Annotated in this window: 45 protein-coding genes; 18 read left to right on the forward strand and 27 right to left on the reverse strand. The window is 57.8% G+C overall.

Annotated features, from left to right (window positions below; genetic code table 11):
- Nucleotides 1-318: 318 nt before the first annotated feature.
- The gene (locus VB780_RS14285) at nt 319-3,879 is read right to left on the reverse strand and encodes a hypothetical protein (protein WP_323351832.1); all 3,561 of its coding nucleotides are present in this window, start codon (nt 3,877-3,879) and stop codon (nt 319-321) included.
- Between the two features lie 145 nt (nt 3,880-4,024).
- On the reverse strand, nt 4,025-6,805 hold the full coding sequence (locus VB780_RS14290) for a UPF0182 family protein (RefSeq protein ID WP_323351833.1): 2,781 nt from the start codon (nt 6,803-6,805) through the stop codon (nt 4,025-4,027).
- A gap of 319 nt (nt 6,806-7,124) precedes the next feature.
- On the opposite strand from VB780_RS14290, the gene VB780_RS14295 reads away from it, so the two are divergent.
- Entirely contained in the window at nt 7,125-10,469 is a 3,345-nt protein-coding gene (locus tag VB780_RS14295) for a tubulin-like doman-containing protein (protein WP_323351834.1), read from the forward strand.
- Nucleotides 10,470-10,679: 210 nt separating this feature from the next.
- Entirely contained in the window at nt 10,680-12,239 is a 1,560-nt protein-coding gene (locus VB780_RS14300; protein ID WP_323351835.1) for an ABC transporter substrate-binding protein, read from the forward strand.
- A gap of 75 nt (nt 12,240-12,314) precedes the next feature.
- Here VB780_RS14300 and VB780_RS14305 read toward each other — a convergent pair whose 3' ends face one another.
- Together VB780_RS14305 and VB780_RS14310 are read right to left on the reverse strand one after the other, a co-directional pair.
- Nucleotides 12,315-14,225, reverse strand: coding sequence for a lipase family protein (locus tag VB780_RS14305; RefSeq protein WP_323351836.1), 1,911 nt, complete (start codon nt 14,223-14,225; stop codon nt 12,315-12,317).
- An 80-nt stretch (nt 14,226-14,305) separates the two neighbouring features.
- Nucleotides 14,306-14,443 (reverse strand): hypothetical protein, encoded by a 138-nt coding sequence (locus VB780_RS14310; RefSeq protein ID WP_323351837.1) that lies wholly within the window; start codon nt 14,441-14,443, stop codon nt 14,306-14,308.
- A gap of 160 nt (nt 14,444-14,603) precedes the next feature.
- On the opposite strand from VB780_RS14310, the gene VB780_RS14315 reads away from it, so the two are divergent.
- From VB780_RS14315 to rpsU, 3 genes are all read left to right on the forward strand, one after another.
- On the forward strand, nt 14,604-14,807 hold the full coding sequence (locus tag VB780_RS14315; protein ID WP_323351838.1) for a hypothetical protein: 204 nt from the start codon (nt 14,604-14,606) through the stop codon (nt 14,805-14,807).
- A gap of 194 nt (nt 14,808-15,001) precedes the next feature.
- The gene (locus VB780_RS14320; protein WP_323351839.1) at nt 15,002-15,301 is read left to right on the forward strand and encodes an RNA-binding protein; all 300 of its coding nucleotides are present in this window, start codon (nt 15,002-15,004) and stop codon (nt 15,299-15,301) included.
- Nucleotides 15,302-15,449: 148 nt separating this feature from the next.
- A complete protein-coding gene (rpsU, locus tag VB780_RS14325) occupies nt 15,450-15,638 on the forward strand; it encodes a 30S ribosomal protein S21 (RefSeq protein ID WP_073608157.1) in 189 nt (62 codons plus the stop codon).
- Between the two features lie 4 nt (nt 15,639-15,642).
- Here the strand turns inward: rpsU and bioF are convergent, their stop codons facing one another.
- From bioF to VB780_RS14345, 4 genes are all read right to left on the reverse strand, one after another.
- A complete protein-coding gene (gene bioF, locus VB780_RS14330) occupies nt 15,643-16,836 on the reverse strand; it encodes an 8-amino-7-oxononanoate synthase (RefSeq protein WP_323351840.1) in 1,194 nt (397 codons plus the stop codon).
- 91 nt (nt 16,837-16,927) lie between these two features.
- Entirely contained in the window at nt 16,928-17,350 is a 423-nt protein-coding gene (locus tag VB780_RS14335) for a VOC family protein (protein WP_323351841.1), read from the reverse strand.
- 27 nt (nt 17,351-17,377) lie between these two features.
- Entirely contained in the window at nt 17,378-19,672 is a 2,295-nt protein-coding gene (glgB, locus tag VB780_RS14340) for a 1,4-alpha-glucan branching enzyme (protein ID WP_323351842.1), read from the reverse strand.
- 120 nt (nt 19,673-19,792) lie between these two features.
- Nucleotides 19,793-20,092, reverse strand: a complete 300-nt coding sequence (locus tag VB780_RS14345; protein WP_323351843.1) for a hypothetical protein — start codon at nt 20,090-20,092, stop codon at nt 19,793-19,795.
- Nucleotides 20,093-20,227: 135 nt separating this feature from the next.
- Here VB780_RS14345 and VB780_RS14350 point away from each other — a divergent pair, with 135 nt between their 5' ends.
- Nucleotides 20,228-20,938 carry a pre-peptidase C-terminal domain-containing protein gene (locus VB780_RS14350; protein WP_323351844.1) on the forward strand — a complete coding sequence of 237 codons (711 nt, stop codon included), beginning with the start codon at nt 20,228-20,230 and terminating at the stop codon, nt 20,936-20,938.
- Nucleotides 20,939-21,229: 291 nt separating this feature from the next.
- On the opposite strand, the gene VB780_RS14355 is transcribed toward VB780_RS14350, so the two are convergent.
- The 4 genes from VB780_RS14355 to VB780_RS14370 form a co-directional block, all read right to left on the reverse strand.
- Nucleotides 21,230-21,991 (reverse strand): phycobilisome rod-core linker polypeptide, encoded by a 762-nt coding sequence (locus VB780_RS14355; protein ID WP_323351845.1) that lies wholly within the window; start codon nt 21,989-21,991, stop codon nt 21,230-21,232.
- A gap of 153 nt (nt 21,992-22,144) precedes the next feature.
- Entirely contained in the window at nt 22,145-23,545 is a 1,401-nt protein-coding gene (fumC, locus tag VB780_RS14360; protein WP_323351846.1) for a class II fumarate hydratase, read from the reverse strand.
- A 149-nt stretch (nt 23,546-23,694) separates the two neighbouring features.
- Nucleotides 23,695-24,360: a PEP-CTERM sorting domain-containing protein gene (locus tag VB780_RS14365; RefSeq protein WP_323351847.1), complete on the reverse strand. Its 666-nt coding sequence runs from the start codon at nt 24,358-24,360 to the stop codon at nt 23,695-23,697.
- Nucleotides 24,361-24,554: 194 nt separating this feature from the next.
- Nucleotides 24,555-25,742, reverse strand: coding sequence for a DNA double-strand break repair nuclease NurA (locus tag VB780_RS14370; protein WP_323351848.1), 1,188 nt, complete (start codon nt 25,740-25,742; stop codon nt 24,555-24,557).
- A 263-nt stretch (nt 25,743-26,005) separates the two neighbouring features.
- On the opposite strand from VB780_RS14370, the gene VB780_RS14375 reads away from it, so the two are divergent.
- Nucleotides 26,006-26,227, forward strand: a complete 222-nt coding sequence (locus VB780_RS14375) for a hypothetical protein (protein ID WP_323351849.1) — start codon at nt 26,006-26,008, stop codon at nt 26,225-26,227.
- Nucleotides 26,228-26,267: 40 nt separating this feature from the next.
- Here VB780_RS14375 and VB780_RS14380 read toward each other — a convergent pair whose 3' ends face one another.
- The 3 genes from VB780_RS14380 to VB780_RS14390 form a co-directional block, all read right to left on the reverse strand.
- Nucleotides 26,268-27,473, reverse strand: coding sequence for a ferrochelatase (locus VB780_RS14380; RefSeq protein WP_323351850.1), 1,206 nt, complete (start codon nt 27,471-27,473; stop codon nt 26,268-26,270).
- Between the two features lie 189 nt (nt 27,474-27,662).
- Complete coding sequence (locus VB780_RS14385; protein ID WP_323351851.1) at nt 27,663-28,187, reverse strand: pentapeptide repeat-containing protein; 525 nt, start codon at nt 28,185-28,187, stop codon at nt 27,663-27,665.
- A gap of 136 nt (nt 28,188-28,323) precedes the next feature.
- Nucleotides 28,324-28,665, reverse strand: coding sequence for a hypothetical protein (locus tag VB780_RS14390; RefSeq protein WP_323351852.1), 342 nt, complete (start codon nt 28,663-28,665; stop codon nt 28,324-28,326).
- Nucleotides 28,666-28,894: 229 nt separating this feature from the next.
- On the opposite strand from VB780_RS14390, the gene VB780_RS14395 reads away from it, so the two are divergent.
- Together VB780_RS14395 and VB780_RS14400 are read left to right on the forward strand one after the other, a co-directional pair.
- Complete coding sequence (locus VB780_RS14395) at nt 28,895-29,224, forward strand: antibiotic biosynthesis monooxygenase (RefSeq protein ID WP_323351853.1); 330 nt, start codon at nt 28,895-28,897, stop codon at nt 29,222-29,224.
- Nucleotides 29,202-29,738, forward strand: a complete 537-nt coding sequence (locus VB780_RS14400) for a GNAT family N-acetyltransferase (RefSeq protein ID WP_323351854.1) — start codon at nt 29,202-29,204, stop codon at nt 29,736-29,738. The genes VB780_RS14395 and VB780_RS14400 overlap by 23 nt, the downstream gene beginning before the upstream one ends.
- Before the next feature lie 25 nt (nt 29,739-29,763).
- Here the strand turns inward: VB780_RS14400 and glcD are convergent, their stop codons facing one another.
- The 6 genes from glcD to VB780_RS14430 form a co-directional block, all read right to left on the reverse strand.
- Nucleotides 29,764-31,236 carry a glycolate oxidase subunit GlcD gene (gene glcD, locus VB780_RS14405; protein ID WP_323351855.1) on the reverse strand — a complete coding sequence of 491 codons (1,473 nt, stop codon included), beginning with the start codon at nt 31,234-31,236 and terminating at the stop codon, nt 29,764-29,766.
- Nucleotides 31,237-31,379: 143 nt separating this feature from the next.
- On the reverse strand, nt 31,380-35,915 hold the full coding sequence (locus tag VB780_RS14410; protein WP_323351856.1) for a response regulator: 4,536 nt from the start codon (nt 35,913-35,915) through the stop codon (nt 31,380-31,382).
- Between the two features lie 61 nt (nt 35,916-35,976).
- Complete coding sequence (locus tag VB780_RS14415; RefSeq protein ID WP_323351857.1) at nt 35,977-38,622, reverse strand: methyl-accepting chemotaxis protein; 2,646 nt, start codon at nt 38,620-38,622, stop codon at nt 35,977-35,979.
- Nucleotides 38,623-38,673: 51 nt separating this feature from the next.
- A complete protein-coding gene (locus tag VB780_RS14420) occupies nt 38,674-39,204 on the reverse strand; it encodes a chemotaxis protein CheW (RefSeq protein WP_323351858.1) in 531 nt (176 codons plus the stop codon).
- A gap of 56 nt (nt 39,205-39,260) precedes the next feature.
- Complete coding sequence (locus VB780_RS14425) at nt 39,261-39,626, reverse strand: response regulator transcription factor (RefSeq protein ID WP_323351859.1); 366 nt, start codon at nt 39,624-39,626, stop codon at nt 39,261-39,263.
- 255 nt (nt 39,627-39,881) lie between these two features.
- Nucleotides 39,882-41,153: a response regulator gene (locus tag VB780_RS14430; protein WP_323351860.1), complete on the reverse strand. Its 1,272-nt coding sequence runs from the start codon at nt 41,151-41,153 to the stop codon at nt 39,882-39,884.
- A gap of 178 nt (nt 41,154-41,331) precedes the next feature.
- On the opposite strand from VB780_RS14430, the gene VB780_RS14435 reads away from it, so the two are divergent.
- The 3 genes from VB780_RS14435 (at nt 41,332) to VB780_RS14445 (ending at nt 44,010) form a co-directional block, all read left to right on the forward strand.
- Nucleotides 41,332-41,469, forward strand: a complete 138-nt coding sequence (locus VB780_RS14435; RefSeq protein ID WP_323351861.1) for a hypothetical protein — start codon at nt 41,332-41,334, stop codon at nt 41,467-41,469.
- Nucleotides 41,470-41,990: 521 nt separating this feature from the next.
- Nucleotides 41,991-43,742: a pilus motility taxis protein HmpF gene (gene hmpF / locus VB780_RS14440; RefSeq protein WP_323351862.1), complete on the forward strand. Its 1,752-nt coding sequence runs from the start codon at nt 41,991-41,993 to the stop codon at nt 43,740-43,742.
- Nucleotides 43,743-43,803: 61 nt separating this feature from the next.
- Complete coding sequence (locus VB780_RS14445; protein WP_323351863.1) at nt 43,804-44,010, forward strand: glycogen debranching protein; 207 nt, start codon at nt 43,804-43,806, stop codon at nt 44,008-44,010.
- A gap of 81 nt (nt 44,011-44,091) precedes the next feature.
- Here VB780_RS14445 and VB780_RS14450 read toward each other — a convergent pair whose 3' ends face one another.
- Nucleotides 44,092-44,433, reverse strand: coding sequence for a hypothetical protein (locus VB780_RS14450; RefSeq protein WP_323351864.1), 342 nt, complete (start codon nt 44,431-44,433; stop codon nt 44,092-44,094).
- Between the two features lie 118 nt (nt 44,434-44,551).
- Here VB780_RS14450 and yaaA point away from each other — a divergent pair, with 118 nt between their 5' ends.
- Both yaaA and VB780_RS14460 read left to right on the forward strand, forming a co-directional pair.
- Nucleotides 44,552-44,761 carry a S4 domain-containing protein YaaA gene (yaaA, locus tag VB780_RS14455; RefSeq protein ID WP_323351865.1) on the forward strand — a complete coding sequence of 70 codons (210 nt, stop codon included), beginning with the start codon at nt 44,552-44,554 and terminating at the stop codon, nt 44,759-44,761.
- A 175-nt stretch (nt 44,762-44,936) separates the two neighbouring features.
- Nucleotides 44,937-45,380: a DUF6918 family protein gene (locus VB780_RS14460; RefSeq protein ID WP_323351866.1), complete on the forward strand. Its 444-nt coding sequence runs from the start codon at nt 44,937-44,939 to the stop codon at nt 45,378-45,380.
- A gap of 18 nt (nt 45,381-45,398) precedes the next feature.
- Here VB780_RS14460 and VB780_RS14465 read toward each other — a convergent pair whose 3' ends face one another.
- Entirely contained in the window at nt 45,399-46,991 is a 1,593-nt protein-coding gene (locus VB780_RS14465) for a TM0106 family RecB-like putative nuclease (RefSeq protein WP_323351867.1), read from the reverse strand.
- 353 nt (nt 46,992-47,344) lie between these two features.
- On the opposite strand from VB780_RS14465, the gene VB780_RS14470 reads away from it, so the two are divergent.
- The 4 genes from VB780_RS14470 to VB780_RS14485 all read left to right on the forward strand — a co-directional run bounded on the left by VB780_RS14470 (nt 47,345) and on the right by VB780_RS14485 (nt 52,226).
- A complete protein-coding gene (locus tag VB780_RS14470; RefSeq protein WP_323351868.1) occupies nt 47,345-48,562 on the forward strand; it encodes an aminotransferase class V-fold PLP-dependent enzyme in 1,218 nt (405 codons plus the stop codon).
- Between the two features lie 65 nt (nt 48,563-48,627).
- Nucleotides 48,628-50,550, forward strand: a complete 1,923-nt coding sequence (gene mnmG, locus VB780_RS14475) for a tRNA uridine-5-carboxymethylaminomethyl(34) synthesis enzyme MnmG (protein ID WP_323351869.1) — start codon at nt 48,628-48,630, stop codon at nt 50,548-50,550.
- A gap of 41 nt (nt 50,551-50,591) precedes the next feature.
- Nucleotides 50,592-51,371: an SDR family oxidoreductase gene (locus VB780_RS14480; protein ID WP_323351870.1), complete on the forward strand. Its 780-nt coding sequence runs from the start codon at nt 50,592-50,594 to the stop codon at nt 51,369-51,371.
- A gap of 9 nt (nt 51,372-51,380) precedes the next feature.
- The gene (locus VB780_RS14485; RefSeq protein WP_323351871.1) at nt 51,381-52,226 is read left to right on the forward strand and encodes a M28 family peptidase; all 846 of its coding nucleotides are present in this window, start codon (nt 51,381-51,383) and stop codon (nt 52,224-52,226) included.
- Here VB780_RS14485 and VB780_RS14490 read toward each other — a convergent pair.
- From VB780_RS14490 to VB780_RS14505, 4 genes are all read right to left on the reverse strand, one after another.
- Nucleotides 52,200-52,763 (reverse strand): M23 family metallopeptidase, encoded by a 564-nt coding sequence (locus VB780_RS14490; protein WP_323351872.1) that lies wholly within the window; start codon nt 52,761-52,763, stop codon nt 52,200-52,202. The two genes, VB780_RS14485 and VB780_RS14490, sit on opposite strands and share 27 nt — an antisense overlap.
- Nucleotides 52,764-52,960: 197 nt before the next feature.
- Nucleotides 52,961-55,933, reverse strand: coding sequence for a glycerol-3-phosphate acyltransferase (locus VB780_RS14495; RefSeq protein WP_323351873.1), 2,973 nt, complete (start codon nt 55,931-55,933; stop codon nt 52,961-52,963).
- 122 nt (nt 55,934-56,055) lie between these two features.
- Nucleotides 56,056-56,736: a hypothetical protein gene (locus tag VB780_RS14500; RefSeq protein ID WP_323351874.1), complete on the reverse strand. Its 681-nt coding sequence runs from the start codon at nt 56,734-56,736 to the stop codon at nt 56,056-56,058.
- 369 nt (nt 56,737-57,105) lie between these two features.
- Nucleotides 57,106-57,477, reverse strand: a complete 372-nt coding sequence (locus tag VB780_RS14505; protein ID WP_323351875.1) for a CU044_2847 family protein — start codon at nt 57,475-57,477, stop codon at nt 57,106-57,108.
- Nucleotides 57,478-57,671: the final 194 nt, after the last annotated feature.

Here is a 57,671-nt window from a genome sequence, read left to right on the forward strand (position 1 = left end):
TTGAAAAGTGCTGGGGGTGGTTGAAAAGCCGGATTCGAAAAGCCCTTCCTCATGATGATGGTCTGCGGGCTGCCATTGAGGCCGTCCTCAAGCAAGCCGCGTCCTAACCTAAGTGGCTATAGCTATAATGGAAGCCGCACTGGCCGATGTGCTGGTTTACCTGCTGCTGGCAGACATCGAGCGAAAACGTCCCTTACTACAGCAGCAGGGGTTTGAAGTTCAGATTACCAGGTGCAAGATGTGAGGAGAGAAAACTTAGGATTCAGGACTCACTCTAGGTGACGTTTGCATTTACCCCGACTCTAGTAGGACAAAGGGCTACTGAGCGTTTTGCCGGGCGTAGTTAAGGTTGGGCTGATAGTCAACTGCCTTTTGCTGGGCAGTGGCGTAGTTGGGGTCAGAGGTGGGGACGCGCTGCATGAGAGCGATCGCTTGGGCCCAAGCGTCGGCCACCTCCTGCCATTGGGCCGGAGTACTGGCGGTTTGGGCCTGGTTGGCTGCGGTTTGGGCCGCATTAACCGCTTGCCTAAATAGATCCTCTTCGGCCACTGCCGCTGGGTCGACTGGAGGCGGTACCGCAGGCTCGGTGATCCTAGGATCGCCCACCGGGGAAGGCTGCCGTAGACGGCCTAGCAGCCCGTTGAGCAGCAGGCCCACCAGAGCTAGCGCCAAAGCCCCCAAACCCAAGCCTAAAATTAGGCGCATGGGTAAGCTAGACCCTCCTCCTGCCCGGCGGACGCTGCCGTCGTCGTTAAACTGCTCTGGGGAGAGAGAGACGTGGGTAGAGGGGTCTGAGCCAAACTCTTGAATGAAATCGTCGGTGGCGTCGGGTTCATCATCTACTAATGCCCCCCCATTGCGGTCTTGAATGAATCCATTGCTGTCTAGGGAACTGTCGCTAAACCCCCCGGCATCAAACCCTTCATCTTCAAAGCCTTCATCGCCGAAATCCTGGATCTCAAAGCCTTCGTCGCTGAGTCCTGCGGACTCAAAGCCGGGAGAATCCAGCTCGTCGTTGCCAAACTCAACGGACTCAAAGGCCGGATCGGCCATTATGTCATCGCTGATCCCGACGACAGAAGCCGGTGCAGCCCCAGCAGCATAATCCTCGGGCTGCCCTAGAAAGGTATCGTCAATGTCGCCAGGTTCGCCAGGCATGGCGAGATCGGGGATAAAGTCGCCCTCAACGGTCTGGTCTAACTCCATGGTTGAGAAGGGCATATCGGTGTCGGCATCAAAGCCTGTCCCGTAGGCCTCGGCTTCAAAGGGATTAGGAGTGGTGTAGGGAGTCTCAGCCTGAGGATCGAAGCTCAGGCTAGGATCAAACGCAGTCTCGGGCTCGACCTCGAAGTCGACAGGGGAGTCTAGGACGAGGTTGGGGTCAAAGCTGCTGTCCTCTGCGGCCCAGGGGGGAACCTCGGCCTCGGGAAACTCCGAGACGCTCTCCCCAGGAAAAGTATCTGCGCTCGGCGGCTCTAGGAGCAAATCTTCTGAAGTGGCTTCTAGCTCAAAATCGTTGGAGATGGGGGTGTCGATCGCTTCAACACTGAGTTCGTCTGCCGCTAGGTCAAGGTCAGCAGCGGCAAAATCAGCGGCTCCCAGATCGTCGTAGGCGTCTAGATCGTCGTAAGATTCCAGGCCAGGGTCGGCATCGACGGTCAGATCTGGTTCAACTGATGCCCAGTCACCGCTGCCCAAGGCGGCAGCTTCGGTGAGGTCGAGATCAGCAGCGGCACCTAAATCCTCAAAGGCTAAATCTTCTGGGGCTAAAAGCTCGGGGGCCAAATTCTCTGAACCCGTTTCCAGGTCTGGTGTAGCGTAGCCAGTACCCAAATCGAGGTCAGAGAACGCATCGGCGGTGGGTGTGATTTCCTCAGCCATAGGGGCTTCTGGATCGAATCCTGGATCCTCAAACCCCAGGCCGAGTTCGGCATCGAACTCGGTGACCCCTAGGGGATCGGGTTCTACCCCAGGCAGATCTAGATCGCTGGGAATGTCCTCCAGGTTGGTCAGTTCCTCAGAAAGGCTAGCTTCGTCGCTCAAGCCATCGTCAAAACCGACTAAGTCATCCATCCCAGACAGATCGGTGGGCCAGGGGTCGGCCGTGCTGTCTGCTGGGCCTGGGGTGGGGATGCTGCCCAAATCTGGGCTGGCGTCGCCGCTGCTCCAAAGGTCGTCTAGATCGCTATCGATGTCAGGGGCTGTGGGGGGAGCCGCCGGGGTGTTGATGTCAAAGTTGAGGTCGTCGGAGGTGATCGCCTCTAACTCAGCGATCGCTTCCCTATCGCCCACACTCTCAGTCAGCTCTGGATCGGCCTCAACGTCGAGATCAAAATCAGCAACGGCGTCAGAGTCGCTAGCGGCAGGCCATTGATCAGCCTCTAAACCCAGAAGAGCCGCTTCATCGGCAGCGGCAAAATCTAGGTCTAAGGCGGCGTTGTCGCCGGTCGGTAGGTCAAAGTTGAGCCCATCGCTGGCCTCAGTGGGTGCATCCTCCAGTCCAAGATCTAGATCATCATCAGCGGCAAAATCTAGATCTAGGACACTGTCGTCGGTTCCTAGGTCAAAGTTGAGTTCATCGCTGGCCCCATTAGGTGCATCCTCTAGTCCAAGATCTAGATCATCATCAGCGGCAAAATCTAGATCTAGGACACTGTCGTCGGTTCCTAGGTCAAAGTTGAGTTCATCGCTGGCCCCATTAGGTGCATCCTCTAGTCCAAGATCTAGATCATCATCAGCGTCTGATCCATCGGGGGCGCTGGGTTCTTCCCCATCCAGATCAAAATCTAGATCGGTGTCAGCCGCTGCCATTGGAGATGGTTCAAGACCTAAATCTAGATCATTCTCTGAAGCCCCGGCAAATTCGTCACCCATCTCGAGGTCGCCCATGCCTAAATCGAGGTCAAAGTCGCTCGCTGGGGCACCCTCAGCGGGTTCATCGATCAGATCTAGATCAAAGCCCAGGTCATCTGCGGCACCTGCGGGAGCATCGTCTAGGCCTAAGTCAAAATCAAGTTCTGCTATGTCGGCGGTGGCGCTCCCTGAGTCTTCGGTGACGCCCAGGTCAGCGGCGGGGGTATCGGCCAGGGCCAGATCGAGATCGAAGTCGGCAGCGGGCTCGGTGGCGGTGGGCTCAGAGAATCCCAGATCAAAATCTAGATCGGTGGCTCTAGCATCGCTCGGATCTTCGCCAAGGCCTAGATCGAAGTCGAGATCGCTGGCGTTGGCAGAGGCATCCGTGAACTCTAGGCCAAAATCATCGGCAGCCCCTAGGTCTGTACCGCTGTCGGTGAGGCTAGTGTCGGTCAGGTCGGGATCAAAGTCGCTGGCGCTATCGTCGGTAAAGCTTAGGTCAAAGTCGGATGGAGCATCGAGGTCGAGATCGCTGGGGCTATCGGTAAACCCTAAGTCGAGGTCGGCACCGCCGAAGTCATCGCCCAGGGCTGCGTCAAAGTCGCCTAGCTGATCGAGGTCGAGGTCGGCACTACTGGTGCTGTCGAGGTCAAACCCAAGGTCGAGGTCATCGCTGGTCGGGGTGGGCGCTAGACCTAGGTCAAAGTCCAGATCGCTAACTGGGGAGTCTTGCAGCACCAGGTTTTCGCTCCAGGCGCTGGTGTCAGCCCCCAGTTGTTTACCGCTGACGGTCAGCTGTTGAACGGTGGCTAGCTCCAGCCCGGTGATGCCTTTTTTGACATAGGCAACTAGATCGGCCTGGTTGGGAATTTGGGCGGACTCTAGGTTCACCTGGAGGGTGCTGTCGTGGTGCACCACGTGGGCAGTAATACCCTGGGCCTCTAGGTGGCGGTTCATCAGAGCCGCGATCGCCTCTGGGTCACCCTGACGGGCCAGTTGCAGAACAGTGGGGGGCGGATTAGACATAGGGGTCTATTGAATTCGATGAATTCAGCGCACAGGCCGGAGAATTCCCTATAGTATGCCCGCGGTCGCTGATATTGACACAATCATCGGGTCACAGGGTGTAAACCCGGGGTAATGTCACCCCAAATGTTACAGGCCCTAAATGTTACGGATTTTGTTGATTCAGCTCCTGTAAAGCGCGCTCTAGCTGCTGCTGGGCTTCGCCGTAGCGCTGCCAATCGCCCTGCTGGAGAGCCTGCTGACCACTTTGGTATGATTCCAGCGCCGACTGCACCAAATCGGACACAGTGCTAGGTGGTGCCGGTTCGGCACCGGGATCGGCGGGGGCAGGGGGTGGGGCGATCGCATCGCCAAAGATGGCATCCAGGCTTTGATCCAGAGTTTCGCGCATGACGACGCGATCGCTGTAGGCCACAATCACCCGTTGCAGCGCGGGCAACTCACCCTGGTCGGCTCGTAAATAAATCGGCTGAACATAGAGCAGCGACTGCTCGACGGGGATCACCAGCAGGGTACCGCGAATGACCCCCGAGCCCTGCTGGCTCCAGAGGGTGAGCTGCTCAGAAATTTCCGGGGTCTGGCTGATGCGGGCCTCGATCTGGGTGGGGCCAAACACCAGCTCCTGCTTCGGAAATTCGTAGAGCAGCAGATTGCCGTAGTTGTCGCCATCCGAGCCGCCCGCCATCCAGGCGATCATGTTGTCGCGGTTGGCCGGAGTAAAGGGGAGAATTTGCATAAACTCCTCTCCCTCTAGCTGGGGCAGCTTCATAATCACGTAGTAGGGCTCCATCGGCTCCACTGCGCCCTCCTCCCCATGCTCGGGAAAGCGCCATAGGTCTTCGCGGTTGTAGAACACCTCAGGGTTTTCCATGTGGTAGGCGCGGTACATCTGGGCCTGCACGGTAAAAATATCCTGGGGGTAGCGCAGGTGCTCGCGGTAGCTTGCGGGAATCTCTTCGATGGGTTTAAACAGACCCGGAAAAATGCGGCTGTAAGTGGCCAGCAGCGGGTCATCGCGATCGCGCGCGTAGAACTCCAGGCTGCCATCGTAGGCGTCGATAAAGACCTTGACCGCATCGCGAATATAGTTGACGCCGTTTCGCATCAGCGGGCTGGTGTTTTCCACCAGCGAGACCATGTCGGTGCGGCGGTTGAGCGGCTCGGAGTAGGGATAGCGATCGCTGCTGGTGTAGCCATCCAAAACCCACTTGATGCGCCCGTCGATCACCGCCGGGTAGGGGTCGCTGTCGTAGGTGAGAAAGGGGGCCACCTGGCGCACCCGCTCGGTAATCAGCCGGTGGTAGTGAATGCGGGTTTCGGGGCTGAAATAATTAGAAATCAGCACCCGCACGTTGCCCAAATCGAAGGCGTAGGCCAGCCGCCGCAGCCACGAGTTGAGCGGCACGCCGCCCTCCCCGGTGTAGCGGTAAGCCGCATTGGTATCCCCCTGGGGATAGTCAAACTCGTCGGTATTGGCCCCCGTAAAGATGTAGTTGCGAGTGCTTTCGCCGTAGTAGAGGCGGGGCTGGTCGAGGGGCAAATCGACGGTGGAAACCGGGGGCACATTGCGAATAAAAAAGTCGGGCAGCCCGTTGGGGGTGACCTGGTTGACCGGGCTCATCACGATGCCAAAGCCGTGGGTAAATTTGAGCTGGCGGTTGATCCAGTTTTGGGCTTCGGGGGGCAATTGCTCGACCGGTAGCTCGCGGGCCGAGAGGGTGACCTGGCGGTAGTCGCCGTTGAGGGTGTAGCGGTCAACATCCACATCTTCAAAGTTGTAGTAGAGGCGAATTTCTTGCAGCTGCTTGTAGGTACTTAGCAGCGGCGCGTAGTCCCACAGGCGAATGTTGCCGATGGTGGGCTCATTGGCGTCGAGCACCGCGCGATCGAGGCTGTTGTCGGCGGGAAAGGGCTCTGACACCACGCTGGTGAGGCTATAGGCCTCGCGGGTAAAGGCAATATTGTGCTCGATATAGGGGCGCTCCATAGTGAGCTCATTGGGCTCCACCACAAAGTTTTGCTGAACCCAGGGGTACAGGCCGTTGACCAACACCAGCACGCCCAGATAGATCACAATGCCAAAAATTGGCAGCGAAAAGCCGCTGCGCCCCAGGGCAATCAGAAACAGCGCCGCCACCGCCAGGGTGACAAACCCCATCAGCCAAAAAGACTGGAGTCGGGCATGGACATCGGTGTAGCCCGCCCCAAAGATGACGCCGCTGTCGGAGTAAAGCAGCGAAAAGCGATCGAGCCAGAAGCCCCCCGCTAGCACTACTGCGATCGCCGTCAACAGCAGGCACAGGTGGGCTTTGGCCTCCCCGGTGAGAAAGTACTTCCAGCCGCGCTCGGGACGCACCTCCCCCTTGAGAGCATACACGGCGCTGGCCAGCAGCAGCGACCACACCAGCAGACCCAGCAGGTTGTCTTGCAGCCCCTGCCACAGGGGCAGCTTGAACATATAAAAGCCAATGTCGCGCTGAAAAATGGGGTCAGCGGTGCCAAACTCGGTGGGGTTAAAAAATTGCAGCACCGTCTGCCAGGCCGACGCGGTGCGCAGCGCCACCCCCAGCGAGAGCAGAAAAACCAGCCCTGCTGTTCCCAGATGGATGAAGCGTTCGATCTGCTGGCGCTGGGCCGGGTCGGTGTAGCGGCTCGACAAATGGTAGGCGCGATCGCGGGTCAGCCGCCGCGCCATCTGATAGTTGGCCCACAGCACTCCGCCGTAGAAGATAAACGACCCCACCCCTAGGGCTAGCTGCCACTTGATGCGAACCCAAAACACTGGCGCGTAGCCCACCGACTCAAACCACCACGACTCGGTGAGCAGGTGCACCAGGCTGCCCGAGAACACCAGCAGCAGAGTAATGGCCACCAGCCAGGGCAGGAATCGACGGGCTCGCAGGTTTTTGGGGGGGGAATAGGTCACAGGTATGGCAGGTAGGGGCAGAGTGCAGCCAGGCAAAATATCTAAACATAGTGCCTGAGGTGCCGTTGCTTCTAAAGTCTAGCGATCCCACCGCTGAGACAAGTCGCCGTGGCCCCTAGGCTTAACTTTTTTTAGGACGCGATCGCCCCACAGGCCCTATCTTGGGTCAAATCTCCATCGACCTAAGGCAAGCCGGGCTGGAATAGGGAGAGTTACTGTAGATTGTCAACTTTTGATAAGCCTTTGCGGAATGCCCGTAGTCCTACGGAAGTTACTGGGGAAACCTAACAGGCAGTAGCCCTCCCTCGGTGCCCCACCTATGAGCGAATATACCGGCATGACCCCCACCGTCATCATTGGCGTCGGGGGCACTGGCAAAGAGATTCTGATCAAAATTCGCCGCATGATCGTGGAGCAGTATGGCTCCCTCGACGCCCTGCCGATCGTCTCGTTTTTGCACATTGACACCGAGCAAAACGCCCGTGTCTCCGAAGCCCAAACGGTGCTCAAGCAAGACATTTCCCTGCGACCCATCGAGCAGGTGTGGGCCAAGGTCGAAGACGCCAAGGCCATTCTCAACAAGCTCTCGGCCTACCAATACCTGGACGAGTGGTTCCCCAGCGAGCTGAAGGGTACCGACTCGATTCTCTCGGGGGCGGGCCAGATTCGCGCCCTGGGGCGGTTTGCCTTTAGCCTCAACTACCCGCTGATCAAGGACTACTTCACCAAGGCCAAGGGGCGCATCGTCGGCCATGAGAAATTCATGCTCGATCGCTGGAAGGTGCAGCTCGACAAGGGCATCAACATCTTCGTAGTCTGCTCGCTCTCCGGCGGCACCGGCTCCGGTATGGTGATGGACTTGGCCTACAACCTGCGCGACTGGGTACCCGTCTCAGAACTGCCCCAGACCAGCGCTTTTTTGGTGCTGCCGGGGGCCTTTTCGGGATTGGGCGATCGCGTCATTGCCAACGCCTACGCCGCCCTGATGGAGCTGAACCACTACAGCCGGGGCGACACCCGCTTTGACGTGCAGTACAGCGACAGCCAGAGCGATCGCATCACCAGCCAGAGCGGGCTAGATGTGCCCTTCAACTTCACCTACCTAGTGGGCAACAGCAACGACAAAGTCACCTTCCCCACCCTGGGTGACGTGTTGGAAATGGTGGCCCAGAACGTGTTTCTCGACTTTAGCTCCGGCTTTAGCCAGTACAAAAAGCTGGTGCGCGACAACGTGCGCAAGCACTGGGCCAGCCCCGACGCCCTGGGCTACCCGCAAAACTTCATGAGCTTTGGCCTCTCCAGCATTCAGTTTCCGGTGGAGCGGGTGCTGAATGCTTGTTCTGCTCGCCTGGCAGGCAAGCTGGTGGACTGGTGGAGCAACCCCACCCCGGCTCCAGCGGCGATGTCCGACCTGATTCGTACCGAGATTCTGCCCGGCCTATTTTTGGCCGAGTCAGAGCATGACCACCAGATCATCGACAGCATCAGCATGGGCGACAACAAAAAGCCCTACGCCAAAGAAGTCGCCGACTGGGCAGCGGGCATCCGCAAGCGCCGCAACGACTTGAATATCCCCTTCGAGAACCTGCAACGGTTCATCTCCAACGAGCAGGAAAAATATGCCCCCCACTTCCACGACACCGGCACCGACCCCAAGCGCTGGAGCGACTACTTTCAAAAAATGTGGGACAACCTCACCTGGCTAATCCCCGAAAAGCGCAAGGAGCTGAGGGCGGCAGTCTACCTGATGGTGGAAGATCGCTTTCGAGGGCCGAAGTTTACCCGCCAGTTTTTGGAAGTCTTAATTGAGGTGTTTGCCGACTTTCGCAGCAGATTTGACCAAGATCGGCAGAAATATTGGCTGCCTCGTGAGCGATCGGCCCAAAACGCCCTGCAAACCCTGCTAAAGCAGATCGACGATCACGCCAAGCAGATGATGATGCTCAACCGCAAGAAAGTCATCGAAGACGACTTTCAGGGCATCATGCAGGCCCTAGAGCAGGTCTATGTCTCCAAGGTCGAGGTCAAAGCCCGCACCTTGGGGGTGATGCTGCTCGACGGCCTGCGCGAAGAAATTGACCAGCTCTTAGTCGATCTCACCGCCTTTGAGACGGTGCTGAGCAACGTCCAGGTCGAACTGAAGGACAAAGAGCGCGTTTACACCCGCGAAACCGGTGGTCTCACCGTCAACGGCATTCTGCTCTACGACGAAAAGGAAATCGACGCCGCCTACCGCAAAACCGTCGCCGACCAGGAAGAAACCCTCTGCCAAACCCTCTCCCAGCAGGTGCTCGAAGAACTGCGGGTGCGCCTGTTTGACCTCTACCCCTACGACGCACTGAAAACTAAGGATCTCTACGAACGGCTGCTGGGTCAGGCCATGGATGTGTTTCGCCGTCGCAGCCAGCTCGACATCTCCACCGCCCGCAAATTTCTGGAGCAGTACCCCACCGTGGAAATGCAGGAGGCCCAGATCAAAACCACTTTTGAGAAATCGGAAGCCTTTTTGCGCCTCAGTCAGGAGCAAAAGAAACTGGGCTGGGATGACAAGCTAGAGAAGTACCAAAAACTCGTCGGCATCCAGGGCGGCAGCAAACCCACCGACCCCGCCGTCTCGGCCTTGCTGCCGATGATTCGCAAAACCAGCACCGTCACCGACAAAGAAATTCGTCCCCTCAACGACCCCTACCACATCTACTTTGTGCAGGAGATTGGCGCTTTCCCGCTGCGGTTGATTGAGGGCATGGAGCGGATGCGATCGCTCTACCGCGCCGTCAGCCAGGCCGACCACAACCCCCTGCATACCCACCAGGACTATCGCCAGTTTGGCGATGTCATGCCCGAAACCAGCAACGAGCGCCAGGCCCGCTATAACCTGATGCTGGCCAACGCCCTGGGCCTGGTACGCCAGGAAGACAACCGGGTGACGGGCTTTGCCGAGGTCAAATTCACCTACCGCAACAAGCTCACTGGCTTTGACCAAACTGAGGTGATGGGAACGACCTGGCAGGAGGCCGAGGACTTTTTGCTCACCGACCAGAACCGTCGCCTGGCCGAAACTCTGGATGGCGCGATTCGGGCGATCGGCGAACAGGCCGCCACCAAACCCCAAAAGCAGGCCCTTTACGACCAGGTGATGACCTATCTGCAACAGCGGGAGCAAACCCTCCCCGGCGGCCCTGACAGCGAGGATTACAAGCGCATTCAGGCGGCGATCTCCAACTTTGTCACCACCCACCGCCTCTTTATTCCCTCAGATGCTCCCGCGGCTCCTGCCGCCATCTCCACCGCCGCCCCGTCTTCCTCACCACCCCCCTCCCTCGACTCTGAGAACCTAGTCAAATACGCCAAGCTAGTCGAAACTTGCTATCGGCGCGGCAATCCTTCGCCTACAGAGCTAGAACTGCTGGAGAAATTTCGGGTGAAGTACGGGGTTTCGGTAGGGGATGCCAATGCGATCGCCGCCCAATACCAACCCCAAAACACCGTCGAGCACGCCGCTGCCGAATACGGGTTGATGTTCCGCGCCTTTCTCGACAACGACGGCGAGATTGACCTAGAAGAGCAGGCCCAACTGCTCGACCTCCAGGAAGAACTCGGCCTCACCAACGAGCAGGTCGCCACCATTGAGGAGAACGTGCGCGCCGAAATGAACCGACCCTAAGCAGAAAGTTTTGAGTTTTGAATGCTTAGTTTTGAGTTCTTGGCATGTCCTAGTCCTAGGTTGGGTGCAGCGCCAGCGTAACCTAATGCTCGTGGGGATTGTTGGGTTCCACTTCGTTGCACCCAACCTACCTGACTTCTTTAATTCAAAACTCAAAACTCAACCCTCTCCCCACCGCCCATCCACCCTCTACTCATCCACCCATTTACCATGACCGACAGCTTCAACCACGTCACCTGCCCCAAGTGCGGCTACGAAGAAAACACCACCACGGCCCAGAAGTGTGAAATCTGCGGTCAACCGCTGAAAAAGAGCAAGTCTATCGCTCCGCTGATCGCGGGGGTTGGGGCACTTATCTTTCTAGCCGCGCTGGGCTTCACGGGCTACAACGCCTTTGTGCGTAAGGATGCGCCCCAGACTCCGACGGCGGTGCCGACGACCCCCACGGATGCCAATGCTGGTACCGGGACAACCACCACCACCGCTACACCAACGAACACTCCAGGCCAGCCTGCTGATGTTGCCAATGCTCTGAGCTGGGGCGATCGCATCCTCTTCACCGATACCTCCAACGCTGACATGCAAGCCGGAGCTGCCGCCTACGCCTCGGGCGACTATGCTACCGCCGCTGCTCGCTTTGACGCTGCCCGTAAGGCCGTCCGCAACGACCCCGAAGCGCTGATCTACCTCAACAATGCTCGCATTGGGGCTACCCCCGCCCTGGGTATCGCTGCTGTGGTGCCCATTGGCGATAACCCCAACACCGCCCGCGAGCTGCTGCGGGGAGTGGCTCAGGCCCAGGATGAGGCAATCAAGGCTGGAACGCCTGTGAAGGTGCTGATTGCGGACGATGGCAACGATGCCGGTCAGGCGGCTGCGATCGCCAATGCCCTTGTCCAAGACCCCAACGTCGTCGGCGTCATCGGCCACGGCACCAGCACCACGACCCTAGCCGCTGCCCCCGTCTACCAACAGGGCCAGCTGCCGATGATCTCCCCCACCAGCACCACTACAGAGTTGGCTACGGTGCCCAGGGAGGGCGGTAATTTCGTTTTTCGGGTTATTCCCAGCGACCAGTTTACCGGCACCACCCTGGCCCGCCACATGCTCACCCTGGGCAAGACCAAGCCCATCGTGTTCTACAACTCCCAAAGCTCCTACAGCAAGTCGCTGCAAGACGCGTTCTCCACCACCGTGGGGCTGGAGGGTGGGCAGGTGGCCAAACTGGTCGATCTCTCCCAGGGCAACCCCACCGCCGAACTCCAGGACAGCGGGGCCGATGCCATAGTGCTGCTGCCCGACTCGGCCACCTTTGATGCGGCGATCGCCGTCGCCCAGCTCAACAATGGCCAGCTGCCGGTGCTGGCTGGCGATGCTTTCTACCGCATTGATGCTCTAGAAAAGGGCGGGGCCAGCCTGACGGGCACCGTGGTGACTGTGCCCTGGCACCCGCTCAAATCGACCCCGCCTTTTGCCCAGACCTCCTCTAGCCTCTGGGGCGGCGATGTCAACTGGCGCACGGCCCTCAGCTACGACGCGTTTCAGGTGTTGAGTTCAGCCCGCACAGTCGGAAATGTGGCCCCCGGCAGCGATACTTCAGGGCGAACTGCGATCGGTCAGGCGTTGGCCGCGCAAGGATTCTCAGCTAATGGATCCACAGGGGCGATTAGCTTCTTGCCGTCGGGCGATCGCAATACCACCGTGCTGCTAGTCGAAGTTAAACCCGGTACTCGTTCAGGCACTGGGTATGACTTTGTGCCGCTGCCGTAGGGGGTGGGGAGTAGGGGATTAGATGGATCGAGAAAACATTAACCTCCTACCCCTTACCCCTCACTCCTCACCCATTTACCCCTCAGGGCTGCTGCGCCGCGCCCGCATACGTTCTTTCATGCCTTCCACAAAGTCGCCGCTGATCTGACCCCGCTCAATCTCCAGCTTGGCCTCTTCTTCTTCGCGGTTCAGCGCCTTTTGCAGGTTGGCCACGTAGAACTCCATCTTGTGGTCATCCACCGCGTCGGGGGTGCCCGAGGTGACAATGGCGCGAATCATGCCAAACAGGCGATCAGGGAAGCGCTGGAACATAAAGGATTGGCGGCGCAGGCTGCCCGAGTCGTTGAAGTAGCGAAACTGACCCATGTGGCCGTACACCCGCGTTGGCACCCAGGGAATAATCTGAGGTGGAATTATTGGCACGATGTCGTTGTTGTTGACGTAGCGGACGATGCGATCGCCCATCCGCGCGTTCATGTAGTTCACCAACTTCCAGTCGGCCACTCGGGGCTGGCCAAAGGTATAGAGCCCGCTGACCTCAAACCCCTGGGTTTCTAAGGAAATTGTGGCCACTGCCGCCAGGGCACCGCCGAGGCTGTGGCCGGTGACCCACAGCTTGGTCTCTGGGGTGCGCCACTTTCTCAGGTAGTAAACCACCTGCTTTTCCACGCTTTGCCAAGCGTCTAAAAAGCCTCGGTGAACCCGTCCGGTGGGGGGCACTGCCTCCTGATCGGCCAGCACCGTAAATTCTTTCAGGCGAATCTTGAGGTTGGTCTTCCAGTCGGTGAGCTGCTGGGTGCCCTTAAACACCAAAATCAGGTTGTTGTCGCGCCGAAATAGGAATGCCTGGGTGTCAGTGAGGCGCATGTCGAGGTACATGAAATTGTCGCGGATATCGCGGATGCTGGTTTTTTCGCCCTCCTGTAGCCAGTCTTTGATCACCTCGACCACATACCTGCGGGCGTTGAGCTGCTTCCAGCGGTTGTCGATGTCGTCGCTGAGCCACAGCCGCGAAATGTCGGTGACATAGTCGCGGTCTTCGTAGACTAGGTGAGCGGCTTTGGCCAGGCACAGGGCGCGGTAGGTGTCGTACTTGCTGTCATCGGTCTCGATGCCGCTGAAGTCATGGGTAGAGTAGGGGGGCGGCAAAATTTTGAAGCCAAAGCGCTCAAACAGCTTTTGCACCCGCCCGTAGCCCGCCCAGTGAATGTAGTGAGACAGCTTGTCGTAGAAGCCCGAGCCGCCCTTGCGGCGGTAGCGGCGATCGCCAATCAACCGAATCCAGTGAATAATGAAGGGCTTGATCTCCTCGGCCATCACTAGCCCCGACTCGATCATAATTTCAAAATATTCCAGTCCGCCCAAAAACGAGTCAAACCAGTCGCGCAGGGTGACTTCGATGATGAACTCTTGGTTGTCGTACTGCTGCACCAGATCCAGGGTTTTGGGGGCGATCGCATTGTTCTGGCTGGCCAGACGCTTGATCTCATCGAGGCCATTGCGCATTTTGACCATCTGATCGTGCGATCGCAGCGCCCGCCGCAGCCGGTAGTCAGTGGCCTCAAAGCTAATTGGCCGACCATCCTCGGGGTGGTTGACGTAAAACGTGCGGTACTCCTCATAGTCGAGAATATCCAGCACGTTTTTGACAGCCGGACGCTCGCGAAAGGCCTTCACCTCCTGGCGGGCCAGCTCCATCCGCTGCCAGCGTCGCTGCTGTTGATACACATGCAGCCAGGTCAGGGCAATAAACGCGCCGCCCGCCAGGCTCAGGCTGGCCAGCAATAGGGCTGGCGAGATGCTCGTCATAATTCTCAAAGGTGCTCGCAGCAGACGCCTCGGCATACTCTGAGCAACGAGCACCTCTGAGGTTTGCAGCTCTGACCCATTAGTCAGCGTTGCTGCTGCCCTCGTTGCCGGGGCGATGGCACTAGTGGCTAGGCTGAGCGAAACCCCAAAAACGAGAAAAAATCGACGAATAGCCATAGTTACTACCGACAAATTCCCATTGCTTGCCCCGATGCTACCGGAAAAACCTTGAGGCAGCCTTCCAAACCCCAAATCCTCTATCCTGCCCCCGGCACCAGCCGATTCAGCAGCGCCGGATCGATCCAATACCAGTAGGCCATGCCCAGCAGCAGCAGTAGCGTTGTGCCCAACAGCCACAAAGGCCAGCGGGGCTGAGCAGTAGGGGGTAGGCTCATGGCAACCTCGTAACGCATTTTGCTAACTCTACCCTGGCCTAGATCTGCCCCAGGGAAATTCTCTACACAATGGCGCGGGCGCGGGTTGTTACAATTTTTGAGGGGCCTTTAAAAATCGATTTTGCCCTAACGCTGACGTTATGAGGCTTGAAAAAAGACAATGGCGGTTAATTGCGCGGTAGATTGTAAAGACGGCTGTGTGCTGGGGAACGACTGCCCCAACCTGAAGTACACTGCCGAAGCGTCAAAATTTATTTCTGACACCCCCCTCGATCAAATGCTCGCGATGGCCGACGAGGCCGTGCGCCGCAAAATGATGGAGCGGGCCTCTCAGCCGCCCAAATGGGTGCTGCCAGAGGATTAGACGTCTCTGATAGGCGATCGCGCGATGCTCCTCCGGAGCGGCTACGCCAACGCCCCATACTGGTCACAAGGTAGCCCTGTGCTATCGTGTGACAAGCAAGTTGTTAGTTGCATTACCGGCTTGGCTTAGTCCTTAGTTGAGTACATCTCCTTGATAACTTTCTACTCCTTCTCTCTCTATTTGGAGATGTATCCATGTCGATTTACGTAGGGAATTTGGCCTTTACCGCCACCCAAGACCAGATCACCGAGGTCTTTGCCGAATATGGTGCCGTTAGCCGGGTTAGCCTGCCTACCGATCGCGAGACCGGTCGTCCTCGCGGTTTTGCTTTTGTTGAAATGGAAAGCGAAGCCGATGAAGACAAAGCCATTGAGGCCCTAGACGGGGCCGAGTGGATGGGTCGCGATCTGAAGGTCAACAAAGCTCGCCCCAGAGAATCTCGCGGTGGCGGTGGCGGCGGTGGTGGCGGCGGTGGCTGGAACAGCCGTCGCTAAGCAACAGGGTGTGGCTGAGTACGCTTGGCCACACCCATAACATTCGGGCGTTGTCGAGAGGGTATCGCACTGGCGGTGCCCCAAGGATTTTAGGCTGACGCTACTAGAGCGCTGCTTTATCCGCGTTAGCAGATTTTTAGGAGAACTAATGGCCCAGGTTGTATTGGGAGAAGACGAAAATATTGAATCGGCCCTGCGGCGCTTTAAGCGCAAAGTAGCTCGGGCCGGCATTTTTTCGGACATGCGGAAAAATCGCCATTTCGAAACCCCCATCGAAAAGAAGAAGCGTAAAACCATCGCCCGTCAGAAGCAGCGACGCTGGGGATCAAAACGCTAGGCGTTTAACCCTTAATCAGAGTCTGTAGTTCAGCCACTAGCTGGTCTAGGTGATGTGGTTTATGGGTAGCCATTAGCGTAATTCGCAAGCGGCTCGTGGGCACCGTAGGCGGTCTTACCGCTGCGACCCACAGGCCCGCCGATTGCAGTTGCTGGCTGGCTGTCAAGATAGCCTCCGCTGATATGCCCTCCAGGCAGATAATGGGCGAAGCCGACGGCAAGCGCCGTAGCCGAAAGGGCTCTGCTGCTGACTCTGCCAAGATTTGATCAATCTGTTGAATGAGGTAGTTCACTCGGTGCCAGAGTACTTCGCGGCGCCAGGGTTCTTGCTGGATAATCTGTACCGCCGCTAGGCCCGCTGCTGTGTCCGCTGGAGATAGGCCTGTGGTGTAAATCCAGCCTGGAGCGCGGTTGCGGAGAAAATCGATCAGCTGGGCAGACCCAGCTACGTAGCCCCCCAGGCTGCCTAGGGCCTTGCTGAGGGTGCCAACTGTGACCAAAGGATGGGTGGTGCAGCCCAGGTGCTCTACAGCCCCAGAGCCACCTTTGCCAAACACTCCCGTGCCGTGAGCCTCGTCCACGAGCACCATAGCGCTGTAGGTTTCTGCCACAGTCAGAATTTCTGCCAGCGGGCACAGGTCACCATCCATGCTGAATACGCTGTCGGTGGTGATCAGGCAGCGGCGGTGGCGATCGCGGTGGGTCTCCAATAGTTCTTTCAAGTGGGCCACGTCCCCATGGCGATAGTCCAGGGCTGTGGCCCCGCTAACCTTCCCCCCTGCCCTCAGGCTAGAGTGATTGTACTCGTCGCCCAAAATCAGATCTGGGGTGCTGACTAGGGCGGCGATCGCCCCCATATTGGCCAAATAGCCCGAGCTAAACACGATCGCATCCTCGGTGCCCTTGAGGATGGCGATCGCCCGCTCCAGCTCCCCATGCAGCTCTCGGTGGCCGCTGAGCAGCCGAGAGCCGGTGCTGCCAGTGCCGTAGGTGTGAATGGCCGCGATCGCCCCCTCCGCCAGCCGAGGGTCGCTGGCTAGCCCCAGGTAGTCGTTGCTGGCAAAATTCACCAGGGTCTGTCCCTGGCGCTGAATCACAGCCCCTGCCATACCCTCGATCGCCTGCACCGAACGATACCGGTGGGCGCGATGCAGCGCCTCTAAAGACCGATCTAGCCAATCGTAGGGAGTTTTGCCCATAGGTGGGGTGAGCGCCTTCAATGACTACATCGCTAACCGTGCTCCAGCAAACCAATCCAGGATTTATCTTAGATTGGTGCATTGGAAACGCTCAATCTAGCGCCGCCCATTGCGGATTCCACACCACCTCCCAAAGGTGGCCATCTGGGTCTTGAAAATACCCCGCATAACCACCCCAAAACGTCTCCTGGGCAGGTTTAACGATAATTGCACCAGCGGTGTTTGCCTGCTCCATGACGGCATTGACTTCCTCCCTAGAGCCCACATTGTGCCCTAGGGTGAATTCCGTTGAACTGGCTACACCTCGCGACAGCCCCGTATCGTGGGCAATGCTCTCCCGGGGCCAAAGCGCAAGCCGCAAACCTGATTGAAGGTCGATGAAAGCCACGGCTCCATACTCAAACTCCTCACCCACAATGCCCTCGGTAGAGAGGCCTAGGCCATCTCGGTAGAAACGCAGCGATCGCGCCAAATCATCCACGCCAAGGGTGATGACGGTAATGCGGGGTTGCATAAAAGCCTCGGGTTAGCTAACCCACCATTACTGATCTGATAAGGCTTTCTGGGTTTCTTCTGAAGTCAGCTTCAGCACAATCACCCCTAGCGGTGGCAGCGTCAGATCGAGTGAATAGGGGCGGTTGTGGAAAGACCAGTCCTCAGACCACTTGCCACCCAGATTCCCCATGTTGCTGCCGCCAAAGTCGCGGGCATCGCTGTTGAATAGCTCCTTGTAGTAGCCCGGCTCGGGTACGCCCACCCGGTAGTGGCTGTGAGGCTGGGGCGTAAAGTTGCACACCACTACCACAAAGTCGTCACTGCCCTTATCACGGCGGATAAAGGCCGCCACGCTGTGGCGGTTGTCGCTACAGTCAATCCACTCAAAGCCAGCCTGGTCAAAATCTTGGGTAAACAGCGCCGGTTCACTGCGGTAAAACTCGTTGAGCTTGCCCATAAAATACTTGAGGCTGGCGTGGGGCTGATGCTGAAGCAGGTGCCACTCTAGATCGCCCCAGACATTCCACTCGCTCCACTGGCCAAACTCCATGCTCATAAACAGGGTTTTCTTGCCCGGGTGCATGAACATGTAGGTATAGAGGCAGCGCAGGTTGGCAAACTTCTGCCATTCATCCCCCGGCATTTTGCCCAACATATTGCTCTTGCCATGCACCACCTCGTCGTGGGATAGCGCCAGCATAAAGTTTTCGGTAAAGGCATACCAAATACTGAAGGTGACGTTGTTCTGGTGAAACTGTCGGAACCATGGATCCATGTTGAAGTAGTCCAACATGTCGTGCATCCAGCCCATATTCCACTTCAGGTTGAAGCCTAGCCCGCCGACGTAGGTGGGCCAAGAAACCATGGGCCAGGCTGTTGATTCTTCTGCGATCGAGAGCACGCCGGGGAAATAGGTAAACAGCACGTGGTTTACCTGGCGGAGAAAGTCTGCGGCTTCAATGTGCTCACAGCCGCCATACTCGTTGGCCACCCACTCCCCGTCCTTGCGGAAGTAGTTGAGGTAGAGCATCGACGCCACCGCATCGACCCGAATTCCGTCGATGTGGTACTTTTCAAACCAAAAAATGGCGTTGGCCACCAAGAAGTTGCGCACCTCGTTGCGCCCGTAGTTAAACACCAGGGTGCCCCACTCCTTGTGCTCACCCTTGCGGGGGTCGGCATGTTCGTAGAGGTGAGTGCCGTCAAAGAATGCCAGACCGTGGCCATCCTTGGGAAAGTGGCCTGGCACCCAGTCAACAATTACCCCAATGTCGTGGGCGTGGCACTGGTCGACAAAGTACATGAAGTCTTCGGGCGTCCCGTAGCGGGAAGTGACGGCGTAGTAGCCGGTAACCTGGTAGCCCCAGGAGCCATCGAAGGGGTGCTCGGCGACGGGCAGGAGCTCAATGTGAGTAAACCCCAGCTCTTTGATGTAGGGAATCAGCCGATCCGCTAGCTCTCGATAGGTTAGAAACCGGGCTCCCGGTTTAAGCTCGGCCACCGTAACGACTGGCTCTGGGCTGCCGTCGGGGCGCAGGGCAGGGCTGGCCGATGACTCATGCAGCCAGGAGCCGACATGGAGTTCGTAGATAGAGACTGGCTGGGTCAGGGGTTCGGTCTGACGCCGCTTTTCCATCCAGGTGGCATCTTGCCAGGCATAGCTGTCTAGATCGGTGACGATAGAAGCGGTTTTGGGGCGAATTTCCTGCTGAAAGCCATAGGGGTCAGACTTTTCGTAGATATGGCCGTCGTAGTTTTTGATTTCGTATTTGTAGTGGGCACCAACATCTAATCCAGGAATAAATAAATCCCAGATGCCGTTGGAGAGGCGGCGCATTTGGTGTTTGCGGCCATCCCAATAGTTGAAATCGCCTAGCACTGATGCATTGCGAGCGTTGGGAGCCCACACGGCGAAGTACACGCCGGTGACACCTTCGACTTCGGTGAAGTGCGCGCCTAGCTTTTCGTAAATGCGGTGGTGGTTACCCTCGCTAAAGAGGTGGATATCGAAATCGGTGATGGCACGGGTCTTAAAAGCGTAGGGGTCATAGATGACGTGGACATGGTCACCAATGACGTATTTAAGCTGGTAGTTGGCCAGATCTTGAACCTGCAGCACGCATTCGAAGAAGTGGGGGTTATGGTTAGACTCCATAGGCACTTCTTTGTGCTCTTCTGGCAGCACCACCCAGGCTTTGTCGGCCTGGGGTAAATAGGCCCTTACGGCCCAAACGGTTTGACCATCTTGCTGCACCATGTGCGGCCCCAAAATCTCAAAAGGGTCATGGTGTTGGTTCCAGACAATTCGGTCAATCTGCTCAGCGTCAACGGTTGCAGGCATGTTATTAAAGGTCCACAGGGGGATATAACGGTCTGTGTAAATTTACTATCTGCGGAATAGAGTAACAAAACTTAGCGATTCCCACAGGGAAATTTTCGCGGATCTTGGCTTATTTGACCCCTATCGTAAGAAAGGGAGAATGGGTTTGAGGGTACGTCTAAGCTGCAGAAGCTGAATCAGCTGAGCAATTTCAGGGTTAACGACGGGCTCAGTGTTGGGGTCACGCAGATGTTCTTGCAGAGCGGCGTAGTCTGCCGCCGAGATCGGCTCTCCGTTGAGGGGCGATCGCGCCTCTGTAATAATCTCTGTGCGCAAAATTTCTTCGGGAATGTCGTCGTGGGGTGGCAGGGCTAGAGCACTATTTCCTAAAACGGCTACTATTCCTAGACCAGTCGTCACGATGAGATGTATGGGGGGCATAGGCAGGCTAAGTCATATGGCTCCAGTATTACCATAGCCTGCTGCGACACCTCTAACGTTGTCTCAGGCCAGGTCGGGCTTGTGCTAGGCTGCATGGCAGATTTGTGTGTTCGTCGTTTCCCTTGGGGAGGTTGCATGGGTTTTCTACGGTTGTTTCCTGTGGGAGTAGTAGCGCCTGTAGCTCTGGTGGGGCTGCTGGCTGGCCCGACAACGCTGGTTGCCCGCGCCGACACTGTGCTAGAAGAGGCAGGCACCATTTATCCGGCAGAGTCTACCTATACCTTTGAGGGCACAGCTGGTCAGGTGATGACGATCACCCTAGCGAGTGAGGACTTTGATCCAGTGTTGTCGCTAACGGGGCCAGGGGAGGCTGAAATTGCGACTAATGATGACTTTGGCGGCACTTTAAACTCAACCATTATTGTCGAGCTGCCCGAAGACGGTACCTACACTGTGGTGGCTCGGTCATTTTCGGGTCAGGGTGGCGACTATGACCTCATTGTGCGCACCTCTACTGAATTTGAGACGACCTATGCCGAGGCCGAAGCCTTCGCCCTGGCCGAAGACTACCCAGAGGCTATTGCTGCTTACACTGAGGCGATCGGGATTGACCCAGACCAGTCATCGGCCTATCTAGGACGGGCCCAGGCCATTCTGGGGCAGGTGTATGTGGAGCAAGGCGATGCAGTAGAAGGGCCAGAGGATATTCCCTTAGAGGCGAGAGAGTTGGTCATAGCCGATTTTGAGCAGGCGGCTACTCTGTTTGAAGCTAGCGGGTCTGAAGACTGGGCCGCTTCTCTCCGCGAGCAGGCGGCGGTGCTGCGCGATATCGAGAGTTCAAACTAGGCTGAAATTCTATGGCAACTTTTCCGGATGAAGCCTCGTCTTAGGCGAAAAGGTGAATGGTAGATGCACCCTGAAAAGTCCCACTGGCGATCGCCAGGGGATTTTTTTTTGCCCATGCCCCTGTTGTGGGAGGAGCGTGCCGTAGAGGTTGCTGAATCTCGGGCTGGGTGAAGGATTGGGTAGCCGCTGATGAACGATGCGCGGGACTCATAATAAAAGGGGATGTGAGCGATCGCTCACATCCCCCATGGTGCTCTAGAAACATAGCCAGAAGGCTATTGCTGAACTGAGTTACATCGACACTTTGCGGTAAGGCACAGCGGTGGCGATGTTGATTTCGCTGGTAGATACACGAGCAGGTGCCGCACCACTGGCTCCAATACTGCGGGCCATGCCCAAAAAGCCTTGGGGGTTGCCAGCGGTAACTTTTTTCTCCTGGGGAACATACCGCTTGACCTGGGACTGCCACACAATCTGAGGGAAGCCCAGTTGGTTGCGGTGGTAGGCGTCGTAGCGGGGGTTCTTGATGTGAATGGGGCGCTCGCCTTCGGGGCGACCGGGCAGCACCCGACGCTTTTGGTAGGGCACGGTGTTGTAGCCAAAGCTGGTGAGATACTCTTCGCTGTCGAGGAGCTCATCGACTAGGCCTTTGATGCCCTTGTTGGCGACGACGATAGACCAGGCAATTTTTTCGCGATCGCTGTACACATCGCGGCCCAAGATTTTTTGGACGCAGTGTTCAACAAACTTGTAGTTGCTGTTCTTCTCGTAGAAGCTGCTATAGAAGGTGGGCGACAGCGCCAGGCCACGGATAAAGTCACGCACGGTGATTTGGCCATTGCGCAGCTGCGACTCCAGAAAAGGCTGGCGATCGCACTTAAACGCGTGGAAGAACATCTGCCGATAGGCCGCCTCAACCAGCGAATCCATGTCGCTGGTGTCGTACAGGTCATCGGAAGAGTAAAATCTAGGCTGTTCATCACCGCCGATTTCGTAAGCAGCAACGCGCTGATTTTGGCTGGACGGGGAATAGTTTAGTAGCGGAAGAGACACGTTTGAATCTCCAGAATCTTAGGAAAATTTACAAACTTTAAGCATGATCATACGGGAATGGCTGTCGCGAACCTGAGCAACCTGAATAAATCAACACAGTCCTTAACATTCCACAGAAGTGCCCACTGGAGGGATGCCATGCGGCTCTGGATCTCAAGGCAGGGTCATGCGGCGGGGCGCAATCAGCCGGTCAAACTCCGATTCTGAGACGTAGCCGAGGGCCAGCGCGGCCTGTTTTAGGGTGAGATCGTGCTCAAAGGCGTGGTGGGCAATTTGGGAGGCCTTGTCGTAGCCAATGGCTGGGCTAAGGGCCGTAACCAGCATCAGTGACTGCTGCACATACTGGTCGATTCGTTTTAGGTTGGGGGTCATGCCTGCGACCAAAAACTCAGTGAAGTTGTGGCAGCTGTCGGCCATCAGCCGCACTGATTGCAGCAGGTTGAAGATCATCATTGGCTTGTAGACGTTCATCTCTAGATAGCCGCTGGCTCCGGCAAAGGCCACCGCCGCGTCGTAGCCCATCACCTGCACCGCTACCATGGCCAGGGCCTCACACTGGGTGGGGTTGACCTTCCCCGGCATGATCGATGACCCGGGCTCGTTCTCTGGCAGCTGTAGCTCTGCGAACCCGGCCCTAGGGCCGCAGCTGAGCAGGCGAATGTCGTTGGCAATCTTGTAAAGCGACACCGCCAGGGTTTTGAGCACGCCGCTGGCCATCACCACGGCATCGTGGGCACCCATAACGGTGAACTTGTTGGGAGCGCTGACAAAGGGCAGTCCGGCGATCGCGGCAATGTGCTCGGCGGTGGCTTCTGCAAAACCTGGCCCCGCGTTAATGCCGGTGCCGATCGCCGTGCCCCCCAGGGCCAGTTCGTACAGCCCTGGCAGGCATCCCTCAATGCGTTTGAGGTTGTCGTCGAGCATGCCCACATAGCCTGAGAACTCCTGGCCCAGGGTGAGGGGTACCGCGTCTTGCATGTGGGTGCGCCCAATTTTGACGATGTCGCTCCAGGCTTCGGCCTTCTCGTTAAGAGCATTTCTTAGCTGGGTGATGGCAGGACATAGGCTGCGGACGAGAGCCTGGGCGGCGGCGATGTGCATGGCCGTGGGAAACACATCGTTGGACGACTGAGACATATTGACGTGGTCGTTGGGGTGAATGGGGGTTTTGCTGCCCATCTGGCCGCCAGCCAGCTCAATCGCCCGGTTGGCGATCACTTCATTGACGTTCATGTTGCACTGGGTGCCGCTGCCGGTCATCCACACATGCAAAGGAAAATGGTCGTCCAGGGTTCCATGGCTGACCTCATCGGCGGCCTGCACAATTAAGTCGGCCTTCTCCTGGGGTAGCTTGCCCAGGTCAGCGTTGGCCAGGGCTGAGGCTTTTTTGGTGAGGGCGATCGCATGCACCACCTCCAGCGGCATTTTGTCTTGGCCAATGGAAAAATAGCGAATAGACCGCTGGGTCTGGGCTCCCCAGTAGCGATCGCTGGGCACGGCGATCGCCCCCATGCTGTCAGTTTCCTGGCGGGTGTGTGGTGTTGGTTCGGCCATCGGCGGTAGTTCTCAGCGCGCTATCCTCCGATTCAACCACAGGGTCAAGCTTCTGAGCGCCTTTCCACAGAAAAGCTCCGACGAAGGGTAAGTCGCCGGAGCCGTGTGGGCAATAGTAGTGGGCAATGATCAGAGATTGAGGGCGAAACCTACCCCTGCTTTTTGCGAGCTAGGCCCGCAGCACTCAGACCCACCAGCACTAGGGCAGCGGTAGAGGCTGGTTCAGGGACGGTGGCGTTGGGTTCCTCGGGGGGGAGACCGCCTTGGGCTACAAACAGCGAAGCGTGGGACAGATCCTTTTGGTCGAAGGTGGCCCAAGTACCGCCGTTAAAGCTAGCAACGCTGTCAAAGTAATAAGCGGTATAGGCGTTGCCGGCCTTCAGGCTGATCACGAACGGAGAGGTGAGGGTGTCAGACACTGACCAAGTGCCGCTGCCCTTGCCATTCTGAACCCAGCTAAAGCCATAGTCGTTGGGGCCGGAGGAGTTTTTCCCGCCCTCGTACTTACCGTCAAACACCCAGCCGTCCCCTAGGGTATTGTCGAGAAAGGCGGTAAGGTCAGCGGCAATTGTGCTGCTGACGTCGTTACCCGATACTGGATTGAGACATTGGGTATAGCTCAGCGAAGACCCTCCGGCGAGGGGGTTGCTGGTGGCTGAGCCGTTAGCACAGGTCAGGGGAGCCGCAGGCTGGCTACCGCCGCCACCGCCGCCACCGCCTTTGCCAGAGTTTCCCTTTGCAAAGGCCTCGGGTGCCATTGACCCCAAAAGGCCAGTGAACAATAGGGCAACGCTCAATATTTTGAATGCTTTCATACCGGGCAAATCCTCCTTAAGTAGGCACTGTAGGCAGTAGCCATAGACGACAAGGGGGCGTTTGCGTCTGATGGTCTCTCCGAGACAGATATAGGTTTTTTGGTGTACTCCTTTACTTAAACACTCTCCGTAATAGAGCGTGTAGGGCAAAATACGGAGTTTAAGGGCGGTTCACAGAGACTTTATGGTTACCGCTAGCGGCGGCGCTGTTTGCTGACCATTTTGCGAGAGAGCCGCAGGTTGATGGCTTCGCGATCGGCCCAATCTTGCAGCACTCGCAGAAAGAGGTGTTTGTCTTGGCCCTGGAGTACGGCGGTCTGGTCGGCGGTTTCAATGCTGTAGGGGTAGCCGCCGCCGATAATGACTTCGCCTCGCACCCAGTTGAGGTACTGAGTAATGTGGCCGCTTTCCCACATCCAGCGGGGCATTTCGAGCCTTACAGGGTAGCCGTCGCGGGTGGTTTTGAGGTAGGTAAAGGCAATCTGGTCGCTGTAGTCGTTGTACTGATCTAGAACGCCGCCGCGATCGCACTGAAACACCGCCGAGCGATCGCCCCACTCCATCAGCCGAGCCAAGAGCTGGGCATCGTGAATGCCCTCGGTGGCCTCCAGGCCGTAGGCGTGATGCAGCATGCCGGTCAGATCGTGGGCGTAGGAGGTATCGACATAGCCCACCAGGGGCACGCGGCGGCGATCGCTGGCCTCCAGTAATGACAGAATTGACTGTACGTAGGCAGTTTGGCTCTCTTGGTCAAAGGCTTCGGCAAAGGTAACCACCAGCGCTCCGTCGAAAAACACCAGGGTGCGCTCGGGCTCTTCGCAGGCATTGATGTACTCCACCAGCCGCGCCACTTCCATTTGAAAGCGGCGAATGTTGACTCGGCGCTCCACAGGCTGAGCTGGGTTTGGCCCTAGATCGCTGGGGGTCATGAGGTCAACCCGCACATCTTTTTTGTAGGGCCGAGTGGCGCTGTGGGGGTTCTCAAACCAGCCGATTTGCAGCAGCGCAATGGGGATAGAGATGTCTTTGCCGGGGGAGATTTGGGAGCCATCCACCGCAAACGTGGTGATGTCTTGTAGGACAGTCTGCACCCACTGGGCGCTCTGTTCGCGGTTTGTCCAGCGATCGCCCACCGGGCCAGATTCCGTAAAGAAAAAGGGCAAAATGCCCTTTTCGGCGGCAATTTCTTCTAACGGGCGAGCACCCACAGGCCCAGTGTGGCGGTTGAGTTGAGCCGTCTGCCGCCCGTGGGGCAGAGCTGCAAACTCGATCCATGCCCGGTGGTAGGCGTGGAGCAGCTCAAACTTAGCCCGGCTAAAGGCGCTAAAGGCATCCCGCTTTTGGTCGAGCAGGGCTTTAATTTGGCTGGAACTCACTGGCATAACCCATCCATCGCTTAGAACACCTGTATTAACGGCTGATTCTAGCGGGTTTGTTCGGGCTTGTCACGACTTGGTGCTCTGTGCCAGCGATCGCGCTGCTGTCAACAGGGGCACTCAGTCGAGCAATATTAAGTCATGCTTACTCATCGGATAGTGCTTGGCGTTGGTAGGCGTTGACATCACAGAAAGTTCGGTATCTTCACCATGTCTAGAGCGATTGGCCCTGGGCAGGCTAGAGATAGAGCAATTAACCGCAAAACACTATGGCCCTACAGCTTTATCTATTGGCATCGCTGATGGTTTTTCTTCTGGCCATCGGCTCGTTTTTGACCGACCCATCGAATCCTAAAAGCCGCTTGAGTGGCTGGGCTTTTCTGGGTCTAGCCGTAGTGCTCAGCCCGATTACTCTTCCCAATATGGTCGTTAAGCGGATGGGCAAGTCACGCTCATCCGCTCCTATGCGCGTATCGTCATTTAGAGCCTGAAAGAGTATTTTCCCCTCAGGCGCTGAAGAACAATCTGGTGCTAGTGGTGATGCCCGTGGTCATGGCTGTGACCATGATCGTGACCAGGTAGGTGGTGGTCGTGGGTGTGACCATGGTGGCTGTGCACCGCCGCCGCCTGCGACACCGCCAGGGCAGGATTGATGGCTAGAGCCTCTTCTTCCAGCAGATCGGCGATGTGTTTGTCGGCCCAGGTGGCGGCCATCGCCAAAAAGTCGGGGCGATCGTTGACGCAGGGCATTTGCACATAGGTGACGTGGGGATGCTTACGGCGCAGCCCTTCGATGATGTGCTCAACATCCAGCAGGGTTTCGTGGTTTTCGGTGGCGAAGCCGATGGGCATAAACACCAGGGCGGTGGCCCCCAGGTCGATTAGGTTTCGGGCAGCCAGGTCAGCGTTGGGCTGAGTCCACTTGATCAGCGGGGTGTCGTGGTTGAGCCAGCCCACGGAGATCAGCGGGTACTTGTAGATCAGGCGATCGCGCACTTTGTCGTAGAGCTTTTGGCTCTCGTCAATGCCGGAGGTAAAGCCTTTGGCCTCGTGGGGGCAGCCGTGGTTCATCAGCACGATGCCGGTTTGGGAGGGCAGGTGAGCCACAGCCAGGTGGTCTTTGATTTTTTCTTCGACCATGGTGGCCAGCAGATCGATGTAGTCGGGCGCGTCGAAGAAAGAGGGAATGTAGCGCGTTCCCTTAACCCAATGCTCGGTGCCGTCGGAAAGCTTGACTAAAGCCTGATTTACCTGCTCGATGGCAATGCCGCTGGTAAAAATAGAATCCACTACCAGCAGGGGATAGATCAACAGCTTGTCGTACCCCTCGGCTTTGACTTGCTCTAGCACCTGGTCGGGCAGGAAGGGTTTGCAGAAGTTGAAGGCTTTGAAAACTTTAATGCGATCGCCCCAGCGCTCTTGCAGATTGGCCTCAATACCGGCCCGCTGGGCCTCAAAAATAGCGTTGTGGGGGGAAATAAAGTTGCCGTGCTGGTGGCTCCACTCGTGGAGGTCGAAGGCGGCCAGCACCTTGGCCAGGGGGGGGTACACCCAGGTGGGCACCGGGGCAAATTTTGCCGTTAGGAGGTTTAGCGCCTGCTCGTTGTAGTTGGCAAAGTCTTCGTAGCTTTCGACTTCGCCATAGCCCATCAGCAGCACCGCTACCCGGCTATCGCCGGAGGATGAGGGGTGGGAGTGAGATGCAGACGCTTGAATAACGTCGGGGGTTGCAACCATAGTGCCTGTTCTGTGGAGGGGTCATTTCCCACAGGCTAACATCCCCCCATGGGGGATGACATTAACAAAACCCGTAGGTTGGCCATAGAGAACTCACCAAAATCCTGAGAATAAACACTCTAGGAGGAATTGCTCACTGAGCTGACTCGCGTAGCCCACGGAAGGGGTAGGTTACAGAGACAGAACGTTCTAAACGACAGCACATTCAGAATTGCGAATACTGCCGTCAGGCATGATGGTTTGGCAAAACTTAGCGCCCGTGAGGTTGGCCTTAGTCAGGTTGGCCCCGGTCAAATTGGTATAACGCAGGTTGGCCCAGTAGAGATTGGCGTGGGAGAGGTCGGCTTTAGTCAGGTTGGCCCCCTCTAAGTTGGCATGGCTAAAGTCGGCGTGGTCAAGGCAACTGCTGCGTAGATCGGCATTGACCAGGGTGGCGCGGTGGCAGTGAGCCTTGCGCAGATCGGCCTCGCGCAGAACGGCATTGGCCAAGGAGGCACCGCGCAGATCGGCCTGGGCCAGCGTGATTTGGTAGCCATCGATGTGGGTTAGATCGGCCTGGTAGAGGTTGGCCCGAGTCAGGGTAGTGCGGCGCAAATCGGCATTGGCCAAGTGGGCTGCGGCCAGATTTAACCCCTGCAAATTCAGCCCGTGCAGGTCGCGGGCACCCGCCTGATAGTAGCGATTGACCAGTTCTCGTAGGGTAGCTGGGGTCATTGCGGTGATGGCCTAAAATAACGCCAAAAGGTAACGCAAAGAGCAATGGGGACGACCGCTAGGCCTATCCCCATTATCGCGCTGCGATCGCACTAGCGTATCAAGCATTACAAGAATGCTACATTCTCAGCACAGGTTAGATTCGCCCCACGCCTTTGCTACGCTCATCTGAGTCGGTGGTCACCTTGCCAGTCTCATCGGTCTGGTTAATTTCGCTCAGCTCAGCAGCCCGCTGGGCTTTCTTGGCTTCCTCTTCCTCGCGCAGGTCGCCGGGCTCATTGATATACATTTCGGGCTCAATGGGGTAGTTGTTGGCCAGCCCTTCCTTGTCTACCGTTTGGCCGCTGCTGGTGTCGATACTATTGTTGTCATCGCGCGGCTGCTTAAAGTCGGTACCCTCGCGCTCTTTGCGGGCAGCAGTTTCCGCCGGAATAATATGGGGATCGTAGTTATCGCTTTCAACTCTGGGGTTAGACATAGAAGCCTCCATTGAGAATAATTGAGCGAATTGAGTAAGCAGAATGTTTGGATCACTTACTTATCACTGATACAACCCTAGGACGAGATCTGCCAGCCTGTATCTACCCGGAGAATGAGGCCGCTTCTATGACTTTTGGATGAGGTAGACTGATCTCTATTTTTAGCAACGAAAAGAAAATCTTGAGCCTGACTCAGGCCGCAAAGGCAAACAACATAGCAAAAGAATTTTGGGACTTGTTTTAATGATATTAGAAGCTGCTATTTTAACGATTAGACCTGGTGCAAAATTAGCCTTTGAGTCTGCCTTTGAGACGGCCTCTGTGATCATTGCCGCTATGCCAGGATATATTTCTCACGAGTTGCAGCGCTGTATTGAAACGGAAAATCAGTACCTACTGCTTGTGCGTTGGCAGACCTTAACAGACCATTCAGTAGGGTTTCGACAATCGCCAGAGTATCAAGCCTGGCGATCGCTGCTACACCATTTCTACGAGCCTTTTCCCACGGTTGAGCACTACGAATCGGTTTTAAGCTATGCAAGACTTCCCCAACCTTGAGACCCCGCGCCTGTGGCTACGTCAGGCCACTGAAGCCGATGCCGAAGCTGTTTTCTCTCTCTTTTCTGACCCGCAGGTGACGCGGTTTCACGACCTCGATACTTTCACGTATCTTGACCAAGCTAGAGAAGTCATTGAGCGTCGAAAAATGGGGTTTAAGGGCGATCGCGGTATTCGCTGGGCGATCGCCCTCAAACCGCACAACAATTTAATCGGTTCGTGCGGATTCACCTGGGATAGGACAGCCAGTCAGGCAGAAGTGGGCTACGAACTGGCCCGTAAATTTTGGCGGCGAGGCATCATGACAGAAGCGTTGAGCGCCATCTTCAACTATGGTTTTGAGGTAGAAAATTTGCATCGCATTGTTGCAGAGGTAATGGTTGACAACCTGGCCTCTAAACAGCTGCTTAAAAAACTAGGCTTGCAAAGCCAGGGGATATTGAAAGAACGCGGCTTTTGGAAGGGAAATCACCACGATTTAGAACAGTTTGTGTTGAGTAAGCCACAGCCTTAGCGTCAAGCTACCAAAACGGCTGCCCCTAAAATCGCTCCACCTCGGGTAGGGCCGCTGCCGCTACGCTGCGAGCTGCTTCGCCGCAGGTGCGGGGGGTAGGCAGTAGCTTTGTTGGGTTTGCCAGCAGATCCGGGTCAAGGGCCTGTCGCACCCAGCCCATGGTTTCCAAATCGGTAGGCGAAAACATATCGGGCATGTAACAGCGCTTGTCGGCCCCAATACCGTGCTCGCCCGAAATGCTGCCGCCCACCCGCACGCACAGCTTGAGAATATCGCCCCCCAGCTCTTCCACCTGCTCCAGCTGATCGGGGATGGCGTTGTTGTAGAGAATCAGCGGGTGCAAATTGCCGTCGCCTGCGTGGAAAACGTTGGCTACCCGGTATCCGTGCTTGTTACCCAACGCCTCAATTTCCCTAAGCACGTAGGGCAGTTGGGTACGGGGAATCACGCCATCCTGCACGTAGTAGTCGGGGCTGAGCTTGCCCATGGCGGCAAAAGCGGCCTTGCGACCCTTCCACAACCGCAGACGCTCCTCTGGGTCGGTGGCGACGGTGATGGTACGGGCACCGTTTTGGCGGCAGAGGTTGGCAATGCGATCGCCCGTCGCCGCTACCTCCGCTGGCAAGCCGTCAATCTCAATCAGCAAAATCGCCGCCGCATCGCGGGGGTAGCAGTTGGTGGCCACCACATCTTCCACCGCGTTGAGGCTAAAATTGTCCATCATCTCCATACCAGCGGGGATGATGCCCGCGCTGGTGATGGCTGAAACCGCCTCCCCGGCGGCCTCTACCGAGGTAAAGTCGGCCAGCAGCACCTGAATCGACTGGGGCGCTTTGAGAATGCGCAGGGTAATTTCAGTGGCAATGCCCAGGGTGCCTTCGGAGCCAACGAAGAGCCCGCACAGATCGTAGCCAGGGGTTTCGGCTACCTCGCCGCCGAGGTTGACAATGTCGCCCGTGGGCAGCACGACCTTGAGCCCTAGCACATGGTTAGTGGTCACCCCGTACTTGAGGCAGTGGACTCCGCCCGAGTTTTCGGCCACGTTGCCGCCCACCGAGCACACCGACTGGCTAGAGGGGTCGGGGGCATAGTAAAAGCCCGCACCGCTGACCGCCTGGGTGACCCAGTTGTTGATTACTCCCGGCTGTACCACCACCCGCTGGTTCTCCAGATCCACCGAGAGAATCTGGTTCATGGTGGCGGTGACGATCAGCACCGAGTCTTCGATAGGCAGTGCCCCGCCCGAGAGGCCAGTGCCTGCACCCCGCGCCACAAAGGGTACCTGAAAGCGATCGCAGATTTTAACCGCCGCCGCCACCTGCTCAGTGGTTTTGGGCAGCACCACCACGGCGGGCCGCTGGCGGTAGCTCGTCAGCCCGTCGCACTCGTAGACCAAAATTTCTTCTTTGCGGCGCACCACGCGATCGCCTCCGAGAGCGACCGTAAAGGCGTCAATGATCGGTGCCCAGTCAATGCGCGATCGCTCTGCTACGGTCATGGCCCATACTGCTCAAGATGTCTGTGATCCTAACCTGAACTGCTGTCGCTAAACAGCGCGATCGTCGTCAGTCAAGCGCTCGCCCACACCGAGCCATTCGACCAATGAATTCGCCCTTTACTACAACTAACGGTTGCCAGCCCCTAGGTTTCGGATTCCTCAGCTATCTTCCGCCGGATCATGTTCTCGCCCTGGAGCATGCGCTTGGCTGCATCCAGCAGCATTTCCTCCAGATAGGGCTTGGTAAAGTAGCCTTTGGCCCCCAGATCCACCGCCATCTGCCGGTGGCGATCGGCTCCTCGAGAAGTCAGCATCGCCGTCGGAATCTGGCTCAAGGCGCTGTCTTTCTGCATGCGGGAGAGCAGTTCTAGGCCGTCCATGCGAGGCATTTCAATATCGCAGAAGACCAGGTCGCAGGGCAGGCCAGAGCGCAGTTTTTCCCAGGCTTCCTGACCGTCGCGGGCCTGTTCGACCCGGTAGCCGATCTTGTTGAAGCTCATCGACAGCAGTTCGCGTACCGTAATCGAGTCGTCCACAATCAGCACTGTTGGGTCAGTGTGGGCGACGGTTTCGACGGGCTCCTCATCCACCGTCTGCGTCCACAGCGAGGTCGAAGCATCGCGGCGCAGGCGACCGCTGGCCAGGTCAATCAGCTCCAGCACATCGGCAATGGGCATGACGCGCCCATCCCCTAGCACCGTTGCACCGGCAATACCGATGGGCTTGGGCACTGGCCCTTCTAGCTGTTTAATGACAATCTCCTGCTCGCCAATGACCTGATCGACTTGAAGGGCGATAAAGGTGCTGGCGCTGCGCAAGACCACCATAGAGATAACGTCTTCATCTTGGGGGCCACCGTAGACCCGGCCCCGACCCAGACTGCGGTTGAAGCGCAGCAGGTCGCTGAGTGGGCGGAAGGGCAGCAGCGTATCGCGCCAGAGGATGCAGGCGTGGCCCTGGTCATCGGTTTGAATGCGCTCCTTGGGCACGTCAAACATATCCTCAACCCCATCCATGGGGAAGGCGATGCGGGCCTGGTTGTTGACGCAGCTGAGGGCTTTAGTAATGCTGAGGGTGAGGGGTAGACGAATGGTAAAGCTGGTGCCCTTGCCCACTTCAGACTCGATGGTGATCGATCCGCGAATGTCGGATAGGGCGGTTCGCACCACGTCCATGCCGACGCCGCGCCCGGAGAAATCATCGGCCTGGTCGCGGGTGCTAAAGCCCGGCAAAAACAGCAGGTCGTAGACCTCAATTTCGGTCATGGTCTGGGCTTCGGCGGGGGTAATCAGCCCCTGCTTGAGGGCCTTGGCCTTGACCACCGCTGGGTTGATGCCACCGCCGTTGTCGGCGATGTAGATTACAGTCTGGTTGCCCTGGTAGAAAGCCCGTACGGTAATTGTGCCTTCTCGCCCTTTGCCATTGGCCAGGCGCTCTTCGGGCGACTCAATGCCGTGGGTAATGGCGTTGTTGACCAGGTGGGTCATGGGGTCGTAGAGGCGCTCTAGGATCATTTTGTCGATTAGGGTGTCGCGCCCTTCGACCACGAGTTGAGCCTCTTTGCCGCACCTGAGGGAAATATCGCGCACGGCGCGGGGCAGTCGATCGGCGGTTTGACCGAAGGGCACCATGCGCGCCTTGTTGAGGCCCTCTTGCAGCTGGGTGGTCACCTGGCGAAACTGGCGGGCAATCTGGTCGGTGGAGTCGATGGTGAACTCAATGTCCGACGATGCCTCCCGCACCCGCACGATCAGCTCAATCATCTCCTGGGAGAGGGTGTGGAAGCCGGTGAAGCGATCCATCTCAAGGGCGTCGAAGGTGGCTCCGGTGGCGTGGCTGTTGCCCCCCCGATCTGAGGAGGAAACCCCTAGGGCAAAGGCCTGGCGGTTGGCAATTAGGGAGCTTTCCAGCAGCGATCGCTCGTACAGATCGCGCATGCGCTGGCCCACGTCGTTGAGCTGCGAGACCTGGTGCAGCAGGTTGTCTAGAAACTGCCGCAGGCGTTCCTGGTCTTGCTCTAGGGAGTTGCGGTTGACCACCAGTTCTCCCACCAGATTGCTGAGAGTGTCAAGGTGGCCCACCGAAACGCGCATGGTTTGGTCGGTGGTGCTGGTGGCTCGCCGGGGCGATCGCCGGGCTGACTGCACCGATGCCGCTCGGCGGGAACCGATAGATGGAGCCGAGCCGCCTAGCTGGTCGGCTTCTTCCAACAATTTCTCAAGGTCGTCAAATTCGTCATCGCCGTTGTTGTCTATGGGGCGATCGCCAGTCGTCAGACTAGACCCACTGGGGAAAGGTATGGGGAGCCCGCTGTCTGTTTGACTAGAGGCTGCTGGATCGGTGACCGGAGGATCTTCCCCAAGCAGGGCTTCTAGGTCGTCAAAGCTGTTGTCATCGAGACTATAGTCGTCGAAGCCCTGACTCACGGGGGTAGAGAGAGCCTCTGTATAGCCGTTGCTGCTGTGGGCATTCCCCTCAAACACATCGGCGAAGGCATCATCTGGCAGCCCTAGTTCACCGTGCAGAGATTCGTCTGAATTGGGCAGTTGATCAAACGCAAGGGTGGATTCGTCGAGCAGGTTTTCTAAATCGGTAAAGCTTGCGTCCTCAGCCGAGCCTTCAGACCCGATCCCATCGCTCTCAAATGATGCGGCGGTCAGCTCAGCCTCGTCGCTGTCATTGGTGGGGATGTCAAAACTGGCATCGGCCTCAGTTGCTGTTAGCTCAGGCTCAACGGTGGCTTCATCAGAGACATCGTCAGACGCGAGATCAAAGGCACTGTCGGTCAGGTTTAGTTCCCCAAAGGGGTCATCTAAGAAGGGATCGGCTTCGCCAAAGAGGTTTGTAGCCTCTGCCTCCGCTGTCTCGGACTCAGGGGCATGACTGTCTGCGGTGAGCAGACTCGACGACTCACGGCTAAAAAGCCCGTTGTCGGCTCCAGAGCTATTGCTGCTTGAGCTATCTAGATCGAGCTCTAAGTGCAGCTCAGGCATAGTGTGGGCATCGTCATCGTCGATGAAATCGTCATCGGAGAGGGCATCAAAAAAGCTATCGACTTCGTCGCTGTCGCCGTTGGCCGCAGGAGCCTCGGCAGACTCATCCAGAGCAAAAAAATCATCTAGAGGAACGTCGACCCTGGCCTCTGCGACAAAGCTGGGCGCATCGTCAAGAAAATCAGCCAGAGGGTCTACGGCGGTTTCTGCCCCGGCCGTGGCCATAGAAACCGATGCTGCATCTTCAGTGGGCAAATCGACCGCCTGGTCGGGCCCTAGGGCCGGCTCGCTGCCTGAAGGAGACTCGGTTGATCCGGCATCGAGATCGTATCCGAATAGGCTAGCCATATCGTCAATGGCAGGATTTTCGGCAGTATCAGATTCTCGATCTGCCGCCTCAGTAGCAAACAAATCGGCGAACTCAGAGTCGTCGCGATCGGCGGTTACGCCATTGTCTGGGTCTAAATCGTCGGGGGAGACCTCTGATAAATCTTCTTCCCAAATGTCGGCCAGGCTATCGGAGGCACCTTCAAACAAGTCGGCTAGACTGTTTAGCTCTGCAGCCCCCACCTCTGGACCGATGCTGCCAGCCGTTCCTTGGGGCATTGTGGGTTCAGAGGGCAGCGAGCCATCAAACTGGCCAAAGACCGACTCTAAACCGGTTTCGGTTACGTTTTCGGGGCTGTCTAGGGTTAGGTCATCCAGCCAGTTTTCAGGGCTGTCTAGGGTCAGATCGTCGGCATCGCTTTCCTCAGCGGCGGCAAACAAGTCGGCTAGGTCAGGCCCGTCAGCGTCGTCGTTAAGCGCTTCGGCCAGCAGTGCATCGAGGGTGGAGTCGTCGCTAGCTAGGTCTGGCTCAACTTGAACAGGTAGCAGGTCTTGGAGTGCTTTGGAGGCGGCTACTTGGCCGCTAGCTCCGGTTAGCACCTGGTCTTGGGCCTGCTTCAGGTCTTTGATCACCACTGGCGCTAGGGAGCGGTAGGTCTGGGCTGGATTTGCGATCGCCCTCTCTACCACCTGCGTCAGGGTGCACCACTGAACCAGCTCAAATTGTTCGCCCAGGCTGTGCATGCGCTGGCACAGGCGATTGAGGGCTTGGCGAGAGATGCTGTTGTCGGGCTGCTTAAAGGTGGACAGCATATCTCGCAGCAGTGCTGGAACATCGCTACGAAACACAAGCTGAAGGGCGCTGGTTTCGGGGTGAGGTGCTGCCGCTACTGTTGCGGGACGCGGCGGCGCAGCGGCGGGAACGGCGGCTGGGGCGGCGGCTACCAGTGCTTCGAGGTGAGCCTCGGCCTGTACAAAAATCGGCTCCAGGGGAGCCATGATTTCCTGAGCCTGATCGTTGGTGAGGCCAAAGGGGCTCTGCAGCTGCTCCAGCTGCTCTTGCAGCCCGTCAAAGATTTGCAGCAGCAGAGTTTCCAGGTCGCGATCGGGGCGTACGGTCGACTCTTTCATCACCTTGAAAAAGTCCTCCATGCGGTGGCTGGTGCGCTGAATACTGTTCAGCCCCAGCATGGCCGCTCCGCCCTTCACCGAGTGGGCCGCCCGAAACACTTCGTTCATCATCTCAGAGTCATTGACGGTGGCCGCTAGGTTCAGCAACCCCTGCTCGATGGTGTTGAGATGATCCTTGGCTTCTTCAATGAAGTACCCCAAGATGCGCTTTTGATCTTCAGGCAGCATGTCGATTTCCCTCTGAATGCTTTTCGACCGTGTTTGGCTCACTCCCGTTGGTTAACTGCACCTAGCCATCTGATTTATTCACTTTGAAGCGCTCCACTGAGGTCAGCAGGTCGCGGGCAACCCCCACTAGATTCTGGAGCGATCCCGATACCCGCTGGGCCTCCTGGGAGGTCTCCTGGGCCGTGAGTTCTACCGATTGCATGACCTGAGCCACGGCGCGGGAGGTCTCAGTCTGCTCGACGGTGTCGGCGGTAATCGATCGCACCAGCACGTCAATGCGGTTTGACACTTGAATAATGTCTTCTAGCGATCGCTTCGCCTGCTCAGCCAATCGGGTGCCCTCAATCACCTGCTGGGTGCCCTCTTCCATGGCGGTCATTACTCCGCCCGTCTCACTCTGAATTTGCAGCACGATCTGCTCAATCTCTTTAGACGCCTTGGCGGCCCGGTCAGCCAGCTGCCGCACTTCGTCAGCCACAATGGCAAAGCCCCGGCCCGCCTCCCCAGCCCGCGCCGCCTCAATACTGGCGTTGAGAGCCAGCAGGTTGGTGCGGGAGGCAATCTGCGAAATCAACGCCACAATCTTCGAAATTTCTTGGGAAGACTCTGCCAGACGCTTCACCTTGCGGGTAGTCTCGGCCACCGTTTCGCGAATCTCAAGAATACCGGCCACCGTGCGCTCCACCGACTCACCCCCCTTCAAAGCGGTAGACGATGCGGTACGGGCCACTTCCTCAGCCTCACGAGCGCTTTCGGCCACCCGCTGAATCGAGTCGGTCATCACCTGCACCGAGTTCAGCGTCACCGCTAGCTCCTCCGCCTGGCGCAGGGCATCTGCCGACAGACTGCGGGCAAAGATCTCGTTTTCGGTCGAGCCCTTGCTCACCTGGCGGGCGGCTACGCTTACCTGTTCCACAATCTCCCGCAGGTTTTGAATGGTGAGGTTAAAGGAGTCAGCTACGGCTCCGAGCACGTCGGCGGTTACCTCCGCCTGCACGGTCAAGTCGCCCCGAGCAGCTCCCTCCACATCGTCTAGCAGCCGAATCACCTGGCGCTGGAGGTCTTCCTTGGCCTGCTCCTGCTCCTGGGCCTTGCGCTGGGCTTCACTGGTAGTGGTTAAAATCACCCGCGACATTTTGTTAAAGCTGCTGGCTAAGCGACCAAACTCGTCTTCGGTAAACACCGTGGCCCGAGCCGACAAATTGCCCGTAATCACCGTGTCAAACTGCCGCTGCAGGTCGTCGACGCTGCGGCCTACCTGACGGTGGGCCAAACGTCCAACCACCAAGGCTGAGCCAAACCCAGCTACTCCACCCGCCAAGGCCATGGCCGCATGCACGGCCTTGGGCATCGACCGCCCTGGCTGTAGGGTCGAAGCGGCAAAGTTGATTACGCCTACCGCTAGGGCCGAGGCCACGCCGGCGGCAATGGCAACGATCAACTCTTTAGTCGGCAGGGGAGAATTGTCTAAAAAGCCTAGCCAGTCTTGCTCAGTGGTCACCGCTTCCACATCGTGACTGTCGGTTTGAGTAAATACAGGCAGGCTATCGCTGGCACCTGCAATACTAAAAATATCATCGTCGCTGATCACCGCCTGATCGTTCATGTCGCTGAGGTCAAAGGCGGAGGTGCCACCGGTATAGCCGCTGTTGTCGTCCGTTGAAGTCAGTCCTGAGGTGCCTACCGAGGGCGTAGTAAACCCAGCGGAACTGTCTGACAGCTCAAAGTCGGGTAGGTTGCCCAGGTCGTCAAAGTCGCTAAATTCGTCTAAAAAGTCAACGTTGCTGCTGGGCTGGGTGCTGTCGTCTAAATCAGGCATGTATCCATTGTCGACGTAGGCATTGTAGTCGAGATCGGCGCTATCGCCAGCGGTGTCGAGGTCGTCGGTCAGGAGGTCGGGCTCGGGCGCAAACACCGTCATGTCGTCGCCGCCGTCATCGGCGGGGGGCCAGCCCTGGTCAAAACCATGGGAGGCTAGCTCCATATCGCTGTAGAGGTCACTGCCCTGGGCCTCGGTGGCCCCACCAAAGGGATCGTCGACATTGCTCACCTCCAGGGAATCAAGGGAGGCATCATCGTCAAAAGTGATGTCGTCTAGGCTCTCTTGGCCCTCAGCCCAGCTGCTGCTAGCGCCAAAGCTAGGGCTGGCCCCATCGTCAGGATCAGTGGCAAAGGGATCGTCGGTGGCAAACGGATCGGCTGCAAATGGATCGGCTCGGGAGGGATCGCCAAATCCGCCGTTGGCAATCGAACCGGGCATGTCGTCAGCAAGGCTAAAGTCGCTGAGGTCGAGGTGGTTATCTGACAGGTCTGCGCCACCGGTGGCACCAACGCTGCTCTCTAAACCCATCGACGTTGAGGCACCAGCGTCAAAAAAAGTATCTCCGGCATCGGTTTCATAGTCCATGGCGGCTCCGGAGGATGCCTCTGCGGAGAACTGGTTGGCATAGTCGAGACCGTTGCTGGCATAGTCAACGTATTCTGGCTCTGAGGTGAGGTCGAGCACAGCGCTGTACTGGGCCGAGGCTACATCGTACCGCTGTAGGCCGTAGCAGTAGATATGGCCTCGCAATAGCAGCACGCTGGGATCCTCAGGGTAATCGTCGGCCAGCTGATCGATAACTGCCGCAGCCTCCGAGTAGTTACCCTGTACGTAGGCTCGTTCTGCTTTCTGATAGGCTTGAGAGTAATCGATGCCTGAAGCCATGGTCTTCTCCTGCCGGTGCAAGTGTCCTAAGGGGTAAGGATGGGGCTAAGCCTAGGTGGCCCAGCGAGCTGAGCGAATAACAGCAACGTGGTCAAGCAGCCTAAGGGTTTTGTTTTCTTCGGCTTTAATGACCCATTCACCGCGCAAAAATGGAGCCATTGTGTCGGGGCTGTTGTCTGACACCCGGGTTTTGTCAGGGTTGAGCCAGCGGGTGCCCACAATTCGATTAACGGCCAAGCCTAGCATAGTTCCCTGATCTTCAATGGCGATGACCGAAATCTCGGGGCGATCGGTGTTGAGCACCGACGAATACCCAAGAAACTGACCCAGGTCGGCTACCCATACCACTCGTCCCTGCTCGTTGAGGGTACCCAGCAGCAGGTGCGACACATTGGGGATGGGAGTGATGCGATCGGGAGGCTGCTCAATAATGCGACGAATACCGGTGGCAGGCAGGGCAAATTCGTCTTCGGGGGTGACGAAGAAGCGCAAAAATAGCTCGCCATCGGGCGTTTCCAGCTCTTGTAGTTCTGGATCTTGGTCTTGCCCGGTCTGCGTGAGAAAGTCAGGATTGCCTACCATAAGCCTGTTAGTACGTTGATCCTCTGTTTGATAACTGTTGCGTCACTCTTTGAGCCTTATCCTCTGAGCAGTTGCTTGACCGTGCCGACCAATTCGGTGGGCTGAAATGGCTTGGCAATGTAAGCGTCTGCCCCCTGTTTCATGCCCCAGTAGCGGTCGAACTCTTCGCCTTTAGAGGAACACATGACTACGGGTACGTTTTGGGTAGAGGGATCGGCTTTGATGCGGCGACACAGCTCATAGCCGTTCATGCGAGGCATCACGATATCGAGCACAACCATATCTGGACGCTGGCTCTGAATTTGCTCGAGGGCTTCCATGCCATCGCTGGCTACGGTAACGCTGAGGCCAATACCCCTTAGTAGCTCGGTAATCATTTCTCGCTGAGGAATACTATCTTCTACCACCAGGACTGTACTCATAGGTTGATTCAAAAAGGCCAGCTAAATGGCCAGACATAAACCGTCAGTGATGCTGTGCACCTATCGCCGACAAGAGCTTAAGACACAGCCTGACCGCGCTTAAAAGCAGCCCCGAAGGACTCCAAACCTGTGACTCTAACGTACCCTCAAACGCAGGCTATGCTGTCGATTTAGATAAATTAATCAACCGGGTTGTTTAGATTATGGCGAATCTTATCGGAATTGATGCAAAAACCCTGGTTAGGCTAAGGAATGTTACTGAGGCATAGGAGCCTTGCTAAAGTCGATGTCGAATTCGTCTTCGATGGCTTCGGCCAGCAGGGTGTCAGGGCGGGGGCGGTTGAGGTCGCCGGGGCCAGCATACTTTTCGACCAGCGCTAGCAGTTCGCCGGGGCCAAAGGGCTTGGTCAGGTAGTCGGTTGCGCCTACCATTCTGGCTTTAACCCGATCTAAAAACCCGTCTTTGCCGGTGAGCATGACGATGGGGGTTTGGCGAAAGGCGCTGGAATGTCTCAGCATGGCACACAGCTCGTACCCGTCGAGTTCGGGCATGGTGATATCGCAGAGAATCAGGTTGGGCTGGAGCTGAAATAGCAAGCCCAGGGCCTTGAGGGGGTTGCCAATGGAGGTGGCTTCGTAGCCCTGCCCAGCGAGGATACGCTCGACGGACTGGCGAACGGTGGTGCTGTCATCGACGCAGACAATACGGGGCAAGCGATCGGGCCCAGGCTGTTGGGTGTGAGGGGCTAGGCCTGCCTCAGCGGGGCCATAGACTAGGCTAATTTGTCCCTGTTGCAGGGCAGGGACTAGGCTGCGGGCGACGCTGAGCAGATCGCGGCCGAGGTAGCGGGCAATGCGGCGAATGGAGGTTTTGCCGTCCATCCAGGTGACCATACGCTGATAGACCTGGGTGGACACGCTGGCTTGGAAGGCCTCGGGGGCTAGGAGAACTGGGCATTGGTCAGGCGATTGCAGGTGAGGGTGCAGCTGGTGCCAGGTTTGAATTTGCTGGGTGATGCCTGCGACTAGGTCGCTGATGGTGTGGGTCATCAGCTGGGGGCTGAGAGCCGAGCTGAGCTGAAACACAAAGGCACCGTGGTGGAGGCTCAGTAGGTCAAAGAGCGTCTCATGCACCATGTGGCTCAGAATGGTGCGGCCCTGGTCGGGGGTGATTAAATGCTGTTCGAGCAGCGCCCACAGGGTACCGTACTCGAGGGAGTTAAAGGCGGCGATCGCAGCGGTCGTGCTGGGGTCTGGCAGCGACTGGTCGATGCCATAGCGGTGGAGATGGTCGCGCAGGCGATCGAGCTTGTTGTCGGTGGTGCCGGCGTAAACGAGCTGTCCATTGGCCAAAAATACTAGCCAAGAGCGCGAATCAGTCGCCGTGAGCGCTCCGTCAACGGATTGATTGGGGGACTGGGTACCGGTGCTGCCGTAGCTTTCTAGGTACAGTTCGCCAGTGCGCTGCCCCAGCTCGATGAGCTGTAGAATGCTGCGAATATCAATTTCTGACAGATAACCCTGCATGAGGCAACCCAAGGATGGGAACAGCACCTGATTAGCCAGGCCAGGAAAGTTGGGGCTGAGCTCAGCATGCCCTAACTAGAAGACCAATCGTACCCTTTGATTTTCTTGGCGTAACGATTGCTCTGCTAGAGAGCTGGCACCCCTGGGCTGAAGTGTTTGGTTTGAGAGAGCCAGCGCCTTGGCCCAGAGGGTGAAGGGCTGGGCACCGATCCTCCCCGGCGTGCTCCCAGTATACGGCGCTTCGTCGGCGGTGCTGCGCGATCGCGTCGTGGTGGCCTGCTCGGTGGAACGATTTTGGGGAACTCTATCTCCATAAGGAAAGGAGCGCTTTTTAGCTAGGGGCATCTACAAGCTGCGATTGGTTGTCTAACATGACGGTCTTACCTGGTCAAAATTAGCTAAGATTCGCATTAGCTTTGGCCGCAGTGACAGTAACCCCTCGACCAGCAATGGCCCTGGCCTTCAGCCATTGATCCGGAAGCTCAGGGTAGTTGGGCTAGCGGTGGTGTGGTGCGATCGCGGTTGGTCTGATGGCAGATAGACCGTGAATTTCACCCTGACTCAGGGGGTTTGCGATAGGGTTTATGGGTAGACCCAGTACGACTAGGATAGACAATAGCCCAGGTGAGGACAGATACCCGGAAATTTAGGCTCTGAGCTAATCTAGAGCTAGCTAGATAGTGTATCAGGACACATTTACGCAGCCCCCAGATCGTTTACGTAAACAGGCAGCCCCTTTGCCTAACCCTCTCAATTAATCAAAGATGCAAGATTCCTAAATACTGCGTCAGCTTTACTCCCCTAACGTTAACGTTCTAAGCCACGAGGACCACCAGCGTGCTGTACCTAGCAGAAGTCCAGAAAAAGACCGGGTTTATTGGCAGCGGCAAGCCTGAATTCAAGCTGCTGGCCTGTCAGCGCAGCGAGAACAGCTGGAGCGCCGTCACCGGGGATGAGACCTTAGTGGCCCCGGACGACGCTTCCTACAACGCTGGTGCCCTGGTAATGGTGGACGTCAGCGGCAACCGACAGGTTCAGCGTCACTATGAGGCGGGGCGATCGCTGACCACCATCCTGCAAAACTTTTCTAACCTGAGCAAAAAGTCTAAGACCCAGGAAGAAGAGATTGAGCAGTGGAAGCAGTCGCTTACCTTCCAGAGTCAGGAACTCAACCGCCGCGAGCTGGAGCTAGAGTCCCGTCAGGAGCAGGTTGAGCAGGCCGAAGCCGATCTTGAGCAGCTCGACGCCCAGCGTCAGGAGCTCGATCAGCTGCGCCAAAGCCTAGAGCAACAGCAGGAAGAACTCACCCGCAAAAATCAAGATTTGGAAGGCGCTTGGGCCCACCTCAACGGTGAAATGCGCCGTCTGGAAGAGCAGCGCGCCGAAGGCGTCACCACCGCCGGACTGGACGCAGAACAGGTGGCCAATCTGCAGGGGGCTCTCAACCGTCTCACTGAAGCCGTGATGCCTGTGGAAGCCCTGCGGGATCCGCTCACTCACGCTACCGATGGGCTGAACTATCATCAGGGACTGTTGGGAGACTATCGACAAGCTCTCGAAGGCCAGCGCCAAGGCTTAGAACAGCGCCAGCAAGAGCTAGACCAGCAGGCTACCCAGCTCAGTCAGCGCTGGGCCGACTGGCGTCAGGCCGAAGCTGCGCTTGTAGCCAAGCGCGAAGATCTGAAGCTGCGGCAGCAGGCGGTCAAAACCCAGCAGGAGCAGATTCAGACTCTGACCGATACCCTGCAAGCCCAAGCTAACCTGCACCAGAAAATCTACGATCTGCTCAATACCACTGACAAGGTGCGGCTGAGCAAAAAGGTCGATGTGGCAGCCCTGGAAGCCATGGACTTAGACCACCTCCAGACCATGGTGGGCGATCTGGAAAAAGATCTGGAGAAAATGTCTCGGTTTGTCTCTGATCAAGAGGAGGAACTGGCCCTAGAGCAGCAGGCCATTGATGAAATTCAGCTAAAAATTGAGCAGGCCAGCGAGTTTGATCGCCTTCAGCTAGAGACCGAGATCGAAGAAGAGCAAGATCGCTATCAAATGCTCAACGAGACCCTGGTGGGCCAGCGGCGCAATTTGCTGGAGCGCGAAGAGCTGTTGAGTCAGCATCAGGCGGTGTTGCGGCGACGCCAGGGCCTGACGGTAGAGGAAACGCCTGTGAGTGCCGTAGATCTAGAGCCCCTGCTCAATACCATCGACGCTCAGCGCCAGCAGACGACAGACAGCATTCAGGCCCTAGAGACCGAGGTCAAGAAGACCCAGGATGCCATTGGCCAGCTCAAGCGAGAGATCGAAGGTGCTGAAGCCGCTCTGACCACCCATCGCGCTGAGGTGGAGGCGTTTGAGGCTGGTCTGCGGCAGCAGCAGCAAGATCTGGCGGGCTTGATGGGCAAGCTGGCAGTTTGCGAGGAGCTGCTCAACCCGGCGCAGGAGAGCGTCAACGGGCTGAGGCAGTCTCTGGAGAACTTGGCTGGAGCGGTGACTAAGCTTCAGGAAGTCAATGATTACCAATTGCAGGCGATCGCAGAGCTGCGTCAAACCGTAGTTAGCGTGGGTGCCCCTCCGGTGACTGCATCCTAACCAAAAATGAAGGCTCCAAGTGCTAGAGTCGGCTGATAGACATCTAGAGGCATAACCGCGCATGATTTGGGTCAACGAACAAATTGATCCGTCTGGGATCATTTACTCGTGCATTGCCTGCAGCGACGAAGCCCAAGCCCAGGCCTGCTACCAGTCGTTTGAAGACAATCTGTCCGAAGAGCAGCGCGCCGCTGGCTGGGTTGCTCAAATGCGCACCGTTGAGTCGTGGGACGAGGTGCCCGTGAACGCGCTGAAGCTGAGCTATTAGATGTCAGGCCGGGCGCGGGGAGTCTTCTCACCAATCCCGGCCTGGAGATTGCTACCGCATAATAGCGGCGGGCTATGGGTGCTAGTGGCTGGACTGCCGCCAGCGCCAGCGCTGGTCGAGCAGCGTGCGGCTCAAGACTCGCACGGGGTCTTGAGATTCGCCGGAGAATAGGGCAAAGTCTATAGGTCCCCAGATTTGCTCGGCTTCCTCTGCCAAGGCCAGCAGGCAGGGGTCATTGAGGGCAATGCGATGGTCAAATCGCAGGGTGAGCAGCGGTAAGCCTCGGTGCCCGGCACCGGTAACTACTCCCCAGTCGTACTGGTCGAGCAACGCCTGCAGCGCCTGGCTGGCGGCGCGACGAAACTGCTCGAGCTGCTGGTGCTTTTGTCTGAGTTCTTGCAGGAGTTGGTGATTGGTCAACATCGTGCCCCTCCGCTGGTAGCAGTGATATGAACGCCCTCTCCTGAGTGTAAGGGGCGTTATAGCCTCTAGAGTTGAAGACTTTCTATTACTCTGTTGTCAACATTCCCCCGATCGCCCTATGGCCAGTATGGACTACATCAAACTTGACCAGTTTTTGAAGCAAATGCAGGCAGTTTCCACGGGGGGACAGGCCAAGATGATGATTCAAGATGGTGAGGTGAGCGTCAACGGTGAGGTCGAAACTCGACGAGGGCGCAAGCTAGTTAAGGGCGATCGCGTCTCATTAGATGGGCAGGTCTGGACTGTTGATCTGGCAGCCCTCGAATAGGAGATCCCCGTTCGCGCCAGCGCTGTCATCGAACCCGGGCTTCGACAAGGGTTGCCTAGCAAAGTTTATAGATGTGTTAAGCAATCTCGAACCTCGCCCAGGGAATGCTGATCTAGCCGTGGTGCAACGGAAGATTGGGATCAGTACAGAATCTATTAATGAGATTATTACCACCATGGGTTTAAGCGATATTTTAAGTGACCCGGCTATTAAGGCTCAGGTTGTGGCTGACTGTGCCTCCCTCATCGATGGCCAGGTGGCCTCTAAGGGTGGCTTTGGAGGTATGGCCCTAAAAACTACCTACGGAGTCGTCAAGGGGATGAACTCAGGCTATATTCCTGGGGCCATTGAGCGGATGCTGCCTGAGGTGGTGACCTCCCTAAACCCCCTGTGGGCTGAGGGCGAGCAGGCCGGTGACCCGGTGGCCTATCTGACTCAACATCAGGTGCGGGCTGCCGATGTCATTCTAGGGGTGACCGATCGCCGGATAGCTAAGACTGATAACGGGCTGGTGCGATCGTCGTACACCAAGCTGCGCCAGTCGGTGATCGGCGATGTGGAAAGCGCTGTACCGGGCCTGGCCAAAATTTTTGGCCGCTACAGTGTCGTTGCGTCCTAATCTTGGCATCCGAGGAGTCTAACCGATGGTTTGGTAGAGCTGCTCCCAGTAGGGTTCAGCAAACTTTACCAGCCAGTCTTTGATGTGATACGTGGCCCGGCAGTCGTCTTCGTTGTAGCGCAGGATGGCGTCTAGATAGGTGCGATCGCCGGTTTCGGCCCAGGCGTTGTACCAGCAGATCGACTGGGCTCCGTTGGCCCCTTCGTCGCGCCAGTCAAAGCCCATCCAGCGGGCGATGTGCTTGAGGGCATAGCTCTCGATGGGCAGGGTGACGCCATCGGTGATGCACTTGTGGATATCAAAGAAGCGATCGAGCAGAGCCTCAATGCGGCGGTGGGGGGTGCCATAGAGCTGCCCCAGCTTGCGTACGGTCTGGGCCTCGTAGGGGCAGAAGTGATAGATCGGCGCGTAGGGGTAGGCGTGCACCAGATCGATAAATTCGTTCCAGGCGCGGCGCTCCTGGTGGTGGGTTTCGGCCAGCAGGGCGTGAAAATTGGTGTCGCCCGTGCGGTGGTTGACCACCAGCACCCCATGGAGATAAATCAGGTTTTGGTCGGGGGCAGCCTCGATATCAAAATACAGCTCAACCTCGCCCTCGGGTAAATCTTCGGGCCACAGCGGAAACCCGTGGGGGGCATGGGGCGCGCTGCGGGGAATAGCGCGGTTGTCGATTAGTGCCTGGGCCTGGTGAACCAGCTTTTCGGCCACCTGTTCACCAAAGCCAGGCAGGGGCGCTAGGTGGGCTGGGCTGGCCTGGGCTAAGGCGGCTACGGTGGTGAGGTGCTGCTGCTTTAGAAACTCGTAGCGGGCCGGAGTGACCCCCGGTAGCAGCGATAGGTGGCGGGTTTCCCTGGCCTCAGCGTAGCAATGGTTGAACCAGTGGCAGAGATCGCAGCGACTGTGGGAAATAAACAGCTCAGGCGTAGCTGTACTGCGCAATTCCTTCAGGCAGTCGTTGAGCACCGTTTGCAGCTTGGGCACCAGCCGCCCCAGGTCAATGTGGTAGGTTTGCCCCCCGCGCAGCGATAGACAACTGGTGTCGGGCCAGACCCCCTGCACCCGCGAGAGCACATAGGCGTGGTAGGCCGCCACCACTTGGTAGTCGAGCTTTGGCTTTTTGCCCAGCTTAATATCTATGGGTACATAGACCCAGTTGCCCCAGCACGACCAGCCGGGCCGCTTGATCAGCAGGTCGGGCTGGCTCACTAGCTGCACCCCATCTACCGCTGAGGGGGCGGCTAGCACCCCCTGGCGAATGGCCTCAACCCCGTCGGCCATCAGATCTAGGGTAGCCTTGGCTCCGGCGGCCCAGTCGCCCGATGGAAACTCAGGCCGGTAGAGGGGATAGTAGTCTTCGAGCACCCGCTCGCGGTGGGTGAGGCTGTCTTGGCGCAGCTTGAGCAGGTAGTCAGAGGGGGTGTCTTTTTGGTTGCGATCGCCATACAGATCTAAAAAGGCCCGCCGACTACAGCGCTGGTAGTGAAACAGCACATCGTCGGTGAGCCATCGAATTAGGGATTTAAGCGTTGTCGTCTCAGCGGGAAAACTCAGGGAGCTTTTCGGGCCACCCCCTGAACTTGAATGCGGTGGCAGGGGGTGACTAGCAGACAAAACGAGTTATAGGGCAAGTGCTAGAGAACAAAGAAAAAGGTTGCTGTTGCGAATGCACCAAAGCTGTAGCAGACTCGCTGGGAGTGCTGACGGGCATGGCCGCACCAGAGTGCCGTGACAGCCATTGCTGGGTATCACCGCTCCACTGCTGCTGCCAATCACTTCCCATAGCTGACTACTGTTGGCGGGATCAGTCTCAAACTTACTTATTCTAAGCATGTTATACCCTATGGCGGCTTCCGGGGAACTGAGGCACGGTTTAGGTCACTTGGGGATGCGCCGAGGCTACCCAAGGGTTGGGCTGGGTGGTATAGGGTTGAGAAGATTCCTCTCTTTAGACAAATCCCGCAACCGTGATTGATTCTTCTTCTACTGCCGTGCTCGATCGCCTGGCTCTCCACCGCCAGCAGTTTCCGGCCCTGGGGGGTAAGCAGTACTTTAACTACGGCGGCCAGGGGCCGATGGCCCAGACTACCCTAGACGCTATTTTTCAGGCCCACCACCGTATGCAAGACATGGGGCCATTTTCGGGGGCGACTAACCAGTGGGTGATGGCCGAGGCGGCTCAAACCCGAGCGGCGATCGCTGCCGAACTTGGCACTATCGCCGACACCATCACCCTCACCGAAGATGTCACCGTCGGCTGCAACATTCCCCTCTGGGGCATCGCCTGGAACGCTGGGGATCACATGCTGCTGTCAGATTGTGAGCATCCTGGCGTGATCGCCGCCGTTCAGGAGATCTGCCGCCGCTTTGGCGTCACCTATAGTCTCTGCCCCCTACTCGAAACTGTGAATGGCGGTGACCCCGCCGCAGTCGTGGCTGATCACCTGCAACCCAACACCCGGCTGCTGGTGATCAGCCACATTCTGTGGAATACGGGCCAGGTCTTGCCCATAAAGCGCATCGTTGAGGTTTGCCGCGATCGCCCCAACCCGGTGCTAGTGCTGGTGGATGCGGCGCAGTCCGTCGGTGCTCTGCCGCTAGATCTGCCCGCGATCGGGGTCGATTTTTACGCCTTTACTGGCCACAAGTGGTGGTGCGGCCCCGCTGGGCTTGGCGGGCTCTACATGCGTCCCGAGGCGATGGCGCAGATTGCTCCCACATTTATTGGCTGGCGCGGCATTACCACCGATGCTGCCGCCAACCCCACCGGCTGGAAGCCCAACGGGCAGCGCTACGAGGTGGCGACCTCTAACTATCCGCTGCTGGCGGGGTTAAGGGCGGCGATCGCCCTCCAATCCGAGTGGGGCACCGCAGCCCAGCGCTACCAGCGTCTGGTGGAACTCAGCCAGCGGCTCTGGTCGCAGTTGCGCGATCTTCCCTACCTTCGCCTGGTGCGGCAAACCCCGCCCGATTCTGGCCTAGTTTCCTTCTGGGTGCTAGAGAATGGCGAACCTTCCCCAGCCTGGCACAAGCGACTGGTGGATGAGCTAGAGCGCCAGAATGTCTTTCTCCGCACCCTGCTAGCGCCCAACTGCGTCCGCGCCTGCACCCACTACCTCACGCTAGAGTCAGAAATAGATGACTTGGTTGCGGCTATCAAGAGCATCCTCTCAGACTTGACATAAATTCAGAGACCCACTGGCAACCCGCTAAACTAGAAGTCCGAGAGTACTATGTGTGTCCAGATTGCATGATTGCCCCAGGTGCCGCTGACTTTCTCGATGAATACGATGTGGTCGTCGTCGGTGCGGGCCATTCGGGCTGTGAGGCGGCCCTAGCCTCGGCGCGCCTGGGCTGTCGCACCCTGATGATTACCCTCAACCTCGACAAAATTGCCTGGCAGCCCTGCAACCCCGCCGTGGGCGGCCCCGCTAAATCGCAACTCACCCACGAAGTCGATGCTCTGGGGGGCGAAATTGGCAAAATGGCCGATCGCACCTACCTGCAAAAGCGCGTGCTCAACAATTCTCGCGGGCCAGCGGTGTGGGCCTTGCGGGCCCAGACCGACAAGCGCGAATACGCCGCCGTGATGAAAACCATCGTCGAGAACCAGGAAAACCTGGTGATTCGCGAGGGCATGGTGACGGATCTGTTGCTCGGCCCCAACGACGAGGTGGTGGGGGTCGAAACCTACTTTGGCGTGGCCTTCAAATGCAAGGTCGTTATTCTCACTACCGGAACGTTCCTTGGTGGCACCATTTGGATTGGTGACAAATCGATGGCGGCAGGGCGCGCTGGCGAGTTTGCCGCCACCGGCCTGACTGACACCCTCAACCGTCTGGGCTTTGAAACCGGGCGACTCAAAACCGGCACCCCGGCGCGGGTCGATCGCCGCTCGATCAACTTCGACGTGCTCGAACCCCAGCCCGGCGATGATGACATCCGCTGGTTTAGCTTTGACCCCGAGGCCTGGGTGGAGCGCGAGCAAATGCCCTGCCACCTCACCCGCACCACCGCCGCCACCCACCGGCTGATTCAAGAAAACCTGCACCTGTCGCCGATCTACGGTGGCTGGGTCGATTCGAAAGGCCCCCGCTACTGCCCCAGTATCGAAGACAAAATCGTGCGCTTTGCCGACAAAGAGAGCCACCAAATTTTCCTGGAGCCCGAGGGCCGCGACATTCCTGAAATCTACGTGCAGGGTTTTTCGACCGGCCTGCCCGAGAAACTTCAGCTGGCCATGCTGCGGACGCTGCCGGGCCTGGATCACTGCGCCCTGCTGCGCCCCGCCTACGCCGTGGAGTACGACTACCTGCCCGCCACCCAGTGCTACCCCACCATGATGACCAAGCGGATAGCCGGGCTATTCTGCGCAGGCCAGGTAAATGGCACTACCGGCTACGAGGAAGCCGCTGCTCAGGGCTTTGTGGCGGGGGTCAACGCGGCGCGACTGGTGCATGGTCAAGAGATGCTGGTATTCTCCCGCGAGCAGAGCTACATTGGCACGCTGCTCGACGACCTCTGTACCAAGGATTTGCGGGAGCCCTACCGCATGCTGACCTCGCGCTCAGAATACCGGCTGCTGCTGCGATCTGATAATGCCGACCAGCGCCTGACCCCCCTGGGCCGCGAAATTGGGCTAATTGACGATCGCCGCTGGGAAATCTTCACCCGTAAGTACGACAACATTGCCGCCGAAAAAGAGCGCCTGCACGAAACCCGCGTCAAAGAGCACGATGAGCTGGGTCAGCGGATTGCGGCGGATACCGACCAGCGGATCAAAGGCTCAATTACCCTGGCCGACCTGCTGCGCCGTCCGGGGCTACACTACGGCGACCTAGAGCGCTACGGCCTCGGCAATCCCTCCCTGATTCGCGAAGAAAAAGAGGGGGCCGAGATCGACATCAAGTATTCGGGCTACATTCAGCGGCAGCAAAACCAGATCGACCAGGTGGCTAAGAGCACCAACCGCAAGCTGCCCGAAACCCTCGACTATGCGGCGATCGACACCCTTTCAAAAGAGGCGCGCGAAAAGCTGAACCAGGTCAAACCGCTGACCATTGGCCAGGCCTCTCGCATTGGCGGCGTCAACCCCGCCGATGTCAACGCTCTGCTGGTATACCTGGAGATTCAATCGCGGCGTGGTCAGGCGACCCCGGCGGCAATTCGTTAGAATCAAGCCGATTCTCTCTCGCTGACTCTCTGGGGGCAACCATGGCCAAGCCAATTCTAATCACGGGAGCCTCTAGCGGCATTGGCTATGAACTGGCGAAGGTGTGTGCTGCCCACCGCCACGACCTGGTGCTGATTGCTCGTCGGGAAGAACCCCTGCTAGCGCTTAAGGATGAGCTACAGACGGCCCACGGCGTTCAGGTGCTCACCTACCGGGGCGATCTGACCGAGGCTAATACCCGCCAGCAGTTCTACGATTGGACTCAGTTCAAGGGCATTGCGCCCTATGCTTTGGTCAACAATGCTGGGTTTGGGTCGCTGACTCCGTTTGCTGAAGCTGACTGGGCCAACCAAAATGCCATGCTTCAGCTCAACATTGTGGCGCTGACCCACCTGACGCGGCTATACCTGCCCGCCATGATCGCCCAAGGTCAGGGTCGCATTCTCAATGTGGCGTCTACGGCAGCGTTTCTGCCGGGGCCGTATATGGCGGTGTATTATGCCAGCAAGGCCTACGTGCTGTCGTTTACCGATGCGATCGCCACCGAGCTAGAGGATACTGGGGTAACTGCCACCACCCTCTGCCCCGGCCCCACCCAGTCAGAGTTTCAAGACCGGGCCGATATGCAGGATGTCAAATTCTTTGAGGGCAAAAAGCTGCCCACCTCTGCTGAGGTAGCCGCCTATGGCTATGGGGTAATGGAAAAGGGCCAGCGCATTGCTGTCCACGGCACCGTGAATAAGCTGCTGTCGCTAGGGACGCGGCTACTGCCGCGCAAAAAAATGGCCGATTTAACTAAGGATCTCCAAAAGCCTGCCTAGGGGATGCCGTTGAGTAATGCTGTCCTGCGATCGCGATTAGAGGAGCACTTAAAGGCGGTGGTGGGCGATCGCAGCCCCTACCTGGCCTCCGCCAACCACTTTTTCGTGCAGCAATACATCCAGCAAGAATTTGCCCGCTGGGGCGAGGTGATTGCTCACACCTTCGAGCATCGAGGTCAACAGCATACCAACTGGGTCTTGAACCTGTCGGGGCAGAATCCCCGCCGTCCCCCTATCCTCGTTGGGGCTCACTACGATTCGGTGCCCGGTTCCCCTGGGGCCGATGACAACGCCACCGGAATCTCGGTGCTGCTGGAGCTAGCCCGCGCCTTTGCCGAGCAGCCCGGCAAGTCTCCCCTGCGTTTGGTCGCCTTTGACCTAGAAGAACTGGGCTTTGTGGGTAGTGACTACTACGCCAGAGACCTGCACCAGCGGGGTGAGGTTCTGGGACTCATGCTATCCCTAGAAATGCTTGGCTACTGCTGTCACCAGCCCCACTCCCAGACCTATCCGCCTGGTTTAGAGCGCATCTACCCCAACCGGGGCAACTACATCGCCCAGATCGGCCCCTGGCAGAGCATACTCACCATGGTGCGGTTGTGGCGGGGATTTCGGGCCGCTGGGTTGCGTAGCCAGTGGCTCCCGATTGTGAATCAGGGCACAATGGTGCCCGATACCCGCCGCAGCGATCACGTTCCCTTTTGGGATCGGGGCTATCCGGCTATTCTGATTACGGATACCGCCGACCTGCGCAACCCCCACTACCACCGGGCTACTGACACCTTAGAGACTCTAGATATGGAGTTTCTCACCCAGGTGTGCCAGGGTCTAATCTGCGGTTTGCGTCGCCTGTAGCTGTTGATAGTCAGCTCCGGCTTTGATCACCATCGCTGGGTCTACCCAGGCTCCGTCGTACTTGAGGCCCCAGTGCAGGTGAGGGCCGGTGGTGCTGCCGGTCATGCCCACCCGACCAATGCGCTGGCCGGAGGTTACCAGTTGCCCCTGACGAATTTCGATGCCGCCGCCGCGATCGACCAGTACCCGCCCGCCTTCTTTTTCGACCACGATGCTGCCCTGCATATGGCAGTAAACGTGGGTCCACGAGCCCGACTGAATGATGGCAGCGGTACCGCAGGCGGTGTGATCGTGTACCTCAATTACCTTGCCTTCCCACCAGCTGCGGATGTAGCTGCCCATGGGGGCGGCTAGGTCTAGACCGTAGTGGAAGCGGTTGCCTCCCATGGGGTGCTGCCGGTAGCCGAAGGGTGACGTATAGCGCGAAAAATTCTCTAAAGGAAACGACGCGCCGAGCCAAGGGTTGACCGGTGCCACCTCGGCTGCCGCTTGCTCTTCAGCAACGACCTGGGGAGTCGATTGGGTAAGTTCTGTCATAATGCCAACGCCTACGCTGAGCGCAACAATCCAGCTCAGGGCTTGCGCCCCGCCACGGTAACCATTCATATTCGCAAAAATTGAGTGGCTGAAATCTGAAGTAGTACAATTGCATTACTACAATAGTTCAATTGTACTGATTTGCCAAGAACTTCTGCTCAATTCGAGATAGGCCTGAAGATAGAGGCAAAGGAATTTCAGGTTTGGCTTGGCTCAAGGCTGAGGGGTTCACTCCCTGGTGGCTCCAGTACTTCCACGGTGCCGGTTTCGCCGTTGACGCGCACCCACTGGCCAGTGTGTAGCCGCTGGGTGGCGTTGGTCACATCCATGACGGCGGGGATGCCGTACTCGCGGGCGATGATCGCCCCGTGGGAGAGGCGACCTCCAACCTCGGCGATCAGCCCCTGGGCACGGGCCAGCAGGGGTGCCCAGCCCGCATCGGTGTAGGGCACCACTAAAATGAACGGGCCTTCGGTAATGGTCACCGATTCAAGCTGGGTCATCACCACGACTGGGCCTGCGACGGTGCCGGAGCTAGCCCCAATGCCCGTCAGCTTCTGCTGCACCATGGCGGTCGGCATTAAGGAAAGCTGGCGGCTGGGGGGCTCGTTGCCAAACACCAGATAGGGAACGGCGGGCATGCGCTTGTCTTTGTTGTACTGGGTTTTGCGATCGCCAATCCGCTCCCGCACACCCCTCCAGTCGAGCATGCCATCCCCTACCAACTCCTGAATTTCCTCCAGGGTGAGAAAGAAAATGTCGTCTCGTTCCGGCAGATGCCCTTGCGTTTGCCACTGGGTTGCCAGGGCTAGAATGCTCCAGCGCAGTTCGGCTAGCAGCCGGTTGTAGAGGGTATTCACCTGTCCCTTAAGGTCGAGGCGGCGTTGAACTGTGGCTGCTGTGCCCTGGGGTGAGACGGCGGCAGATTTAGGGGGAGGTGGCTGCCGCACAAACTGAGCCAGCAGCTCGCGTACCGGGCCAGGGTTTTCTTGCCAGGTGGCCACGGCAATGTCGGTGCCCACGGGGCTGAGGTAGCCGTACTGCTCAGTGAACTGCCCCATAGCCTTGAGCAGTGATTCGCCGTCGGTGCTCTCGGCCAGGGCGGTCATCAGCGAGGAGCTGTCGGTAATGCGGGCTAGCTCGGGCTTTGAGAGCGTCTGGCGAATGTCTTGGGCGATCGCCCGCAACACTTCCAGAGCTGCAATCTCGTCATTTTGCATAGGGTTGAGGCTTTCCTCAGGCACCTTGAGCAGGGCGCGGCGCAGGGCAAAGCTGAGCGGGCCGAGAATGTTGTAGTAGGTGACTCGCTTCAGCAACTCAAGAATCTGGTCTATGCGGTCGAACAATTCTTGGGGTGAGAGAGAATTTCTCGGCGTGTCAGCCAGGGATTGCAGGGCGGGATCGAAGCGATCGCGATTTTCCTGGGCAAACTGCTGCTCCAGCTTGAGTTCTCGGCGCAGCAGGCGTACCAGACCGGGCAGGTTTCGCAGCGTGGAGCGCAGCGGTGGGCGGCTAAACTTGGCCCCTCGCGTCAAAAATTCCAGGCTTTCGGCGGGCAAACCCATGCGGCGGAAGATATCCCCCAGCAGGGTGGCGTTGAAGTAGGCGTGGGCGTGGTGCAGGGTAGCGGTTTCTTCAAAGTCGAGGCCGCGGGCGCGATCGCCCAGCACCACCGTAAAGATCTCGCCCCATACGCCGCAGGTCAAGGGCCGATTGATCGACCAGGTCAGCGGGCGAATCGTGCCGGGAATCACCTCGGCGGCGATCTTGCGCGTCCACAGCGGGTGCAGGGTGGTGATGGGGCGGCTCTGCAACAGCCACAGGGTTTCGCCGTCAAAGCTCCACTCGATGTCCTGGGGAATGCCCTGGTAGCGGCTTTCTAAATGGCGGGCCAGGTAGGCCACCTGCTGGAGCAGTCGTGATGGGGTTTGACCCTGGCCTTCTACCGTCAAGGTCAGCGCCTCGGAGAGCCGCCAGTCGGCCTCGGCAATTTCTGCCAGGGGCGGCAGGTCATCGGCCTGCACCAGCACCCGGTACTGCTCCGGTGTTATCTGCCCGCCCACCACCTGGTCAGCCCCGCCGGGCAGCGCTTCGATCACCACCGCATCGCCGCAGCGGGCAATGGGGTCGCGGCTAAAGGCCACCCCCGAAAACTGCCCCTGCACCTGCTGCTGCACAATCACCGCCAGCCCCTGCTCGGGCAACCCCTTGCTCCGTCGGTATTCCCTGGCCTGGGACGCGTTATAGGACGAGAACACTCGCACTATCGCCGCCGCCAGCGCCTCCTGGTCAGTGATATTCAAAAATGACTGATATACCCCCGCTGCCGAGGCCGTGCCGGTGTCTTCATCCTGGGCCGAGGAGCGGACGGCGAGGGGCTGGGTGGGGGAAGGCTCTGCGATCGCCAGCAGCGCAGTCGGGTCATCTCCGGCGGGCAGCACGTAGCCGCGCGGCACCGGGTAGCCCCAGGCCGTTAGCTGGCCCAGGGTGGCTGCTTTGTGGCCAAACTTAGCGGGGTCGAGGGGGCGATCGAGGGACACTAGGGCGCGATCGCCGCGAAAAAACCGAAACATAGTGCGAGACTCCAATCGTCCTTCATCGTCGGGCAAATCGAGATCGTCGGGCAGCTTTTGGTAAATCCAGGCGATCAGGGCGCTGAGGCAGGTCATCGCCAACACCAGTGCTCCATCTGAGTGGCGCAGGGCGGTAATTAGCGGCAGCAGCACTAGCGACAGCAGTCGGCCCTGACGCCGCTCGCGAAAGATGGTAAACCCCAGCCCGCTGAGCATAAACGTCAGCAGCGCCGTCGGCCAGTCGTACACCGCAATGCCCCACACCACGTTGGTGGTGCCCGCCCCCTTGGCAAACCAGTAGCGCCCCATCACCAGCCCAATCAGGGCAATAATTTCCCAAACCGGATCTGCTGGGAAGTAATACCGGGCCAGCAGCACTACCCCAATTCCCTTGGCCGCCTCCAGCAGCACTGCCACAATGCCCGCTACCTTGCCGCCGTGGTAGAAGGCTGCCGACACCCCGACATTGCCCGTGCCCACCCGCCGCAGCCGTTTTCCTGACAGCAGCCGAGTAGACCACCCGGTTAAGGGCAACCCGCCCACGATGGGAGACAGCACAAAGATTAAAAAAGCACCCCAAACCTGGGTGAGAGTCATAGCCATTGACGTCAAGGGTTAGGGAAAAATAGGAGAAAGTTGAGGGCATTGTCTTACCCCTTAAACCTTACACCGGGAACCCTCAACCCTCTGTATCCCCCAGCTATTCTAGGGATATCAGCTTATTCGTAAGGCCTGATATCGTACTGCACGTAGGGCTGCGGTTGCACGGGTGGCGGCAGAGGCTGCCTTTCGTAATAAAAGTAGGGGTTGGGCGGCGGCATCCGCACCGGATACATTATTTGCTGGGGCGGCGGCTGAAGGGTGCGCCGCTGTAGGTGCATCAGCCACAGGGCAATAATGGCAAAGGCGGTGCCCCCGCCCAGCACCAGCAGCATAAACAGGCCCAAAATCCCCCACAGAAGCATGGTCTGGGTTTCATTGTTGCGAGGAATTGACTCAATCAGCCGCACCTGTTGAGAGGTCATCTCTTCCACTGCCGTCTGGTAGGTGTCGAGCTGCTCTAACACTGCATCAGTTTCGGCCTGCTGACGCTCGAGCTGAGCCTTGAGGTCTTCGGCCAAATTCTCCTGGGCGCGCAGCTCGTCTTGTAGGCTGCTCACCAAATCTTGCTGTCGGTTGAGATCGCGCTCAAAGCGATCTTGCTGGAGCGACTGGCCAGCGGTGGGGGGGGGCGGCACCGGCACGGTCTGAATATTTAGGCTTTCTGCACTGGGGGGCGGCGGCGGCAGCGATGGCGTTCGTCCCGTGCCGGTTCTAACCAGCAGCGTCAAGAGAAACAGAGCACCACCGGCAGCGCAACAGGTGATTAAGATAGGTTTTTCCTTCGTCAATCCCTGCAAGATCTCATTCCCTTGTAGTGGTGGTGTTGGTTAGAGTTTCAGGAACTGTCAGGAGCGATCTATAAGAACATAACCCCAACCTAGGGGCAAGGTAACGCAGATGTAGCCTTGCAACGAACGGTCTAACGACCGATCTACTGGGGGGGAGCGTTAAAAATTCTAGAGATCAGAGCGAACCGAACCTAATTAACAGTAAAGAAGATTCGGAAAACCCCCGTGATTTCTAGGTTTTATCATCAAATTATTATACATCGGTCAAGAAGTGGCACAACAAAAACCGGGTTTCTGCTCCGGTTGGCCCATAGTGACTGGCTATGGCTGGCAGAAACCCGGCTGGGGGTGACGATAATTTTTTGGCCTAGCGGAGATTTAGTTGAAGGAGCATTCCACGGTAATTTTGAGATTGCTCTCTGCGGTGCCTTTAGTAACGTAGGGAACTCCTGCCTCTCCGCCGACCTTAAGGCCGAACTCTAGGGTGACTTTTTCGACATTGGCGGTGGCCATGTCTTTGAAGGCATTCATGGTGTAGCTGGTATAGGTGCGGATGGTGCCCTCAATGGCCTTAAAACTTTGGGCAGCATGGGTCTGAATGGCCTGGTTGGGCATTCCTAACCCTTTGGCGGTGCGGGTGGTCTCGCCATAGGTGTCTGGGCCAAAGGGGGCGGGGGCAACCACGTCGTCGGTGGCTTCCATGTAAATTTCGGTGCCATCCTCTAGGCGGATCGGTACCAGTTGAGTCATTGTGCACACTCCGATGGTTAGATGCGTATCTAGGATTAGCATTCCCGAAATGCTGTCGTTCTCGCTGCCTGAGGGGTAAATTGCTGGAAAAGCGGCAACCTTTAGGAGCTGTCAGCAGTTGACTGCTGATAGCCCAAGAATCAGCGCTTGCAGCCCTTAGCCTGTTTTTTGGATCGGGCGTGGCAACGCCGACG

Source organism: Leptolyngbya sp. CCNP1308, from assembly GCF_034932455.1.
Lineage (GTDB): Bacteria > Cyanobacteriota > Cyanobacteriia > Phormidesmidales > Phormidesmidaceae > Nodosilinea.

Coding starts and splice junctions, on each gene's coding strand:
- VB780_RS14285 (WP_323351832.1), bottom strand. CDS start 3,879: ATGTCTAATCCGCCCCCCACTGTTCTGCAACTGGCCCGTCAGGGTGAC.
- VB780_RS14295 (WP_323351834.1), top strand. CDS start 7,125: ATGAGCGAATATACCGGCATGACCCCCACCGTCATCATTGGCGTCGGG.
- VB780_RS14300 (WP_323351835.1), top strand. CDS start 10,680: ATGACCGACAGCTTCAACCACGTCACCTGCCCCAAGTGCGGCTACGAA.
- VB780_RS14305 (WP_323351836.1), bottom strand. CDS start 14,225: ATGGCTATTCGTCGATTTTTTCTCGTTTTTGGGGTTTCGCTCAGCCTA.
- VB780_RS14310 (WP_323351837.1), bottom strand. CDS start 14,443: ATGAGCCTACCCCCTACTGCTCAGCCCCGCTGGCCTTTGTGGCTGTTG.
- VB780_RS14315 (WP_323351838.1), top strand. CDS start 14,604: ATGGCGGTTAATTGCGCGGTAGATTGTAAAGACGGCTGTGTGCTGGGG.
- VB780_RS14320 (WP_323351839.1), top strand. CDS start 15,002: ATGTCGATTTACGTAGGGAATTTGGCCTTTACCGCCACCCAAGACCAG.
- rpsU (WP_073608157.1), top strand. CDS start 15,450: ATGGCCCAGGTTGTATTGGGAGAAGACGAAAATATTGAATCGGCCCTG.
- bioF (WP_323351840.1), bottom strand. CDS start 16,836: ATGGGCAAAACTCCCTACGATTGGCTAGATCGGTCTTTAGAGGCGCTG.
- VB780_RS14335 (WP_323351841.1), bottom strand. CDS start 17,350: ATGCAACCCCGCATTACCGTCATCACCCTTGGCGTGGATGATTTGGCG.
- glgB (WP_323351842.1), bottom strand. CDS start 19,672: ATGCCTGCAACCGTTGACGCTGAGCAGATTGACCGAATTGTCTGGAAC.
- VB780_RS14345 (WP_323351843.1), bottom strand. CDS start 20,092: ATGCCCCCCATACATCTCATCGTGACGACTGGTCTAGGAATAGTAGCC.
- VB780_RS14350 (WP_323351844.1), top strand. CDS start 20,228: ATGGGTTTTCTACGGTTGTTTCCTGTGGGAGTAGTAGCGCCTGTAGCT.
- fumC (WP_323351846.1), bottom strand. CDS start 23,545: ATGGCCGAACCAACACCACACACCCGCCAGGAAACTGACAGCATGGGG.
- VB780_RS14365 (WP_323351847.1), bottom strand. CDS start 24,360: ATGAAAGCATTCAAAATATTGAGCGTTGCCCTATTGTTCACTGGCCTT.
- VB780_RS14370 (WP_323351848.1), bottom strand. CDS start 25,742: ATGCCAGTGAGTTCCAGCCAAATTAAAGCCCTGCTCGACCAAAAGCGG.
- VB780_RS14375 (WP_323351849.1), top strand. CDS start 26,006: ATGGCCCTACAGCTTTATCTATTGGCATCGCTGATGGTTTTTCTTCTG.
- VB780_RS14380 (WP_323351850.1), bottom strand. CDS start 27,473: ATGGTTGCAACCCCCGACGTTATTCAAGCGTCTGCATCTCACTCCCAC.
- VB780_RS14385 (WP_323351851.1), bottom strand. CDS start 28,187: ATGACCCCAGCTACCCTACGAGAACTGGTCAATCGCTACTATCAGGCG.
- VB780_RS14390 (WP_323351852.1), bottom strand. CDS start 28,665: ATGTCTAACCCCAGAGTTGAAAGCGATAACTACGATCCCCATATTATT.
- VB780_RS14400 (WP_323351854.1), top strand. CDS start 29,202: ATGCAAGACTTCCCCAACCTTGAGACCCCGCGCCTGTGGCTACGTCAG.
- glcD (WP_323351855.1), bottom strand. CDS start 31,236: ATGACCGTAGCAGAGCGATCGCGCATTGACTGGGCACCGATCATTGAC.
- VB780_RS14410 (WP_323351856.1), bottom strand. CDS start 35,915: ATGCTGCCTGAAGATCAAAAGCGCATCTTGGGGTACTTCATTGAAGAA.
- VB780_RS14415 (WP_323351857.1), bottom strand. CDS start 38,622: ATGGCTTCAGGCATCGATTACTCTCAAGCCTATCAGAAAGCAGAACGA.
- VB780_RS14420 (WP_323351858.1), bottom strand. CDS start 39,204: ATGGTAGGCAATCCTGACTTTCTCACGCAGACCGGGCAAGACCAAGAT.
- VB780_RS14425 (WP_323351859.1), bottom strand. CDS start 39,626: ATGAGTACAGTCCTGGTGGTAGAAGATAGTATTCCTCAGCGAGAAATG.
- VB780_RS14430 (WP_323351860.1), bottom strand. CDS start 41,153: ATGCAGGGTTATCTGTCAGAAATTGATATTCGCAGCATTCTACAGCTC.
- VB780_RS14445 (WP_323351863.1), top strand. CDS start 43,804: ATGATTTGGGTCAACGAACAAATTGATCCGTCTGGGATCATTTACTCG.
- VB780_RS14450 (WP_323351864.1), bottom strand. CDS start 44,433: ATGTTGACCAATCACCAACTCCTGCAAGAACTCAGACAAAAGCACCAG.
- yaaA (WP_323351865.1), top strand. CDS start 44,552: ATGGCCAGTATGGACTACATCAAACTTGACCAGTTTTTGAAGCAAATG.
- VB780_RS14460 (WP_323351866.1), top strand. CDS start 44,937: ATGGGTTTAAGCGATATTTTAAGTGACCCGGCTATTAAGGCTCAGGTT.
- mnmG (WP_323351869.1), top strand. CDS start 48,628: ATGATTGCCCCAGGTGCCGCTGACTTTCTCGATGAATACGATGTGGTC.
- VB780_RS14480 (WP_323351870.1), top strand. CDS start 50,592: ATGGCCAAGCCAATTCTAATCACGGGAGCCTCTAGCGGCATTGGCTAT.
- VB780_RS14490 (WP_323351872.1), bottom strand. CDS start 52,763: ATGACAGAACTTACCCAATCGACTCCCCAGGTCGTTGCTGAAGAGCAA.
- VB780_RS14495 (WP_323351873.1), bottom strand. CDS start 55,933: ATGACTCTCACCCAGGTTTGGGGTGCTTTTTTAATCTTTGTGCTGTCT.
- VB780_RS14505 (WP_323351875.1), bottom strand. CDS start 57,477: ATGACTCAACTGGTACCGATCCGCCTAGAGGATGGCACCGAAATTTAC.